The organism is Bacillus sp. FSL K6-2944, from assembly GCF_038005385.1.
GTDB classification, from domain to species: domain Bacteria; phylum Bacillota; class Bacilli; order Bacillales; family Bacillaceae_G; genus Bacillus_A; species Bacillus_A cereus.
Genome location: NZ_JBBOTE010000003.1, coordinates 660,172 through 717,842 on the forward strand (window position 1 = coordinate 660,172; position 57,671 = coordinate 717,842).

Below are 57,671 nucleotides of genomic sequence, written 5' to 3' on the forward strand. Positions count from 1 at the left end.
TGGCAAAGATTAATGAGGCGTATGCACTAATTGATTCACGTTATGTGGAAGACGTGAAAGATGAAAAGTTAGTTGAAGGTGCAATACAAGGTATGTTGTCTACGCTGAAGGACCCTTATTCCACGTATATGGATAAAGAAACAGCCAAACAGTTTAGTGAATCGCTTGATCCCGAATTAGAGGGGATTGGGGCTGAGGTGAACAAGACGGACGGTAAGCTTATTATCGTATCGCCAATTAAAGGTTCACCAGCAGAAAAGATAGGAATTAAACCGAATGACCAAATTTTATCTGTAGATGGAAACAGTGTGAAAGACTTATCACGTGAAGAAGCAGTATTAAAAATTCGTGGTAAAAAGGGAACGACTGTCGCAATTGAAATTAAACGTGCGGGAGTAACTGATCCGATTGTATTTAAAATTAAGCGTGAAAAGATTCCGATCTTTACAGTGTTTAGTTCTGTGAAGCAAGAGAGCGGAAAAGATATCGGTTATATGCAAATCACTTCTTTTGCTGAAAATACAGCGAAAGAATTTAAGGATCAGTTAAAAGAGTTAGAGAAGAAAAATATAAAAGGCTTAGTTATTGACGTGCGTGGTAATCCTGGTGGCTACTTAAATAGTGTAGAAGATATACTAGGGGAAATTATGACGAATAAAAAGCCGATGCTACAAGTAGAGCAGCGAAATGGTGAGAAGAAGAAATTCTCTACGGAACTGAAAGAGAGAAAACCATATCCAATTTCAGTATTAATTGATAATGGAAGTGCTTCTGCTTCAGAGATTTTAGCGGGTGCGCTAAAAGAAGGAGAAGGATACGATTTAATTGGTGAAAAGACATTTGGTAAAGGTACTGTCCAGCAAGCTGTTCCATTTAAAGACGGCAGCAACATTAAATTAACGATGTTTAAATGGTTAACACCGGATGGGAACTGGATTCATAAAAAAGGAATCGCGCCAACAGTAGAAGTGAAGCAACCAAATTATTATCATGCGACACCAATTCAAATTGAAAAAACACTTTCATACAATTCAAATGATGTACAAGTAAAACATGCTCAAGAAATGCTTAAGAGCTTAGGTTATGTACCAGGTCGTGAAGATGGATACTTTAGTAAAGAGACAGAATCGGCTCTGAAAGCATTCCAAAATGCAAATGAAATGGAAGCGACAGGACAGCTTGATAAAAAGACAGCTGAAGCGATTCAAACTAAAATTATCGAAAAAATCCGTTCTGGAGAAAATGATCTACAATTACAGTCAGCATTAAAATTAATGGCAAAATAAGAAGAAATACAGGCAGTTTGCTGCCTGTATTTTTTTGTGTTAAACAAACGTTTGTTTAGTTATGATAATATAAAAAGAAAGAATGATATAAATGGTGGTGAATGAGTTCGTGGAGGCGTGGATTTTTGAAATAATGCGGGCAGTTGGACGTTTTTTCTTACACCCTGCTGTCTATATATTTGTAATAAGTAGTATCTTCGTTGGATACTTACGTATGTTAAGAGAACGAAAAGATTTTTCTTTTAAAGTTTATGATATTTGGTTTGAACTGCGAACCTCTCTATTTGCAGGGATTGGATACGGATTAGTAGTATCTATTATTACGATTGGGCTTGGACTTGTTGTTTCTAAAGCAAGCTTATGGGCCATTTTAATTTGGACGTTACTATTTGGATTAACGGCTATGTATCGATATTTATCGGCGGCTTATACATTTAGCATTGCGATTGTATGTGTTCTATTATCTTCTAAGCTACCAGTTTCCTTTTTACAGCTTCGAGAAGGTGAAGAGAGTACCATTGTATCCCTTGTTATTTTACTAGGCGTTATGCTTATTGTAGAAGGCTTATTGATTTCTAAAAACGCAGTAGGATATTCGACGCCGAGGATTAGGCAGGGGAAGCGTGGATTAAAGATTGGTTTACACGAATCAAAGCGTTTATGGATCGTTCCTATTTTTATTCTTGTACCGGGTGATGCGGTAACGCAGTTTATTTCATGGTGGCCTGTCGTTTCAATAGGTTCAAATACATATTCTCTATTCCTCGTTCCATTTTTAATTGGATTTATGAGAAATATTAAAAGTTATGAGCCGACGGAAGCTTTATTATTTACAGGAAGACGGGTTTATGGGTTAGCAGGACTTGTGCTCGTTTTAGGAATCGCAAGTTACTGGTGGCACGTACTTGCAATTATCGCGATGGGAGTCGCGATGCTTGGGCGTTTCACAATTTCGATGCAAGAGAAAATTGCCGATGAAACAAGACCAGCGTATTTTGCTGCACGCAATGATGGGCTCATTGTACTAGATACAATTCCAAATACAATTGGAACAGAGCTGAAATTACTGCCTGGAGAAATTATTACGAAAGTAAATGGAGTCATTCCAAAAAGCGCCGAGGAATTTTATGATGCGCTTCAAACGAAGACGACAGGAGCATTTTGTAAATTAGAAGTATTAGATACAAATGGTGAGCTTCGTCTTGCACAAACTGCATTATATGCTGGTGGACATCACGAATTAGGTATTGTATTCGTTGAACAGGAGCATGAGTGGGATTCGGAAGCGATGTAACAAATAAAAGAAGAGGTTGTATAACATTGTAGTTATATAGCCTCTTCTTTTTTGATTTACGGTTTTACTTGAGCGTAATGTTGCACAACAAATTCACGAAACGTTTGTGCAGCAAGTGATAAGTAGTGTTTTTCATTCCATACTAAATGAGGTGTCCATTGGCAAACGGGTTCTTCAAGCTGGAGAAGCGTTAGCGGTGGTAATTCCTTTTTTGCTGCGATTGGTAAAAAAGCAACGCCAAGTCCAGTGCGTACTAAGCCGCTTATTGCTGCAGGTTCATCTCCTTCACATACAATGTTAGGCGTAAACCCGGCTTGTCTGCAGAAATTGTCTGTAATCTCACGGAAGCTATACCCTGGTTTTAGGGAGATAAAAGGATCGTTTGCTACTTCACTTAGCTTGATACGGTCGCGATCTTTGAGTCGATGTGTACTTGGTACAGCTAGTACGATCTCTTCAGTCATTAATGGAAGACTATAGACTCCTAGTCGATCAATAGGTGAAGGTGTGAGACAAAAGTCGATTTCGCCTTTTTCAAGAAGCTGAATTTTTAATTCCTCTGTAGATGCTTGTGTTATACGGAAATTAATGTGTGGATATAAGGCTAGAAAAGGCGCTAGCAATTCAGAGACACGATTTAAAGTTGTAGTAGCTACTAAAACACTTCCTCGTTCTAATCCAGCCATATCTGTAACTTGTCGTTTACCAGTTTCCAGAGCCTCAAGGGCCGTATCCACTTGTTTGAGAAAAGTTTTTCCGAAAGCATTTAGGCGAATTTGACGCCCAATTCGGTCAAATAAGGGAACTCCTACTTCCTCTTCTAATCGAGCGATAGTAACGCTTAAAGCTGGTTGAGAGATATGCAGTTCTTGTGCCGCTTTTGTTATATGTTCCGTCCGAGCGACTGTTTTAAAATACTTGAGCTGCAGTAATTCCATAAAATATGTTCACCTTCTCTTATATACTTGAAGTTATTAATATGATAATTATTTTATATTTTTGTTTATCAATAATCAATTTTATAATATGAGTGTGAAAAGAAATACTGTAAAAATTTATATATAGATAAAAAATGAGGTGGATAATTTTGGATATTCAAAAATATTTAGAGCATATTCAATCTGAAAAAAGAGAGGTGAGTTTCTCTTACTTATCTCATCTTCAAAAGCAACATGTACTCAACGTTCACTTTGAGAATCTTGATATTCTTGCAAGAAAACCTCTATCTTTGCGTAAAGAAGATTTATATCAAAAAATTGTTCATGCGAAGCAGGGTGGCGTGTGCTACGAGTTAAACGGAATATTTTATTTTCTGCTAAAAGAATTAGGATTTGATCCCTATCTTATGGCAGGGACTGTATATGTAAGAGAAGGAATGTGGGCTCTTGAAAATGCTCATTTATTCATAATCGTATCAATTGATAATAAAGAGTATTTGGTGGATGTAGGTATGGGCGGTAATTCACCACGAATTCCTGTCCCGCTGAATGGAGAGGAAGTTGTGGATAGTGATGGTCTTTACCGAGTAAATAAAGACGAGACAACATCATTTTATTATTTGCAAAAAAAGACTGATGATAAGTGGGAAATTCTATATCGTTTTGAGCAGCCTTCTCATAAATGGAACCTAGAGAACATTCATCCAATTTGTGTTTTAACTGAAACAGCTCCAGATTCGATGTTCAACAAAATGTATTTCCTTTCAAGAGTGACAGAAAATGGGCGTATTACTTTGCTAGGAGATATGCTGATTATCGTTAACGGAAAAGAGAGAATAAAAGAAAAACTAAAAAAACATGAGATTGAAGAAACGGTTCGTCGTTATTTTCAAATCCAAATATAATGAGAAAATTTTAGGGAGGGTTTATGTATGACTTTAGATTTACAAGTTCAATCGTTTCTTGCGCAAGGTGGAAATTTGAATACACTTACAGGAGAAGAGCACGGAGAAGCAAAAGCTGTATTTAAGGTGGAAGATTTCTATATCCCTGTGAAGGACGGTGAAATTAAACTTCGAGTTTATACACCGAATGAAAAGGAATCATTACCTGTTTTTGTATATTTACATGGTGGTGGATGGGTAGCAGGAGATATTCAGGCTGTAGATACTTTATGCCAAAATATAGCGCATGACGCGGAGTGTATAGTTGTTGCGGTAGAGTATCGCTTAGCTCCTACGCATAAATTCCCGGTTCCGTTAGAAGATTGTTATGAAGCTACTAAATGGGTAGCTGAAAATAGTTCTATGCTTAATGCAGATAAAACAAAAATCGCAATTGGTGGAGATAGTGCTGGTGGAAATATTGCAGCAGCAGTTGTTATTATGGCTCAAAAATTCAACAATCTTTCATTGGTGGCTCAAGTATTAGTTTATCCTGTAGTTGATCTTACTTTAACTTTCAAAGCACAATCATATCGAGACAATGCTGAAGGTTATTTACTTACAACTGAAGGAGTTTTTTGGGCAACACAAATGTATTTACGTGACGAAATTGATAGGTACAATGTCTTTGCATCCCCTTCAGTGAATAATGAGTTAGAGAATTTGCCACCAGCGCTTATTATTACAGCGGAATATGATCCACTACGAGATGATGGCGCTGCATACGCAAAACGTTTAGAGGCAGCTGGGATTCCTGTAGAATATAAGTGCTACGAAGGGATGGTCCATGGTTTCTTCTGGATGGCGGGCATTATGGATAAAGGTCTCCAAGCACGATTACAAGTTTCAAATTATTTAAAGAGTGTATTTGTGGGGAAATAGAAGGGCATCTCTACTAGTAGAGCACCTTTGTTTTAATAAGATACGTAACATATAGAAAAAAGCCTAATTTCTCATTGGTATAAATGGGGAGTTAGGCTTTTTCAGATTTGTTCATTTTTGTAGTTTCATAGACGGATAACTTGAATAATTATTTGATAATGGTTATCATTTAGGGAGTCTTTTTAATTTTGGAAAATGGAGGTAAAATATGCTGCGTAAATTTTTCTCGTACTATAAACCGTATAAAGGTTTATTTATACTCGACTTTTCTTGTGCGGTTGTCGCAGGATTATTAGAACTCGGCTTCCCGCTTATCGTAAATCAATTTATTGATAAGTTATTGCCAGGGCAAAACTGGACGCTTATTTTATGGGCTTGTTTCGGTTTACTCGCAGTTTATATGTTAAACGCAGGCTTACAATATGTCGTTACATATTGGGGACATATGCTTGGTGTTAACATTGAAACAGATATGAGGCAGAAATTATTTGATCATATTCAAAAGCTATCATTCAGATTTTTTGATAATAATAAAACAGGTCATTTAATTTCACGCCTTACAAACGATTTAATGGAAATTGGGGAAATTGCTCACCATGGACCAGAAGATTTATTTATCGCCGTAATGACTTTAGTTGGGGCATTCTCATTTATGATGATGATCAACTGGAAGTTAGCGTTATTAACGTTCTTCGTCATTCCATTCCTATTATGGTTAGCGCTGTACTTCAATAAAAAAATGACAGGTACATTTAGACGTTTATTCTCAGATGTTGCTGATTTTAATGCATGCATTGAGAACAATGTAGGGGGCATTCGTGTTGTACAAGCATTCGGAAATGAAAAGTTTGAGAAAGAGCAATTCGCTGTGAACAACGCTCGTTTCCGTACAACGAAATTAATGGCGTATAAAATTATGGCTTTAAATTCATCGATTAGTTATATGCTCATGCGTCTCGTAACGCTCTTCGTCTTAATATGCGGTACATGGTTTGTTCTGCAAGGAGAATTAACGTACGGTGGATTTATCGGATTCGTTCTATTAACGAATATTTTCTTCCGCCCAATTGAAAAAATTAACGCGGTAATCGAAAGCTATCCGAAAGGAATCGCCGGTTTTAAAAGATATGTAGAGCTTCTTGAAACAGAGCCTGACATTGTAGATTCTAAAGATGCAATGGAAGTGAAGCATGTACACGGTGATATTCAATATAACAACATTACGTTTGGATATGAAAACAAAGAACCGATTTTAAATGACATTAGTTTGAAAATACATGCAGGTGAAACAGTTGCGTTCGTTGGACCATCAGGAGCTGGGAAAACGACGTTATGTAGCCTATTACCACGTTTTTATGAGCAATCATCTGGATCGATTCAAATTGATGGAATTGATACGAAAGATATGACATTATCTTCACTTCGTAAGCAAATTGGAATTGTGCAGCAAGACGTGTTCTTATTCTCAGGAACAATTCGTGAAAATATCGCTTACGGAAATTTAAAAGCATCAGAAGCTGAAATTTGGCAGGCAGTAAAACGTGCGCAATTAGAAGATTTAATTTACTCACAGCCGGACGGTTTAGATACTGTTATCGGTGAGCGCGGCGTGAAACTTTCAGGTGGACAAAAGCAGCGTCTAGCTATTGCTCGTATGTTCTTGAAAAACCCTCCAATTTTAATATTGGATGAAGCAACTTCTGCATTAGATACAGAGACAGAACTTGCGATTCAAAAATCGCTTGCGGAGCTATCTGTTGGCCGTACAACATTAGTTATCGCTCACAGACTTGCAACGATTAAAAATGCAGATCGCATCGTCGTTGTAAATAAAGATGGTATTGCAGAACAAGGTTCACATAATGAATTAATTGAGCAAGGTGGAGGATACAGTAGGTTATACGAAGCTCAGTTTAGTTCGTAAATATAATTTGTACAGAATTAGTGCACCATAAGTAGGTAAAAATCTCATATGGGAGGCTATAAAGTATGATTGTAACAACAACGTCTACAATTCAAGGAAAAGAAATTATTGAGTATATCGATATCGTCAATGGAGAAGCGATTATGGGCGCGAATATCGTTCGTGACCTTTTTGCCTCTGTCCGTGACGTTGTCGGCGGTCGTGCTGGCGCTTATGAAAGTAAATTAAAAGAAGCGCGTGACATCGCAATGGAAGAGATGAAAACTTTCGCAAGACAAAAAAATGCAAATGCAATTGTCGGTATCGACGTGGATTATGAAGTAGTTCGCGAAGGGATGCTAATGGTTGCAGTGAGCGGGACTGCTGTTCGTATTTAAAGTAAAAAGCCGTGCTAATGTGAACTGCACCCCAATTGTTAGACACAGTCTAACAATTGGAGGTGCAGTTTTTTGTATGACAAAATTTACGAAGGATTTAAAGTTAACGCTCGTTCAAGGATTTAATCCGAAAATAATTTCTCAAGCAGAATATGCAAAACAGATGCATATTACAAAGGCACAATTTCAATACTGGTTACGCTTATACGAACTCCATGGAGAAGAAGGTTTACACGAGGTCTATACAAATTACACCGCAGAGTTTAAACTAGACGTACTAAATTTTATGGCTCAATCGGGTATATCGTTAATGGATACAGCGGCTATCTTCATGATTCCTTCTTTTACAACGGTTTATCAATGGAAGAAGCAATTTGAAGTAGGTGGCTTAGATGCCCTTGAACCAAAGAAAAAGGGGCGTCCATCCATGAAAAATAAAAACACAAAACATGATACTAAAAAGATTCCGGCAGAAGGTTCAGTTGAAGCGTTACAAGCTGAATTAGAACGCTTACGTATGGAAAATGCGTATTTAAAAAAGTTGAATGCCTTAGTTCAAAACAAGGAAAAATCACCAAACAAGACAAGGCACAAGTAGTCTATGAATTAAGGCATGAGTTTCAAGTGAAAGAATTAGTAAAGTTAGCGGATATCCCTCGAAGCACCTATTATTTTTATGTAAAACAAATGGATAGAATCGATCCAGATGCCGATTTAAAAGTAGAAATTAAAGCGATTTATGATGAACACGAAGGTCGTTATGGATATCGTCGTATTCGTGATGAGTTAGCCAATCGTAATCAAATAGTGAATCATAAAAAAGTGCAACGAATTATGAAAGAGTTAGGTTTAAAATGTCTTGTACGTATGAAAAAATATAAATCTTATAAAGGAACAGTCGGTAAAATTGCATCTCATATTTTAGAGCGTAAATTTACGGCAGATACGCCAAATGAAAAATGGGTAACCGATATTACAGAATTTAAATTATTCGGTGAGAAACTTTATGTATCACCTGTATTAGACTTGTATAATGGTGAAATCATTACCTATACAATTGGCTCTAGACCGACGTATTCACTTGTTTCAGAAATGTTAGAGACAGCATTAGAAGGTTTACCTGAAAATCACCAACTAATGATGCATTCAGATCAAGGGTGGCATTATCAAATGAAACAGTACCGTCACGCATTACAAAAAAGAGGTATCGTACAAAGTATGTCTCGTAAAGGCAACTGTTATGACAACGCAGTAATGGAGAATTTCTTTGGAATCATGAAGTCTGAGTTTCTCTACATAAAAGAGTTTGAAAGTGTAGAGCACTTCAAAATAGAATTAGAAAAATATATAGATTATTACAATACAAAACGGATAAAAGCAAAATTAAAAATGAGCCCGGTGCAATACCGGACTCATTTTTATCGAGCTGCCTAATGAAATAACCGTGTCTAACTTTTAGGGGTCACTTCAATGCACGGCTTTTTATATTCTATGTCGAAGTTTCAATATTTCTTGGGAAATGCGGAAGGCCTTGTCGATATATAGGGAAGACATTAGAGCGCTTCCTTACATTTCCGGATTTGAGCTAATAATGTTTCGTATTCTTGGTTGAGAGATGTGATGTCATCGTGATGATTTTGTATGGAAACTCGGCCAATGATTTCTGTTAGTTTTGTTTGTAATCGTAATAGTTCTTGTTCAGTAACGTTTACAGAATCCCCCGTTGTTCTTTTTGTGTATTGTTCGTAATTACCGTGGAATACCCTTGGTTCACTCTCGTCTACTTGTAGAATATGGTCTGCAACAGAGCGAATAAAGGCACGATCATGGCTAATGAAAAGTATTGTACCAGGGTATTCTTGTAACATGATTTCTAATTCTTCTTGCGTCGCTAAGTCTAAATAGTTTGTCAAACTTATTTCAGCTTGTGATTTTTGAATTCGTTATTATAAACTTGTGCCTTAGCTAGCGCCTCAGCATCGTTTTTAATTTCATCCAGTCCATTCGCATCTCCAATAACATAACCTTCAAATGAAGAACCAACAAAATCAAAGATATATTGGAATTGAGCAATAAGCGGTAATGCTTTTAGCTTTGGATTATCCCCGCCAACGATGACAACATACATTTTTTTGCCTTTCATTTTTTCTTTGAAATGAAGAGATGTATCGCGCAAGCTTTGTGACCAGCGATCAACAAAGTTTTTCATATGTCCACTCATTCCGTACCAATATAATGGTGTAGCAAAGATAATCGTGTCGTGCTCTAGCATGCGTTTGGTTAACTGCTCATAGTCATCATTTACGGATTGGAATCCTTCTGCATCATGACGTTGGTCTGTAATAGGATAGACGGTATGATCACGCAAATAAATTTGTTCTGTTTCAATGTCCTCTATCATCATATGTGTTAAAGCTTCTGTATTTCCGTTTTGTCTTGAACTGCCATGTATAACAAACATGTAATCATTCCTTTTCTTTTGCTTGTTTTAGGAGTGAAACGTGTTTTTGCAAATTCGCTTGGATGTTGGAAAGTAATGTGATTTGCTTTGTTACTTCATTGAGTTTATCTTCGTAAAGCGTAAGGATACTGCTACACGGATTGTCGTACAGGTGCGGTTCAATTTCAAGGCAGCGCAGCATCCTTGCCGTCTCTTCTAAATTTAAGCCAATTTGTAAGTACATTTGAATAAGCTCCACTTTTTCGATGGCACTTTCATCAAAATCACGGTAACCATTTGCAAGGCGCTTAGAAGGGAGTAAGCCCTTTTCTTCGTAATGTCTTAGTGATCTTTCACTAACGCCAGTTTTTTTTGATAATTCTCCAATTCGCAATGCGTTTCACTCCTTCTACATGTATTGTAAACCTTCACACTAATGTGAGGGTCAACTCTGTTTTTTCGCAAAAGAATCTACATGATTTAAGAACACTTGAATGGCTTTAGATGGAATGAAATATTTACCGCGTACGATGGAAAACGGACGGATTAGTTGTTCATTTGGAACTTCGACGTGGAATAGTTCTTTTGCTAATAGCTCTTTCCGTACAGTCCAATCAGAAAGGATAGCGATGCCAAGCCCGGCACTAACAGCTTCCTTTACGCTTTGGATACTACTGAATGTAAAGAATCGTTTCATTTTTAAATGGTGTTGATGAATAAAGCGGTCACTATAAGCGCGTGTACCAGAACCACTTTCTCTTAATACCCATACTTGATCTTGGAGTGTACTTTCATTTATTTCATTTGTGCGGAGTAATGGATGATTTGGCGGGACGACGAGCTTCATTTCATCTTGCATAAATGTTTCAACATCTACGTCGGCGTATACGACTTGTCCTTCCACTAGGCCGATATCAATTTGATTAGAGCGAAGGCTTTGCAAAACGTCTTCTGTATTTGAGATGAAAGTATGAACTTCGACGTGTGGATTTTCATTCGCATAGTTAGCCAGTATTTTTGGAAGTAAGTATTCGCCAATTGTAAAACTAGCACCAATGCGAAGTGTTCCTGTTACAACGTTATGTAGTTCATTAATTTCTTGTTTAGCATCTTCGTAAAGAGAGAGCATTTGCTTTGCATGTATATATAATATGTTTCCAGCTTCCGTAACTTGGACGTGCTTCGGGGAGCGTTGAATAAGTGTAGTGTCAAATTCGTTTTCTAAGTTGCGTATATGCATACTTACTCCAGGCTGTGAAAGGTTTAATAATTCTGCTGCACGGGAGAAGTGTTTCTGTTCAACGACAGTAACAAAAATTTTTAAAATGTCTACGTTCATATAATGGGCTCCTTTCTTTTTCTATCATCTTATCATAAGTATTTCTGATGATAGAGATTTGGTATTGGTATTAAACTTATTATAGAAACTTTCTTATAATGTAAGTAGAAAGAACATGCATGTTCCAATACGATTATTGGAGTGGTTCAAAATGGAACAAACACTTGTTATACAAAAGAAGAAGCGTTTTGGATTTTCGCAAGGAATTGGGATTACATTATTAATCGCAATTGCCGCGAAATATTTAGCAGAGCTTCCATTTTTAAATATTATGGGACAATTAGTAATTGCTATTCTAATTGGGATGGTTTGGCGCGCTGCAATTGGAGTTCCTCACGATGCGATAGCAGGAACGAACTTTGCGAGTAAGAAGTTGCTGCGCTTTGGGATCATCTTACTTGGAATGCGATTAAATCTTGTTGATATTGCGAAGGCGGGACCGAAAGTATTGGTCATCGCGGCGGTTGTTATTACATTTACTATTTTTGTTGTATACGGACTAACGAAAGTATTTAAAGTAGAAAAGAAACTTGGGATTTTAACAGCATGCGGTACGGCAATTTGCGGCGCAGCCGCGGTCGTGGCAATTGCACCGCAAGTCAAAGCGAAGGACGATGAAACAGCAGTTGGGGCAGCAATCATCGCGATTTTAGGTACCATATTTACGCTTATTTATACGTTATTATATCCGGTGCTTGGTTTATCTCCGTACGGTTATGGTGTATTCTCAGGTGCGACGCTTCATGAAATCGCTCATGTCATCGCAGCTGCGGCGCCAGGAGGAAGTACTGCTGTAGACATCGCAGTTATTGTGAAGTTAACGCGCGTAGCAATGCTTGTGCCAGTAGCGATTTTAATTGGTCTATGGTTTGGTAAGAGTGAAGGTAGCAAAGAAAAGAAATCGTGGCGCGAACTTCCAATACCATGGTTCATTTTCGGGTTCTTAGCGATGAGTGCAGTGCATTCGCTCGGGATTATTCCAGAAGTTGTTGCGGGATACATTGTTGTTCTTGCTTACATGCTTATCGCAATGGCGATGGCAGGGCTCGGTTTAAATGTAGAGTTTAAAACGTTCCGTAAATTAGGAAGTAAAGCATTTGTGGCGGGGCTGATTGGCTCGGTTTGCTTATCGGTTCTTGGATACGTTCTTGTATATGCGTTAGGATTTATGTAGTAGAGGAGAAAGCTGTTCCCGAAGGTGTTTGGGGACAGCTTTTTCTTATGATTATAGTAGCGCTACGGATGTCGATATATTTGGAAAATCGCCGATATAAATGGAGTTGCGCTGATATATTTGGGAAATCGCCGATATATTTCAAGTTGCGCTGATATATTTAGAAAATCGCTGATATAAATTGAATTACTCTTGTACTTTGTTAGAGTAGATGTTCAATGAAACATTTTTCTAAAATTTGTAAAGATATCTTTACTTATAACTGGAAAATATTTATAATTTAAGTAAAGATATCTTTACTTTTGAAGGTGGATCCTATGGGTGTGAAAAATAAAATAAAAGAGTTAAGAAAGCAAAATCATATAACACAAGTTGAAATGGCAAAGGCGATGCAGGTGACGCGGCAGACGATAGTGGCGATTGAAAATCATCATTACAATCCGAGTCTAGAGTTATCTTTAAAAATTGCCAAATATTTTGGAGTGAAGGTGGAGGAAATCTTTACGCTGGAGTAAGGAGAAAGAAAATAAATGATAAGCTTGAGAGATTTCAATTAGAGTAAACGTTTAAATATATAAGGATTGGTTTTGATTTATTAATTAGTATCGCATCAACGAGTGTGTTAGCAACAAGGAATAATAGATAGAAAAAGGGGAACTGGGATGGGATTACCGGTGTTATGTGTCGCTACAGCTATATTTTCGCTTCTTTGGGGAATGCAAAACTTTTCTCGTAATCCAGTGCCGAGTATTTGTATTATGATTGGTACTGTAGGTTTATCGTATTATTTATTATTATTAGCCCATTATCATAAAACGGCAACGAGTGTTGTTGTTGGAGCACTTATTTTATTTTGTGGGCGCGCCATACAAAAGGGGTTATTTCCATAAAAGCTGTTTATACATTTTGTATAAACAGCTTTTTGTATTTTTTTTACAAAAAGCTTGAAAGTTACGTAACGTCATCTTTTATAATGAAAGGGAAGAGGTGATGGTAGTGATTTCAATACAAGAACTGACGAGAGAAACAGGGGTTACAGTACGTACACTACGTTATTATGATCAAATAGATTTATTAAAGCCGAGCGGAAAAACAGAGGGTGGACATCGGTTATATAGTGAAAGTGACGTTATTCGTTTGCAACAAATTTTATTTTTAAAAGAAATGGGATTTTCATTAAAAGAAACTGCGAATATGTTAGTAAAAGGTGAGCTGGATTTAAAAAATTCGCTTGAAAAACAACTTCGGTTTGTACAGGAAGAACAAAAGAAATTTAATCGAATGGAGAGTGTTTTACAAGCAGTTGTTTATTCGGTAGATGTGGAGGGAGAACTCGATTGGAAAGTTATGTTTGAACTGATTCAGCTTTCGAAGCAGTCTCCTCGTATACGTGAAATATTTCAAAATGAAGTATTTTCAAAGGAAGAACAAAAATTGCTTCATAATTTACCAAACATGAGTAAGGAAGATCCGAATGTTTTAGAATGGGTAGATTTATTAAAGCAATTACGCACTTTTATGAAAGACGGTAAAGAAGCTGCTAGTGATGAGGTACAAGGGGCAATGAAGAGATTAATGCAGAAGTGTTTAGAAATGGCCAATGGTGATGAAGCGTTTTTAGATAAGTTATGGGAAGTTAGAAAATCGAAGGAAGATTCACAGAAAATGAGCATGTATCCAATTGAAGAAGAACTTTTAGTGTATATGGATGAGGCTTTTCGTATTTATGATGAAAGGGAGAAGGATAAATGAGCATACTCGCAGAATATCGTTGGTATTTTTTAATTGGGGCAGAAATTGTATTTTGGTTATCAGCTATCGGTTTCTTTTTACTTCGCTACGGATTCCGTTTGAAAAAGGCGAGTTTTATTATGGGAATTGTACTCCTCGTAAATGAAGTGTTTATTTTAACTTTAGGAGTAGTGGACTATTATCAAACAGGAAAGTTCTCTAACTTTCAAATTATTACTGTAATTATTTTATTGTATGCAGTTTTCTACGGGAAAAAGGATTTGAAGAAGCTTGATATATTTGCACAAAAATCAGTTGCGAAATGGCGTAATGAACCGGCGCCTATTATTGAAGAACAGGTAGAATTAACAGGCATGGCCTATGCAAAGCAGGAAATAAAAAATTGGGTATTACATCTTGTTTTATTCGTTGGTGTGCACATATTCTTTTTCTTCGCGTATGGATTTATTCCATTTGAACAATGGGGTAATTGGTTAGAATCGGGAATCGTTTTAAATAAAGCTGCAAGTCGCGTGAGCCAAGTGTGGGCGATTGTATTTTTAGTTGATACAGCAATTTCATTTTCATATGTGATTTTTCCGAAGAAGGAGAAAGGAAAAGAAAAGCTACTTTCATAGTTGAAAGTAGCTTTTCTGGTATACAAATAATTTTTATAGGAGAGGATGACAATAGAAAAAAGAATCAGCTGTATATGTCTATTTCTCTTTAGTTTAGTAGCATGTTCACCATCTAGCACTACAATTGATAAGAAGAATGATGTCATTGTAAAGGGAGTAGGAACTTCCAATCTAGATAAATTCGAACAGTTCGTTATGAACGTTGATCAAGGGGAAGTTGATAAAATAAGAATTGTACAGTATACCGATGAAGGTGACCCGGTTTTTCAAACGTTAGAGCATAGTGGGAAAGATATCCTTTATGTGTTAGATAGTAGACAAGACAAGTTTGCTGGTGACCATAAAGGATTACATAAAGATAGTTGTAAAAGTATTGTTAAAGAGCAGCGCGAATCAGAAAGTACTTATCGGTTAACAGATTGTACGAATGAAGATGGACGCAATGGATATGACTTATTATATGTATCAAAAAAATAGAGTTAGTAGAGGAAGGAAGTATTTACTCCTTCCTTTTTCTATGTGTATATTGTCGAAAACTTTACCGAATATCTGTTCGTTTTTTTAGGTTTTTTATAGGTATTCGTGGTAAAATAATAATACAGATTTTTATGAGGAGGTCGGATTTTCTTGGAACGTCAATTTGAAATTGTCTCAGCGTATTCCCCGCAAGGTGATCAGCCGGTAGCTATAGAGAAGCTTGTAGAGGGAATTAATAGTGGAAAGAAAAAGCAAGTGTTGCTTGGAGCAACAGGAACGGGTAAGACATTTACGATTTCAAATGTCATTAAAGAAGTGCAAAAGCCAACACTTGTTATGGCTCATAATAAAACGTTAGCAGGGCAGTTATATAGTGAGTTGAAAGACTTTTTCCCGAATAATGCAGTTGAATATTTTGTTAGTTACTACGATTATTATCAGCCAGAAGCGTATGTACCACAAACAGATACGTTTATTGAAAAAGATGCGCAGATTAATGATGAAATTGATAAATTGCGTCACTCGGCAACGTCTGCATTATTTGAACGGGACGATGTAATTATTGTTGCGAGTGTTTCTTGTATATATGGCTTAGGTTCTCCAGAAGAATACCGCGAGCTAGTTGTTTCGCTTCGAGTTGGTATGGAAAAAGACCGTAATCAATTGCTTCGTGAACTTGTTGATGTACAGTATGGACGTAATGATATTGATTTCAAGCGTGGTACATTCCGTGTGCGAGGAGATGTAGTTGAAATCTTCCCGGCATCACTTGATGAGCATTGTATTCGAATCGAATTTTTCGGTGATGAAATCGATCGTATTCGTGAAGTAAATGCGTTAACAGGTGAAGTATTAGCAGAACGTGATCATGTAGCAATCTTCCCAGCATCTCACTTCGTTACACGTGAAGAAAAGATGAAGGTCGCTATTGAAAATATCGAAAAAGAATTAGAAGAGCGTTTAAAGGAATTAAATGATAACGGCAAGTTGTTAGAAGCGCAGCGTATAGAACAGCGTACACGTTATGATTTAGAAATGATGCGCGAGATGGGATTTTGTTCAGGTATTGAAAACTACTCCCGTCATTTAACACTTCGTCCAGCGGGGGCAACGCCGTATACGCTATTAGACTATTTCCCGAAAGATTTCTTAATCGTTATGGATGAATCGCACGTATCAGTACCACAAGTAAGAGCGATGTATAACGGGGACCAAGCGCGTAAGCAAGTGCTTGTGGATCATGGATTCCGTCTGCCGTCAGCTTTAGATAATAGACCGCTCACATTCGATGAGTTTGAAGAGAAAACGAATCAAGTTATTTATGTTTCAGCAACGCCAGGACCGTATGAGTTAGAGCAGTCGCCAGAAGTAATAGAACAAATTATTCGTCCAACAGGGCTTTTAGATCCACCAATTGATATACGACCAATTGAAGGGCAAATTGACGATTTATTAGGAGAGATTCAAGATCGTATTGCAAAAAATGAACGTGTATTAATTACGACTTTAACGAAGAAAATGTCAGAGGATTTAACGGATTACTTAAAAGATGTAGGAATTAAAGTTAACTATCTTCACTCTGAAATTAAAACGTTAGAACGTATTGAAATTATCCGCGATCTTCGCCTCGGTAAATTTGATGTACTTGTCGGCATTAACTTATTGCGAGAAGGATTAGATATTCCGGAAGTATCACTTGTAGCTATTTTAGATGCTGATAAGGAAGGGTTCTTGCGTTCAGAACGTTCATTAATTCAAACAATCGGTCGTGCCGCGCGTAATGAAAACGGCCGCGTTATTATGTATGCAGATCGTATAACGAAATCTATGGGAATTGCGATTGAAGAAACGAAGCGTCGTCGTAGTATACAAGAAGCTTACAATGAAGAGCATGGTATTACGCCGAAAACGATTCAAAAAGGCGTTCGTGATGTTATCCGTGCAACGACAGCTGCTGAAGAGACAGAAACATACGAAGCAACTCCTGCTAAGAAAATGACGAAAAAAGAGCGCGAAAAGACAATTGCGAAGATGGAAGCAGAGATGAAAGAAGCAGCAAAAGCGTTAGACTTCGAGCGTGCAGCTGAACTAAGAGATTTACTATTAGAATTAAAAGCGGAAGGGTGAAAAAAGTGAGTAAGAGCAAGGATTTTATCGTTGTAAAAGGTGCTAGAGCACATAACTTAAAAAATATTGATGTAACCATTCCGAGAAATCAGCTTGTCGTTGTAACGGGATTGTCTGGTTCGGGGAAATCATCATTAGCATTTGATACGATTTATGCAGAAGGGCAGCGCAGATACGTAGAATCGTTATCTGCGTATGCGCGCCAGTTTTTAGGACAAATGGATAAGCCGGATGTGGACACGATTGAAGGATTGTCACCAGCAATTTCAATCGATCAAAAAACGACGAGTCGTAACCCACGTTCAACTGTCGGAACGGTAACGGAGATTTATGATTACTTACGTTTATTATTTGCACGAATTGGTACGCCAATTTGTCCGAATCATGGCATTGAAATTACGTCACAAACAGTAGAGCAGATGGTAGACCGTGTTCTTGAATATCCTGAACGTACGAAATTACAAGTGTTAGCGCCTATCGTTTCTGGGCGTAAAGGTGCGCATGTGAAAGTACTTGAAGATATTAAGAAGCAAGGATATGTTCGTGTACGTGTTGATGGTGAAATGCTTGATGTATCTGAAGATATTACGTTAGATAAAAATAAGAAGCATTCCATTGAAGTTGTAATTGACCGTATTGTTGTAAAAGAAGGAATCGCAAGCCGCCTTGCTGATTCACTTGAAAGTGCATTAAAGCTTGGCGGAGGCCGAGTGTTAATTGATGTAATGGGAGAAGAGGAACTTCTGTTTAGTGAACATCATGCTTGTCCGCATTGTGGTTTTTCAATCGGAGAATTAGAGCCGCGTATGTTCTCATTCAACAGTCCGTTCGGAGCATGTCCTTCTTGTGATGGACTTGGTTCAAAGTTAGAGGTAGATTTAGAGCTTGTTATCCCGAACTGGGATTTATCATTAAATCAACATGCGATTGCACCTTGGGAACCGACAAGTTCACAATACTATCCACAACTTTTACAATCTGTATGTAATCACTACGGCGTTGATATGGATATGCCTGTGAAAGATATACCGAAAGATTTATTTGATAAAGTGTTGTACGGAAGCGGGGAAGAGAAAGTTTATTTCCGCTATGTAAATGAATTTGGTCAAGTAAAGGAAAATGAGATTTTATTTGAAGGTGTTATTCCAAACATTGAACGTCGTTATCGCGAAACGAGTTCCGATTACATTCGTGAGCAAATGGAAAAGTATATGGCAGAACAAGCTTGTCCAAAGTGTAAAGGTGGACGCTTAAAGCCTGAGAGTTTAGCTGTATTTGTTGGCAATAAAACGATTGCTGACGTAACGAAGTATTCAGTTCAAGAAGTACAAGAATTCTTCTCAAATGTAGAGCTAACGGAGAAGCAACAAAAAATAGCTCATTTAATTTTAAGAGAAATTCAGGAGCGCGTTGGGTTCTTAGTGAACGTTGGTTTAGATTATTTAACGTTAAGTCGTGCCGCAGGAACTTTATCAGGTGGTGAGGCGCAGCGTATTCGTTTAGCGACGCAAATTGGTTCTCGTCTAACTGGCGTACTTTATATTCTTGATGAGCCTTCAATTGGTTTACACCAGCGTGATAACGATCGTCTTATTCGTACATTGCAAGAAATGCGCGATTTAGGCAATACGTTAATCGTTGTTGAACATGATGAAGATACGATGATGGCTGCTGACTATTTACTTGATATAGGGCCTGGTGCAGGTATTCACGGTGGACAGGTCGTTTCAGCGGGGACACCGGCTGAAGTTATGCAAGATGAGAATTCATTAACAGGGAAGTATTTAAGTGGTAAAGAGTTTATTCCAGTTCCACTTGAAAGACGTAAAGGTGATGGACGTAAAGTAGAGATTGTCGGCGCAAAAGAGAATAATTTAAAGAACGCGAAAATGTCATTCCCGCTTGGTACGTTTGTAGCGGTAACGGGTGTATCTGGTTCTGGTAAAAGTACGATGATTAATGAAGTATTATATAAATCGTTAGCACAAAAGTTATATAAAGCGAAAGCAAAGCCAGGTACTCATAAAGAGATTAAAGGTCTTGAGCATTTAGATAAGGTAATTGATATTGATCAATCGCCAATTGGTCGTACACCACGTTCTAATCCAGCGACGTATACAGGTGTATTCGATGATATTCGTGATGTGTTTGCCCAAACGAATGAAGCGAAAGTGCGCGGATATCAAAAAGGACGTTTCAGCTTTAACGTAAAAGGTGGCCGTTGTGAAGCGTGCCGTGGTGATGGAATTATTAAAATTGAAATGCATTTCCTACCAGATGTGTATGTTCCGTGTGAAGTTTGTCACGGTAAACGATATAATCGTGAAACGTTAGAAGTGAAATATAAAGATAAGAATATTTCTGAAGTGTTAGGGATGACAATTGAAGATGGAGTAGAATTCTTCGCCAATATTCCTAAAATTAAGCGTAAACTTCAAACGCTTGTAGATGTTGGGCTTGGTTATATGAAATTAGGTCAACCAGCAACAACGTTATCTGGTGGGGAAGCACAGCGTGTGAAATTAGCTTCTGAATTACACCGTCGTTCTACAGGTCGTACGTTATACATTTTAGATGAGCCAACGACTGGTTTGCATGCGCATGATATTGCACGTCTTCTAGAAGTGCTGCAACGTCTTGTTGAGAGCGGTGAGACGGTACTTGTAATTGAACATAATTTAGATGTAATTAAAACAGCTGATTATATCGTTGACCTTGGACCAGAGGGCGGAGATAAAGGTGGACAAATCGTTGCTTCCGGAACGCCAGAGCAAGTAGTGAAAGAAGAACGCTCATACACAGGTAAGTATTTAAAAGAGATTTTAAATCGTGATAAAGCAAGAATGAAAGAGAAAATAAAAGAAGTAGAGTTATCGCAATAAGTTTATTGATGAAAACCGAGTGGAAATGACGCTCGGTTTTTATTTTACGAGGAAAAACTGGTAAGCATGTTAGTAGGTATACAAGCATGAAAGATAGAATAAGTTGATATAAGTGTTTGTATCATACTTGCGTTTATTATCTATTAGCGTATGATGAAATATATATGTTTAAAAGGATGTGTGACGAAATGAGATGGATTGTATCACTTCTTGTAAATAGCGTTGTGTTAATCGCTGTATCGGGACTTTTAAAAGGGATTGCACCAGATGCATTTTACGTAGCAAATATACAAACTGCAATTATTGCTAGTATTATATTGGCGGTTTTAAATGTGTTCGTAAAGCCGTTTTTAATTTTAATTACGCTACCAATTACTGTTGTAACTTTCGGCTTCTTCTTAATTGTTATTAATGCGATTACGTTAAAAATAGCAGATTCATTATTAGGAGATGCTTTTAATATATCAGGATTTGGTGTAGCGATTGTTGCGGCAATTTGTATTTCAATTTTTAATATGATAATTGAAAAGGCAATTGTTGAACCTCTATATGAAAAAAAGAGAAAGTGACAAAAAGAAAAACATTTCATTATTCGTATGAAATGTTTTTTTCTATTTATTAGAAACCGTATTTCTTGTTTCCAGAAAAAAATGGTACAATATCCGATAGAATGGAATTTTACATCAAACGAGACTGAACCCGCAGCGGAGTGGAGGTTTATACATATGCCGAAAGTAAGGACAAAAGATTTAATTGAACAATTTCAATTGGAGTTAATCAGTGGTGAAGAAGGCATTCATCGTCCGATTGATACAAGTGATTTATCACGACCGGGAATTGAAATGGCAGGATTTTTTACATATTATCCAGCAGATCGTGTGCAGCTTCTTGGAAAGACGGAGCTTACGTTCTTTGACACGTTAACGTCAGAGCAAAAACAAGAGAGAATGAAAGCGCTTTGTACTGAGGAGACGCCATGTATTATTGTAACTCGTAATCAAGATGTACCAGATGAGTTATTACAAGCATCACGTGAATCAGGTATGCCTTTATTACGTTCTTCTCAAACGACAACGAGATTATCAAGTCGTTTAACAAACTATTTAGAAGGTAAGTTAGCACCAACAACTGCTGTTCATGGTGTGTTAGTAGATATTTACGGCGTTGGTGTTTTAATTACAGGTCAAAGTGGCGTTGGTAAAAGTGAGACAGCTCTTGAGCTTGTAAAGCGTGGTCACCGTCTTGTTGCGGATGATAGTGTAGAAATTCGTCAAGAAGATGAAGACATGTTAGTCGGAAGCTCACCAGATTTAATCGAGCATTTATTAGAAATTCGTGGTCTAGGTATCATTAACGTTATGACGTTATTCGGTGCAGGGGCAGTACGAAATTATAAGCGTATTACACTTGTTATTAATCTTGAAATTTGGGATCAAAAGAAAAATTACGATCGCCTAGGTCTTGATGAAGAGAAGATGAAAATTATTGATACAGAGCTTACGAAGATTACACTTCCAGTTCGTCCTGGTCGAAACTTGGCTGTTATTATTGAAGTAGCAGCGATGAACTTCCGTTTAAAACGTATGGGAGTCAATGCAGCACAGCAGTTCTCTGAACGATTAATGAGTGCAATTGAGTTAGGAAATCAGGAGTAAACTTTGGAGAGGGAGGTCATATACATATGCTGTTAGCTTCTGTACCACAGCTTGACCGTGTAGCTATCCAACTTGGGCCATTTCCTGTGTATTGGTACGGGATTATTATCGGTACAGGTGTGCTATTAGGTCTTTGGCTGGCAACTCGCGAGGGAGAAAGGCTAGGTATTCCAAAAGATACATTTGTTGACCTTGTATTAATTGCAGTACCGATCGCTATTCTTTTTGCGAGAATGTACTATGTTATTTTTGAATGGGAATATTACGCACAAAATCCGAGTCAAATTATTAATATTCGTCAAGGTGGTTTGGCGATTCATGGTGGTTTAATCGGGGCTGTTATTACAGGTGTTCTTTTTGCGAAACGACGCGGACTTTCTTTCTGGAAGTTGGCTGATATTGCTGCACCAAGTATTTTACTAGGACAAGCAATTGGCCGATGGGGAAACTTTATGAACCAAGAGGCGCATGGTGATGAAGTAACGAGACAGTTTTTAGAAGGTCTTCATTTACCGGATTTTATTATTAATCAAATGTATATTGAGGGTGTGTACTATCATCCGACGTTTTTATATGAATCATTATGGAATTTTGCAGGCGTAATTTTACTACTTGCATTAAGAAAAGTGAATTTACGTCGCGGGGAATTATTCTTCACATATTTAATTTGGTATTCAGTAGGACGCTTCTTCGTAGAAGGCTTACGTACAGATAGTTTAATGCTAGGACCACTTCGTATTGCACAAGTAATGTCAATTGGACTTGTTGTTATTTCTATTATTTTCATTATTGTGAGACGAAAAATGGGGCAAGCTGATAAAAGATATTTAGAAAATTAGAGACAAGTAGCATCTTATTATAAGATGCTGCTTCTTTCATATTCAGGAAGGCGAAAGGACTAAGGCGATGAGAATAAATACAGTTTTATTTGATTTAGATGGAACTTTAATTAATACAAACGAACTTATTATTTCTTCTTTTTTACATACTTTAAATACATATTATCCAAATCAATATAAGCGTGAAGATGTATTGCCATTTATCGGTCCATCTTTGCATGATACTTTCAGTAAGATTGATGAAAGTAAGGTTGAAGAGATGATTACAAGTTATCGCGAATTTAACCATGATCATCATGATGAATTAGTAGAAGAATATGAAACTGTATATGAAACAGTTCGAGAGTTGAAGAAGCAAGGTTATAAAGTTGGTATTGTTACAACGAAAGCGAGACAAACCGTTGAGATGGGATTACAGTTGTCAAAGCTTGATGAATTTTTTGATGTTGTCGTGACAATTGATGATGTAGAGCATGTGAAACCACATCCAGAGCCACTTCAAAAAGCGCTTGAATTATTAGATGCAAAACCAGAAGAAGCATTGATGGTTGGGGATAATCATCATGATATTGTCGGTGGTCAAAATGCGGGGACGAAAACAGCTGCGGTTTCATGGACGTTGAAAGGTAGAGCGTATTTAGAGGCTTACAAGCCGGACTTTATGCTAGATAAAATGAGTGATTTGCTACCGATTTTGTCTAATATGAACCGTTCATAAAGGTCCAAGTAAGTTAGTAGAGGAGCGAGCTAAGTGCGACGGACAACGCGCTATCCTGTTTCAGGAGAAAATTCATTATGGAATGTGTATAAAACAGTGTCTTTTTGGAAGGTAATGAAAAACTTTATTATTATCCAAATTGCACGTTACACGCCATTTTTATCTGTGAAGAATTGGTTGTACCGCACTTTTTTACGGATGAAAGTAGGAAAGAAAACATCATTTGCGCTTATGGTAATGCCGGATATTATGTTCCCAGAAAAGATAACTGTGGGAGAGAATTCGATTATTGGCTATAACACAACGCTTTTAGCACATGAATATTTAATTCGTGAATATCGACTTGGGGAAATCGTCATTGGAAATGAAGTGATGATTGGAGCGAATGTAACAATATTACCAGGTGTGAAAATTGGAGACGGTGCGACTGTCTCAGCTGGCACACTTGTTCATAGAGATGTACCGAGCGGTGCTTTCGTAGGTGGAAATCCAATGCGTATTATTTATACGAAAGAGCAAATGACCGCCAGAGAAGGTTCATGGTGAAAATGTAACATTTCTCCTCTTTTTTTATGAATAAAAAGGAAATAATTGAGTATAATATACTGTTTTGTTTTTTACGGAATCGTTTATACTTATAGATAGAAGAATGTGTGAACGAAGAAAACAAAAAACTGGAGGATATATGGGGAAAAATCAAAGGATATATAAGGAGAACGGACAAGTTATCTCTTTTAATCAATTAGCGGACTTCTTTTATAAAAAAGGGATGAGAGCTTACAAAGGACAAAAATTGCAAGATGCAATTAAATATTTTCGAAGAGCGGCACAAAGTGAGAAGGAGCCGTTTATTTTATGTCAATTAGCAACAGTATTATCTGAGGCTGGTGAATATCAAGAGTCGAATCAAACCTTCTTAAAGTTAGTTAGATCTAATCCTGAACTTGAACAGTGCTATTATTTTATTGCAAATAATTATGCATATATGGGGTTATTTCAACAGGCGAAGAAATATGCGGATCGCTATTTAGAAGTTGCAAAAGAGAAGGAATTCGTAGAAGATACATTAGAACTTCTAGAGATTATGGAAGAAGAAGCAATGGGTGCGGAAGAGATTGAAGATGAAGATGATTTAATTGTTATGCAGGAAGAAGCGAATCGTTATATTCGTAATGGACAATTAGAAGAAGCAATTGCTACATTAGAAATTGTTACGAAAGATTATCCGGAATTTTGGTCAGGTCATAATAATTTAGCCATTGCACATTTTCAATCGGGTAATGTAGACAAAGCGCTGAAGTTAACAGAAATGATTTTAGAGAAAAATCCTGGTAATATACATGCGCTTTGTAATACACTTATTTTTCTATATTCAATTGGAGAGCATAAACAAGTAGAAGCATTAGCGGGACAGCTAGTTTCAGTATATCCAATTTCATTTGAACATCGTTTGAAACTGGGAACTACACTTGCAACAATTGGTTATTTCGAGCATGCATATAAATGGTTCAAACTATTAAAGCGTCAAGGATATGAGGGAGACGTTAGTTTTTATTATTGGTTTGCATATTCTGCTTATATGGTGAAAGATCAGCAACTAGCTGAAAAAATGTGGCAATATGTCGTGGAATTGCATCCTGATAAAAAGGGAAAAGAACCGTGGAATGCGCTGAATTTAGCAGATGAAGGACAAAACATGTTATTTGAAGAATTACGAAAATCATTTCAGCAAAGTGCGACGCTAGAAGAACAAATGCTAGCTTTATATTTAATGAATGAATTGTCAACGCCGGAGAAGGTGGGATTCTTCTTTGATATAACGCAAGCGAAGAACGGTGTTCCCATCGTATCACAACTTGCAAAGTACTTCTTTTTACTTAATAGTCATAAGAGTATTCCAGCTGATTTACAGCAATTTGAGCAGTGCGCGAGAATCGCGGATGCATTATACAATTATACGAAAAAAGATGATGAATTAATTGAAGAGTGTTTACACTTTTGGTTTTGTACGTTCATACGTTTATATACATCTGGAGACATATTTACAAATGTGTACGGCTGGTCAGCTGCGATTGAATACATTGTACGCGGCGAACAAGGAAATAAAATGACACAGTCGGAGCTTGGAGATGTATATAATGTATCTGTAGCGACTGTCCGAAAGTATGTGCAAGCTGTTAAGCGTACGCACACATAAGATAAGCAAATCATTGGGAAAAAAATGATGCTAACAGTATAATGAGGGTAACTTAATTGTGTAGGAATGGATAGGAGTGAATAGTGTGTCAGAAGAAAAAATTTATGATGTCGTTATTATTGGTGCAGGACCAGCTGGTATGACAGCTGCAGTATATACATCTCGTGCAAATTTAAGCACATTAATGCTTGAGCGTGGTATTCCAGGTGGCCAAATGGCAAACACGGAAGATGTAGAAAACTACCCAGGTTATGAGTCTATTTTAGGACCAGATTTATCAAATAAAATGTTCGAGCATGCGAAGAAATTTGGTGCTGAATATGCATACGGTGATGTGAAAGAAGTCATCGATGGTAAGGAATACAAAACAATTATTGCTGGTAAAAAAGAATATAAAGCACGTGCAATTATCGTTGCAAGCGGTGCAGAGTATAAAAAAATTGGTGTACCGGGTGAAACAGAACTTGGCGGCCGCGGTGTATCATATTGTGCAGTATGTGACGGAGCATTCTTTAAAGGAAAAGAACTTATCGTAATTGGCGGCGGAGATTCTGCTGTTGAAGAGGGTGTGTTCTTAACGCGCTTCGCATCAAAAGTAACGATCGTTCACCGTCGTGACACGCTTCGTGCACAGAAAATTTTACAAGACCGTGCTTTCCAAAACGAAAAAGTAGATTTCATTTGGAACCACACGATAAAAGAAATCAACGAAGCAAGTGGTAAAGTAGGAAGTGTAACACTTGTGGACGTAAATAGTGGAGAAGAGAAAGAAGTCAAAACTGACGGCGTATTCGTATACATCGGTATGTTACCTTTATCAAAACCATTTGTTGAACTAGGTATTACAAATGAAAATGGTTACCTTGAAACGAACGAGCGTATGGAAACGAAAATTCCTGGTATTTTCGCAGCTGGTGATGTTCGTGAAAAAATGCTTCGTCAAATTGTAACTGCAACAGGTGACGGTAGTATTGCAGCGCAAAGTGCACAACATTACGTAGAAGAATTATTAGAGGAATTAAAAACTGTATCAGAAAAATAAGGGATAATATACCTTGTGAGAAGAAAGCTACCGACAGGAGCTTTCTTCTTTTTTTGTAACTACTCAGCCACCTTTCGGTGTCTTTTTTAAATTTTACTAGTTTCATATGCCTCCCATTTGTAAATACTGAGTATATCAAACAGGGGAGGTGAATCTTATGGTCGATCGAAAAATTATTTTAGATACATATAAAAAAGGACCTGAAGCTGTTATTTCTTTATTTGAAGAAACATTTTCTAAGTTAGAAAAACGTATACAAGAACTAGAAAATGCTTCAAAAAAAAACTCCAAAAATAGTCATAAGCCACCTTCTACAGATGGTTTGGGTAAGCCCGTTACAAAAAGTTTGCGCAAACCGTCTCATCGTCAAACGGGTGGCCAGTTGGGCCACAAGGGACATACTCTTGGTTTGACAGCGACTCCAGATCATACGATTACACATTCTCCTACATATTGTACTTGTTGTCATACTTCCTTGAACCACGAGCCTGTAAAAGGGTATCGCATTCGCCAAGTGTATGACTTACCACCTATTCAGATCGAAGTGACAGAACATAAAGTAGAACAGAAAGAATGCCCACATTGCCATTCTATCCAAGAAGCCCAATTTCCTTCGACAGTATCTCGTCCTGTTCAATATGGTCCAAATATAAAAAGACTGATTCCCTATTTAACGCATTATCAATGCATTTCTTTGAAGCGAACAAAAGAATTCTTTCAGGATTGTTTTGGACATTCTATAAGCGAAGGAACCCTGGTAAATCATACACAGGCTTTCGCTTCTCAATTGCAGCCATTCATAAAAGAAGTAAAGGAAAAGATTCTGCAGTCTCCTGTTGTCCATTTTGATGAAACTGGTATGCGTGTAGAAAACAAAACACAATGGTTACATACTGCCAGTACACCGGAGGTGACATTGCAACATATTCATCAAAAACGTGGAAAAGAAGCAATGGATGCTGGAGAAATCTTGCCATCTTTTTCTGGAATTGCGATGCATGATGGTTGGAAATCGTATGATGCGTATACAGATTGTCGTCACGTTTTATGTAATGCCCATCTCTTACGAGATTTACAAGGAATTATAGATAGTACTGGAGAACAATGGGCACAACAGATGCAGAAATTTCTAACGCAAGCGTTGACGATGAAAAAGCAATCCGAAGGTACCATGCCAAAAGCGACGCAAAAGAATCTGTTTATTATGTATCAATCCATATTGAAAGAACAACAGATTCTTTCCACGAAACAAAAGAAGAAAGGAAAGCAGACGCCTTCTCAAAATTTATGGAATCGCTTCGTCAAGTATTCTGACAGAATTCTAGCGTTTTTAGAACATCCAGCCATTCCATTTGATAACAATCAAGCAGAACGGGATATTCGGATGACGAAAGTAAAACAGAAAGTGTCTGGGACTTTCCGAAGTAAGAAAGGCGCAGAATCTTTTTGTCAGATACGAAGCTTTATGAGTACCATGAAAAAACAAAAACAATCGGTCTTACAAGCGATAAACCAAGTCATAGAAACTAGAACGGTTCCTTGGAATAACACGACTTCATAAGAGAATTTCTCTATTTGGCATAGATTCTTTCTCTGATTGGAGTATTTTCTTTTCATGTTTTCGAATCGGAAACATGTATTTGGCCTGTTTTTTTATTTGAAGAAGCTGAGTAGTTACCTTTTTTTTTGTGTGAAAATGTCAAAGTTTTGTCAAAAAATATAAGGATTATAAGCTTTCTTATTGATATACTGGACTTTACGGAAAAAATCACTATAAGAAATGAGGAATTTATTCAGTATGGAATGGCGTAATATATATCGTGGATTTTGTATGGGCGTTAGTGATTTAATTCCTGGTGTGAGCGGCGGTACAATCGCTGTTGTGTTAGGGATTTATGAACAATTGCTTGCGGCAATTAGTGGATTCTTTAGTCGTGAATGGAAAAACATTTAGGATTTTTAATTCCACTTGCAGCTGGTGTGGCAGCGGCATTTTTAACGTTAAGTCACGTTATTAAATATTTACTTGCAAATCATTATGAACCGACTCAATTTTTCTTCCTCGGTTTAATTATTAGTATATTACCGATGTTAATGAGGGAAGCTGATGCAAAGTCGTCGTTTAAAGGTAAGCACATCGTTTTATTAATAGTTGCAGCAATTCTTGTTGCGATTACAGCTTTCTTTAAACCAGATAAGGCAGCAGATCCAATTACGACGTTAACAATTTTAAATGCAATTGGTTTATTTTTCGCAGGATGGATGGCTAGCATGGCCATGCTGCTTCCTGGAATTAGTGGATCGTTTATTTTATTAATTATTGGTGTGTATCCAACAGCAATTAACGCTTTAACTACACTTAACTTACCTTTAATCGTGGTTATCGGTGCTGGTGTTATGGTTGGATTTGTTGTAAGTAGTAAAGGCATTAGTTTTTTATTAGATCGTTATAAAAGTATGACATTTGCGGCAATTATTGGACTTGTAATCGGTTCGATTGTAATTGTATTCCCTGGGATTCCGACTGGTGGATTTTCAATTATAAGTTCAATCATTACCTTTATTTTAGGATTTGCGATTGTTACTTATTTCGGTAAGAAATAAGGGCTTTAATCCCCTTGGCGATAAAAATCGTTAAGGGGATTTTTCATGCTATTCATTCAAAGTATAAGCATTTACATTGCTTGTTATAGAAAGCTTTTTTAAAATTGCTGAGTAGCATATGCTTAGCGAAAGAGGACTGGCTCCTTCGTTGTAGCAAACTGTTTTTGATAGTATAATGAAAGAAGTATGCAGTGAGAAATTTTACTGCAAGTAGCTGAGGTGAAGAAACATGCAAAGAGTGACAAACTGTGTGTTAATTAGAGATAATGAAGTACTCTTACTCCAAAAACCTCGCCGAAATTGGTGGGTTGCACCAGGCGGGAAAATGGAGCGTGGTGAGACTGTAAGAGATTCCGTTGTTCGCGAGTATCGTGAAGAAACAGGTATTTATTTGAAAAACCCAGCGTTAAAGGGGGTCTTCACCTTTGTCATCCAAGAAGGTGATAAAGTTGTTTCTGAATGGATGATGTTCTCCTTTTTAGCGACAGATTTTGCAGGAGAAAACAAACTAGAGAGCGAAGAAGGCATCATTGGTTGGCATACATTTGATAAAATTGATGATTTAGCAATGGCGCCAGGAGATTATCACATTATTGATTATTTAATTAAAGGAAATGGCATAATCTACGGTACATTTGTATATACCCCAGATTTTGAGTTGCTTTCATATCGATTAGATCCGAGTTAAACCGTCAAGGAGAGGATACAATGACAGAGAATAATGATATAAAAATGGTAATTATTACAGGGATGTCTGGAGCCGGAAAAACAGTAGCTTTACAAAGTTTTGAAGATTTAGGATATTTTTGTGTGGATAATTTACCACCGATGTTATTGCCAAAGTTTATTGAGCTTATGGCGGATTCAAAAGGGAAAATGAATAAAGTGGCACTTGGTATTGATTTACGTGGCCGCGAGTTTTTCGAACATTTATGGGGAGCACTTGATGATTTATCAGAACGTACATGGATTATTCCTCATATTTTATTTTTAGATGCGAAAGATAGTACGCTTGTAACTCGTTATAAAGAAACGAGACGTTCGCATCCACTTGCACCAACTGGTTTGCCGTTAAAGGGAATCGAAGCAGAGCGTAATTTATTAACAGATATGAAGGCACGAGCGAATATTGTGCTTGATACATCGGATTTAAAACCGAAAGAATTACGTGAAAAAATTGTTCACTTGTTCTCAACAGAAACTGAGCAAGCATTTCGTGTAAATGTTATGTCATTTGGATTTAAGTACGGTATTCCAATTGATGCAGATTTAGTATTTGATGTTCGTTTTTTACCAAATCCATATTACATTCCACATATGAAGCCATTAACAGGACTAGATGAAGAAGTTTCTTCGTATGTACTGAAATTTAATGAGACACATAAGTTTTTAGAGAAGTTGACGGATCTGATTACTTTCATGCTGCCTCATTATAAAAGAGAAGGCAAAAGTCAACTTGTAATTGCAATTGGATGTACAGGTGGACAGCATCGTTCTGTTACGCTTACAGAATACCTTGGGAAACATTTGAAACCAGAGTATAGTGTTCATGTATCTCATCGTGATGTGGAGAAGAGAAAGGGCCATTAAGGGATGAAAAAAGAGAGAAAGCCTAAAATTGTCATCATGGGAGGCGGAACTGGACTCTCTGTTTTATTAAGGGGATTAAAGCAATATCCTGTTGATATTACAGCAGTTGTTACAATTGCTGATGATGGTGGCAGTTCGGGTAGATTACGTGATGAGCTAGAAATTCCACCTCCAGGTGACATCCGTAACGTACTTGTTGCGTTATCGGATGTAGAGCCACTGGTGGAAGCTTTATTTCAGCACCGTTTCACAACAGGAGACGGACTGAAAGGTCATGCGTTAGGAAATCTATTGTTGGCAGGTATGACCTCGATTACAGGAGACTTTTTCCATGCAATTACAGAAACAAGTAAAGTATTAAATGTCAGAGGACGTGTATTACCAGCAGCGAATCAAAGTGCGGTACTTCATGCGGAACTTGAAGATGGGGAAATTGTAACAGGTGAATCAAAGATTCCTTATTACGGAAAGAAGATTAATCGTGTCTTTTTAACTCCAGAAGATGTAGAGCCATTGCATGAAACGTTGGCTGAGATTAAACGAGCTGATTTACTTGTTTTCGGTCCTGGAAGTTTGTATACGAGTATATTGCCCAATTTAGTTGTTAACAAAATTGGAGACGCTGTTCTTGCTGCAAAGGCGAAGAAGGTATATGTATGTAACGTTATGACACAAGCGGGTGAAACGATGGGATATACTGCTTTTGATCATGTGCAGGCGTTACACGATCATTTAGGGCAACCATTTATCAATACTGCAATTGTAAATAACCGTGAGATTCCTTGTGAATTACGCAAGTCATATGAGGAAGAAATGTCTACACCAGTTGTAGTGGATGAAGAACGTTTAGTTGAAAATAATATTGATGTTATTCAAGAGGGATTAGCGAAGTATGATGATCATGTTGTAAGGCATGATACGTTAAAGTTAGCGTCCATTTTATATTCATTGTTATAAATATGCGTTGCCTCGTTTGAGGTAGCGCTCCTCATTCATATAGGACAAGAATTTTGTTCCATAATAATCGTATAAGACCTGCGGTAGTATGTCAACTGAGAAATAACAAAGTTTAAAGTTGCCAAAGGTCAATTTGTTTAAAAAAGGCATCACGAAACTAAACCAGTAACGAATGTAATTTACTGGAAAATAATGAAAGGTAGCGATGACAAAAATTTATGTCATTCTTTCACACACCTTCCAGGCGTAAAAAGTTGGTGGCTACGTAGTAGCGCATCCACCAATCGCACAAATTTTCTTGCGGTTAGAACGAGTGCACGTTTGTGTTGATGTTTTGGTACTTCATTATATTTTTTCACGTAATACTCTTGATAATCTGATACATGCTTTCTTACTGAATTGGCGGCTTCAACTAAGTAATAACGCAAGTAATGATTACCTGTACGGGATAATGAAGTATCTTCAGCTGTAAAACGACCAGATTGGTGCTTTCGCCAGTATAATCCAGCGTATTTGGCTATTTTTGTTTCATCGTCAAATCTTTCGATTTGGCCAATTTCAGCAATGATACCGGCAGCGAAAACAGGACCTACTCCAGGAATAGATTCAAGTGTTTGGGTCAAACCAGCCATGATTTTTTTAATAGACTTTTCTAATTCCTTGATTTGCTGTTGAAACGTACGAATGACTGCGATGGATGTACCTAAGATGACATCTATTGAATCTTCTACAACCTTATCCAAGCGATAAGAAGCTTTCACAGCTTTTTGAATGGATGCTGCTACGCATTTTGGATCACCAAAACGGTTTCGACTTTTTTCCTGTAGGAACTCAGCGAGTTCTTCTAAAGGCATATTAGCTAGTTCCTCTAAGCTGAATTTTTCAAGAAATAGTTCTGTCATGGCGCTACCAAATACGGAAGTATCCACCTCTTGTGAAAATGTATTACATTTAAAACTTAGGTGTTGAAGAAAGTGTTGTTTTTCTTTCGTTAACATTTTGACAAGTTGGTATCGTGATCGAGTTAATTGCTGCAGTGCCACGTACTGGCTTTCTTTTACGATAGACATTTGATTGCGGCCAAATCGTAAGTAATCAGCAATGACATAGGCATCAATCTCATCGGTTTTATTCATGTCAGAATAGCTTTTCTTAAAATTTGCGACTTGCTTTGGGTTTAGGAGAAATACTTTTGCTCCAAAACGCTGTAAATCTATATCATGGTGAAGAAACATAGAAGGATGAAAGCTGTAAACAGAGGTGGATTCTAGGCCAATCTTAAGGATGTCGACCTCTTTCCCTGCAACACACTGTAATAATTTTTCTTTGAGTGTAGTAGCTCCTGGTAGGTCATTACTGACCGAAAAAGAATCCAGTTTTTCTCCATCACCATTTAAAAAGCAAACTTTCATATCAAACGAACTTACATCTAAACCAACAAATAATCTCATGTAAGAGACCTCCCTTCTATATTAGAATCATTTCTTGGACGTCTCGAGATATCTCTAGTGTGTACGCCGACCAACAACCTCGTGTATGAGAGCTAGTCCTGAATCGAAAGCCGCCCTAGAGCTACTATCATCTAGGTTCGAGGGGCAGGCTGCTCAGCCTGCGAGTAGGGAGTCCCGCACGTTCACTGAGAAACACTCTTCAAATGTGGTAAATCCACAGGAGGTGAAAGAATTGTCCCAAATGATCCTACAATCATTATCTAGAAATATCTTGAGACGTCCAAGTATTTTTATTTATAGGGCTCTTATTAAGAAGAAAATCTAAGCCTGTAATAGGGCTTAAATATTAATATACGAGGAGGTGTTGACTGTGTCATTTGCATCAGAAACAAAGAAAGAGTTGACGAATCTTGAGATGAAGGAATGCTGTGAGAAAGCAGAATTATCAGCGTTACTTCGAATGAACGGGTCGCTTTCTTTTTCAAACCGTCGTCTATCTATCGATATTCAAACGGAAAATGCGGCAATTGCAAGAAGGATTTATACGCTTTTGAAAAAAGGATATGACGTGACGGTAGAATTGCTTGTCCGTAAAAAAATGCGCTTGAAGAAAAATAATGTATATATTGTGCGGCTTGTTGAGAAGTCTCGCGAAATATTAGCTGATCTTCATATCGTTCGAGATGACTTTTCATTTATTCGAAATATATCACAAGAATTGATTGAGAAGAAATGTTGTAAACGATCGTACTTACGTGGCGCATTTTTAGCAGGTGGTTCAGTAAATAACCCAGAAACATCATCTTATCATTTAGAAATCTTTTCGTTATATAAGGAACATAATGATGCTATATGTGAACTGATGAACGGATTTGATTTAAATAGTAAGACGTTGGAAAGAAGAAAAGGGTACATTACGTATTTGAAAGAAGCAGAAAAAATTACAGAGTTTTTAAATATTATAGGTGCTCATAATGCACTTTTAAGATTTGAAGATATTCGAATCGTACGTGATATGCGTAATTCTGTAAATCGTTTAGTGAACTGCGAAACAGCTAATTTAAATAAAACAATTGGTGCAGCACTAAGACAGATTGAAAATATTCGTTATATTGATGAGACAGTTGGTCTTGATATTTTGCCGGATAAATTACAAGAGATTGCACAATTACGAAGAGATTATCAAGATGTAACATTGAAAGAGTTAGGTGAGATGGTATCCGGGGGGAAGATTAGTAAGTCGGGTATTAATCATCGTTTGCGTAAAATCGATGAAATCGCAGAGAAATTACGCGCGGGGGAAACGTTAGTAAAAAAATAAGAGGTTAAAGGGGAAATGGAGCTGTGGTTCAAAAACGAGTTCAGGTTTCATTAAAAAACGGTTTACAAGCACGTCCGGCTGCGTTGTTTGTACAAGAGGCAAATCGCTTTCATGCAGATATCTTCATCGAGAAAGATGGAAAGACAGTAAATGCAAAGAGCATAATGGGGATTATGAGCTTAGCAATTGGAACTGGAAGCATGATAACAATTACAACAGAAGGTTCAGATGCAGAAGAGGCTTTAGAAGCATTAGCTGCATATGTACAATAAGAAGCTATCGCGTATATGCGATAGCTTTTTGTTTTTGCGGTTTACTTAAAGGGAGTTTTCGGGATAGGGGGTATGTAGGTGGTTTGTCCTTGTCGTAGATTGTCGGTCAATCGATATGTTGTGTCGAACCGTTGATATATTAAAAAAATCGTTGATATAATTTAAGTTTTGTTCGATATAATTGAAAAATCGTTGATATATTTAGGTGAATACCAGGGTGGGTATCCAGAAGGAGGTGCATGATAATAAAAAAGCACCCTGTAATAGGGCGCTTTTTTATGTATCCAGCTCCAGCGGCTAGAATCTCCGGTCGCTTCGCCCCTTCATTCGAGGCAAAAAGCGCCTCGGAATCAGGTGCTCCATCGCCCTGCGATTCTGAACGAGCCGCTTCCGCTTTTAGTTATTAACGATTTGTAAAGATCTTATCGATTAAACCGTATTCTAAAGCTTTTTCTGCTGTCATGAAGTTGTCGCGGTCTGTGTCGCGTTGTAGTACTTCAAGTGGTTGACCAGTGCGGTCAGCAAGAATTTGGTTTAGTTTTTCACGTAAGAATAGGATACGTTTTGCAGCGATTTCGATTTCAGTCGCTTGACCTTGTGCTCCACCAAGTGGTTGGTGAATCATTACTTCACTGTTTGGAAGTGCGTAACGTTTTCCTTTTTCACCTGCTGCAAGTAAGAATGCACCCATAGATGCAGCCATACCGATACAGATTGTTGATACTTGTGGCTTAATAAACTGCATTGTATCATAGATTGCCATACCCGCTGTGATAGAACCACCAGGGCTGTTGATGTAGATGTGAATATCTTTTTCTGGATCTTGAGATTCCAAGAATAAAAGCTGGGAAACGATTGAGTTAGCTACGTTGTCATCAATTGCACTACCAAGCATAATGATGCGGTCTTTTAATAGTCGAGAGTAAATATCGTAAGCGCGTTCTCCACGATTTGTTTGTTCAATTACTGTAGGAATTAAATTCATCTGTTATTTCCTCCTTATAAAGCTTTCTTAGTCTTATAATACAATTATGGTCAATAAAGGTCAAACGAAACCGCTTTAAATCAAAAAAATATGTAGTTGTACCATGAAATATTCGCTATGTTTTCGAAATTCCCTGCTTATGTATCTTCAACATCATAACCGAATTATATAAATTTAAACGTTATGAAAACTGGAGAAAAAAGAAAAGAACGCCTTTTAACTGAAGCGTTCTTTCGATAATTAGTCTTTTAAAAGATAGGTTACTTTATTTAAAATCTTTTCGATTTGTTTGGCGTTTTTACTATACATTTCGCTTGCTGATTTCGACTTTGTTTCTAGGGAAAATAGTTCAAGATCAGCATGACATTTTTTTAAAGATGCTAATAATAAAGGTTTATTTTGAGGAGAAGGCATTTGGAGTTTGTCATTGTAAATGTCGATAGTAAGTTGTCCGTATGAATCCACTTGACCGAGGAAGACATTTTCAATAACAACACCGAGTTTTTCTAATTCTGAATGTAGCCAAGTGCGGTTATGTCCGCTTGCTGAAAGAGGTTCATCTAGTACATTTCCATCCATAATAACAGTTTGTGGTTCTTTCTCGTTTGGTACTTTTAAACCGATGTCTTTTGCTGTAAGTGGCTGAGAATCTTTCTTTAATAATACATTTAATTCTCCGCTCGGTTCTAAGACAGCAAATTCGACTTCAGCTACGCTGAACGCACTTTTTCCACGGAGAAGTTCCAGTAATTCGTCACTCGTATATTTTTCTTTCTTTAAATTATCTTCGAGTATCTTTCCGTCTTTTATTAATACGGTAGATTTTCCTTCAAAGAAGTCCCGAGCTGTTTTGTTCTTTAAAGAGAGGATTCCTGTTAAAAAAGGTACCACAGCGAAAATGAGTATCGCAAAGACGCCGTGAAAAAATTTTGAATCGAGCCCTGTAGATACTTGGGCAGCGATGTCACCAATCGTCATTCCGGCTATGTATTCAAAAAAGGAAAGCTGAGAGATTTGTCTTTTCCCTAACCATTTCGTAATAGCGAATAAAATAATTAATATGAATACAGAGCGAAGAATGACAAGTGTCCATTCCGGCAGGTGAGACATAGTCGTTTCCTCCAGTCTACTTAAAACCCTTTATATTGAGGTTCTTCACGTTCTAATACTGAAATTCTATCCTTTAAATCAGCGATGACGCTGTCCATTTCTAACATACATTCATGAAATACGCGTTTTGATTCTTCGTCTTGTGAATTTAATGAAAGAGAGCTTAAGCTTGCTTGAGCTCCCCTTACACTAGCAAGGCAAGTTTTTACGCTAGCGATAACAGTCATATAAACACCTCTTATCCTTTCGGTTTGAATAATAATGCTCCAATGAAGCCGAAAATAATAGCTGCTGATACACCGGCGCTCGTTACTTTAAACATGCCGGTAATAACGCCAACGATGCCATGTTTTGCAGCTTCTTCCATTGCGCCATGAACGAGGGCATTACCAAAGCTTGTAATAGGTACAGTTGCCCCGGCTCCAGCGAAATCAATTAATGGCTCATACAAATTAAATCCATCTAATATAGCTCCAGCAACAACGAGTGTTGCCATTGTATGAGCGGGTGTTAGTTTGCCGACATCAAACATAAGTTGGCCGATTACACATATGAGTCCGCCAATGACGAAAGCCCAGAAAAAAATCATTGCGTTGCACCTCCAAATTCAATCGAAACGGCATGAGCGATACACGGAATCGTTTCTTCTTGTTGGAATGTAAGTGGAGATAGTAAAGCGCCTGTCGCAACGACAAGTATTTTTTTGAACTCTCCTCTTTTCATTCGGTTTAATAAATGACCGTAAACGACTGTTGCGGAACATCCAGGCCCGCTAGCACCAGCTATGACAGGTTGTCCTTCTCTGTAAATGATAATTCCGCAATCTTGAAATTGTTCGCTCGTTACTTTCGTTCCGTGTTTATGTAGTAAGTCATAAGCAATTTCGCGTCCTACATGTCCGAGATCGCCTGTTACGATTAAATCGTAGTAAGAGGCATCAATTTGGCGTTCACGTAAATGGGCTTCAATTGTATCAACTGCAGCTGGAGCCATTGCGCCTCCCATATTAAACGGATCCGTTAATCCCATATCAATCACTCGTCCGATTGTTGCAGAGGTTACTCTTGGACCGTGTCCAGTATCGCTTAAAATAGCGGCTCCTGCTCCGGTTACTGTCCACTGTGCAGTAGGCGGCTTTTGTCCGCCGTATTCGGTAGGGTAGCGGAATTGTTTTTCTACAGCAGTATTATGGCTTGAAGCTCCAGTTAATAAATATTTTGCACCTTTTGCATTTACGATACTTGCCCCAAGTGCTAAACCTTCCATAGAAGTAGAGCAAGCCCCGAATAGTCCGAGATAAGGAGTGCCAAGTGTGCGGCAAGCAAAGCTTGTTGGAGTGATTTGATTAATTAAATCTCCTGCGAGTACGAATTGAATATCGTCTTTACGAAGTTCTGCTTTTTCAGTAGCGCGGCTACAAGCTTCTTCGAATAAAATTTTATGTGCTTTTTCATAGGAATCTTGTCCAAGCCATAAATCTTCATGAAGGATATCGAAGTCTTCTGGGATGTTCCCCTTTGCTTCAAATGGTCCACCGACAACCCCTGTTGAGATAATGACTGGTTTGTTTTCAAATACCCACGTTCGGTGTCCTTGTAACATTTATAGCCCTCCCCATTGAACGAGAATAGTTTTAATAAGTGCGATGACGAAAGCGGAAAATACACCAAATAAAATAACAGAACCAGCTAGTTTAAACATATTGCCGCCAACGCCAAGGACAAATCCTTCCGTTCGATGCTCAATACATGCGGCAATAACAGAGTTACCAAATCCAGTAACAGGTACAGCTGTACCTGCTCCGGCAAACTGTCCAAAACGATCGTATATACCAAATCCAGTTAGTAACATGGAGATGAAAATGAGAGTTGCGACTGTTGGATTGCCTGCTGAGCGTTCAGTGAAATCAAAATATGTGATATAAAAAGTAGAAATGAGTTGTCCGATGAAGCAAATAAAACCACCGACGAAAAAGGCTTTTATACAATTTTTTAAGACAGGTCGTTTCGGTTCGCGTTCTTGTTCGAATTTTTTATACTCCTGTTGTACAGGGGTTAAGTTTTTATCTTTACTAGCCATTGCAATCCTTCCTTTTCTTTTAAAAAGCGTTAAGTGTTAGACTCCATTTTTTTACCAATGAATTTTAATTGTTTATTAATTTCATCTTTAGATACTTCTTTTTCCTTAATTTTTCTTTCGAGTTTTTCGAGTAACATAAAGATTTTTTTATCTGTACTGACACGAACATCGAAAGTAGGATGCTCATCACTTAGCTGCTTTTGAAGCTTTTTACGAAGAGGTTTTAATCCAAACCTTTCGTGATGCTCAGGTGTAACTGCTATGTAGAGATCCAAATTTGAATTCACTGCTGTGCTTTTTATAATTTCATCCATAGCGAGAGCTCTTTTTTTCGCTCCTTGTGATATAGATTGATTAAAGGATTCCGTACTCGTCTTTGTTAACTTTGGACCTTTTTCTTTCTCCGTTCGTTTTGCTTCTTCTTTCACTTTTTTATCTAAAGGACTATTATCACATCCGGTAAAAGAGCTAAATAGAAGTGCAAATAATGCGGTTATGAGGCCGAGTTTTCGCATAATTATCATTCCATTTCTATTACAATATGTAATGTGATAGAAAAAGGATGACTGCATATCATCCTTTTTCTATTTCACAGCAAGACTGATTTGTTATTGCTGTGAGTATTGTGGTTCTTCTTGTTGGACTTCTTCAACGCGTGGGTTTAAAGAATCGATAATCGTTTGTGTTTGCTGCGCAGCTGTTTGGAAAAGTTGCTTCGCTTGTTGGTTATCCGTATCAAGAGCGAATCCCTCTAAGCTAGCTTGTGCACTTTTTAATCCAGAAACAGTTTGCTTTAGTTTCGTAATTACAGTCATTGAATGAAGCCCCCTTTGGAATATCAATTCAAAGATTATAATTTGTGAGTTGGGGTGAATTTATGATTGGAAAATTTAGGGGTGAAATAGATTTTATATGCTTTTAGCTAAGATGCATAAGGTATTACGGGGATATTTTTATTGATTTAGATGGATTTTATTGCTATTATTATGAGAAGAAAATGAAGTGTTTTCTATAATCATGCGCCCATAGCTCAGTCGGATAGAGCGGTGGTTTCCGGTACCACGTCTGCCGGGGGTTCGAATCCCTCTGGGCGCGTCAAAAAGTCCTAACTTACGTTTTGTAGGTTAGGACTTTTTTTTATTTTTCTCTTGTTATATCTGGTGATAAGATTTACTATTAGTACTTGATTATAATTTTTAAACTTATTATTTTCTTTCAATATTATTCAAATTTCGGTTGTAAGTTGTAAATCTCATTAATACATATAAATTAATAATATTTTGGAATGGGTATCTGCGTGAGGATTCTCCTTTTACCAAACTTATTGTACAATAGAAACAAGGGGGAGATTAGTTTGAAGGCAAGTCTTTTACAAGAACAAAGCTTACGTTTGGCAATGACACAAGAGTTAAGGCAAGCGATTACAATGCTCCAGTATAATGTACAAGAATTATCGGAGTTTTTGTATGAGCAATCGTTAGAGAATCCCCTTATTGAGTTAGGTGGTTTTGAGAGGGAGAAGAAAAAGAGCTCTAACAACAGTAAAAGTACCAGCAAACAAGTCGAGAATCAGATGGAGATCTACAGTGTGGATTCTACAACGATTCAGCAACATTTATTAAATCAAATACAGTATTATAAAATAGATGAAGAAGAGCGAAAAGTAGCTTCTTTCATTATTATGAACATGGATGGAAATGGATATTTACAAGAAACGAATGAAGAGTTAGCAGAGCTCCTTTCTGCGCATATTCATGTAGTCGACCGCTCTGTAGAGCTTGTCCAATCACTGGAACCAGCAGGGGTAGGGGCGCGTAATATTCAGGAATGTTTAACCTTGCAATTGAAGCGCTTACAAAGACGGAATGGATTAGCAGAAGAGGTTGTAGAAGATCATTTCGCTTATTTTGTGAAGAAAGATTGGCGAAAGCTCGTTCAAGTGTTGAAATGTAGTAATGAGGAATTACAGAGTGCGGTAAATTGTATAACGTCATTACAACCAAAACCAGGTCTTGCGTTTTCTTCAGATAAACCACTTTATATTGTGCCTGATATGGCGGTGAAAAAAGATGGCGATCGCCTCGTTTTACAAATGAATGAGAGAAATATGCCGAGAATTGAAATTCACTCTGAATATAGTGCGCTTCTTAATAATAGTGAAAGTGAAGTAGCATCTTACGTATCAGAGAAGTATCAGCATGTGCAGTGGATTATGCGCAGTTTGAAGCAGAGAAAACAGACATTGCTGCAAGTAATGAACATTATTATGGAAAAACAACGTGATTTCTTCTGGAAAGGTCCAGAGTATTTAAGACCTCTCGCTTTAAAAGAGGTAGCTGAAGAGTTAAGTGTGCATGAATCGACAATTAGTCGTGCGACGCGAAATAAATATGTGCAAACACCACACGGTTTATTTGAGATGAAATCGTTCTTTAGCAATGCCGTTTCGACGACTGAAGATGAAGCAGTTTCTACAAAACGTGTAAAACAATTTATTCAAACGTTAATTGGGGCAGAGGATAAGAAAAAGCCACTTTCAGATCAAAAGATTTCAAAATTATTAGAAGAAGAGCATGAAATTGTTATTTCTCGAAGAACAGTGGCGAAGTATAGAGAACAAATGCATATCCCAGCTTCGTCATTACGAAAAACGATCGGATAGGTGAAGAAGATGAAAGTTGTACTGTATACTAAAAAAGATTGTGGCCTTTGCGTGAAGGCAAAACAAGTTTTACAGGAAGTACAATGTGAATATTTTTTTCAAATCGAGGAAATAGATATATATGAAGATAATGACCTTTTAGAAAAATATCACTTAATGATTCCGGTTGTAAAAATGGACGGAAAACAAGTAGAATATGGTAACATTCACAAAGGTGTCATAATAAACTATATAAAGAATGCAGTTAAGAGTTGAATAAGTTTCTATCTCCTGTTACAATAATACACGTAGCAGGGATTATTTTTTTAACCTATGTGGGACACAAAATGTCACTACGGGACGTAAAGTGACCATGAAGGAAAAATGAACCGATGTAGTGAGGAGAAAAGATATGCGCTCATGGATTCAGAACACAAAAAAATTATTACCTGATCTGCTACCTGTTATGCAAACGAGAATGCAAATTCTTCAATACATTAGGCTCATGCAGCCGATTGGAAGAAGAAACTTATCAGCAAGTCTCGGTATGACAGAACGAGTATTGCGAAGTGAAGTTCAAGTTTTGAAAGAACAAAACTTAGTTCACGTCGCTTCTTCTGGAATGACTTTGACAGAAGAAGGAACAGCTTTAGTTCTTGCTTTGGAAGACTTTATGAAAGAAATTTCCGGGTTAAAGGTTTTAGAAAAGCAACTTAAGGAAACATTAGACTTGGATGAAGTTTTCGTTGTCCCTGGTGATAGTGATGAATCACCTTGGGTCAAACTGGAGATGGGCCGTGCTTGTGTGACTTGTATAAAAGACCGTCTGACAGCGAATAATATCGTTGCTGTGGCTGGAGGAACTACGCTAGCTGCTGCTGCGGACATGATGCAACTTGATTGCAAAGATTTACATATGCTATTTGTCCCAGCACGTGGTGGAATTGGAGAAGGCGTCGAATTAGAAGCCAATACCATTTGTGCCAAGATGGCGCAAAATACGATGAGTAATTATCGCTTATTGTATGTTCCAGACCATGTTAGTAGCGAAGCATATGCGTCTATTGTGACAGAGCCTTCCGTGAAAGAAGTTCTTGAGTTGATTCGATCTTCCAATATCGTCATTCATGGAATAGGTGATGCGTTAACAATGGCACGTCGCAGAAGTACTTCAGAAGCAGATTGGTTAAAGATTCAGGCAAGCGAAGCAGTTGGCGAAGCTTTCGGTTACTACTTTAATGAAGAAGGAAATGTTGTTCATAAAGTAAGAACAGTTGGTATGCAACTAGAGGATTTACAAAATGTATCTCACGTTGTTGCAGTCGCTGGAGGTTCTTCAAAGGCAAAAGCAATACAGGCTGTAATTAAACAAGGGCACACTTCAATTCTAATTACAGATGAAGGTGCAGCAAAACAGTTAACAAAGGGTTTTACCCTTTAATATAATCCCCCAAGGAGGAAATTCAAATGACTAAAATTGGTATTAATGGATTTGGACGTATCGGACGTAACGTATTCCGCGCAGCTCTTAACAACTCTGAGGTAGAAGTAGTAGCAATCAACGACTTAACAGATGCTAAAACATTAGCTCACCTTTTAAAATATGACACAGTTCACGGAACTTTAAATGCAGAAGTATCTGCTAACGAAAACAGCATCGTTGTTAACGGTAAAGAAATTAAAGTTATCGCTGAGCGTGACCCAGCTCAATTACCATGGAGCGACTACGGAGTAGAAGTAGTAGTAGAATCTACTGGCCGTTTCACTAAAAAATCAGACGCTGAGAAACACTTAGGTGGATCAGTTAAGAAAGTTATCATCTCAGCTCCAGCTTCTGACGAAGATATCACTGTAGTTATGGGTGTTAACCACGAACAATACGATGCAGCTAACCACAACGTAGTATCTAACGCTTCTTGTACTACAAACTGTCTAGCTCCATTCGCTAAAGTATTAAACGAAAAATTCGGCGTAAAACGCGGAATGATGACAACAATTCACTCTTACACTAACGACCAACAAATCTTAGACTTACCACACAAAGATTTACGTCGTGCTCGTGCAGCAGCTGAAAACATGATCCCAACATCTACTGGTGCAGCTAAAGCTGTAGCATTAGTATTACCAGAACTTAAAGGTAAATTAAACGGTGGCGCTGTACGTGTTCCAACTGCTAACGTTTCTCTAGTTGACCTAGTTGTTGAACTTGACAAAGAAGTAACAGTTGAAGAAGTAAATGCAGCATTCAAAGCAGCAGCTGAAGGCGAATTAAAAGGTATCCTTGGATACAGCGAAGAGCCATTAGTATCTATCGACTATAACGGATGTACAGCTTCTTCTACAATCGATGCATTATCTACAATGGTAATGGAAGGTAACATGGTTAAAGTACTTTCTTGGTACGATAACGAAACTGGTTACTCTAACCGCGTAGTAGACCTAGCAGCTTACATGACTTCAAAAGGTCTTTAATTCTTAATTATATAAGTTATCAATGACAAAACGAGGGAGAGGGTTTGTTCCCTCTCTCTCTTCTTTCGTTTTAAAAGCAAATGTGTTAAGCTTTTGAGTGGGTTTTGTCAATCCTAACTAGTAGTCGGAGGGAAATCCAATGAACAAAAAATCAATTCGTGACGTAGATTTAAAAGGTAAGCGTGTATTTTGCCGCGTTGATTTCAACGTACCTATGAAAGAAGGCAAAATTACAGATGAAACTCGTATCCGTGCAGCTCTTCCTACAATTCAATATTTAGTAGAGCAAGGTGCGAAAGTTATTTTAGCAAGTCACTTAGGCCGTCCAAAAGGTCAAGTAGTAGAAGAAATGCGTTTAACTCCAGTAGCAGCACGTTTAGGCGAGCTTCTTGGTAAAGACGTTAAAAAAGCGGACGAAGCATTCGGACCAGTTGCACAAGAAATGGTTGCAGCAATGAACGAAGGCGACGTATTAGTTCTTGAAAACGTACGTTTCTATGCGGGCGAAGAAAAGAACGATGCAGAACTTGCGAAAGAATTTGCAGCACTTGCTGACATCTTCGTAAACGATGCATTCGGTGCAGCTCACCGTGCTCACGCTTCTACAGCAGGTATCGCAGACTACCTACCAGCAGTATCTGGTCTATTAATGGAAAAAGAGTTAGATGTACTTGGTAAAGCACTTTCTAACCCAGAACGTCCATTTACAGCTATTATCGGTGGTGCGAAAGTAAAAGATAAAATCGGTGTAATTCGTCATCTATTAGACAAAGTAGATAACTTAATCATCGGTGGTGGACTTGCTTACACATTCGTTAAAGCTTTAGGTCATGAAATTGGTCTATCTCTATGTGAAGACGACAAGATCGAACTAGCTAAAGAATTTATGCAACTTGCAAAAGAAAAAGGCGTAAACTTCTACATGCCAGTTGATGTTGTAATCACTGAGGAATTCTCTGAAACTGCAACAACTAAAATCGTTGGTATCGACTCTATCCCTTCTAACTGGGAAGGCGTGGACATCGGTCCTAAAACACGTGAAATTTATGCAGATGTAATTAAAAATTCTAAGCTTGTTGTATGGAATGGACCAATGGGTGTATTCGAAATGACTCCATTCGCAGAAGGTACAAAAGCAGTAGGACAAGCATTAGCAGATGCAGAAGATACATACTCTGTTATCGGCGGTGGTGACTCTGCAGCAGCTGTTGAAAAATTCGGTATGGCTGATAAAATGAGCCACATTTCTACTGGCGGCGGTGCGTCATTAGAATTCATGGAAGGTAAAGAGCTTCCAGGTGTAGTTTGTCTTAACGACAAATAAGTAGCAGCCAAAGAAAAAGGACGGTGCAAAGCATGCGTAAACCAATTATCGCAGGTAACTGGAAAATGAATAAAACTCTATCTGAAGCAGTTAGCTTCGTAGAGGAAGTTAAAGGTCAAATCCCAGCAGCTTCAGCTGTTGATGCAGTAGTTTGCTCTCCAGCTCTATTCTTAGAGCGCCTTGTAGCGGCAACTGAAGGAACTGACTTACAAGTAGGTGCACAAAACATGCACTTCGAAAAAAATGGTGCATTCACTGGCGAAATTAGCCCAGTAGCACTTAGCGACTTAAAAGTTGGCTATGTAGTACTTGGCCACTCTGAGCGTCGTGAAATGTTTGCTGAAACAGATGAGTCAGTAAACAAAAAGACTATCGCAGCATTTGAACATGGTTTAACACCAATCGTATGTTGTGGTGAGACTTTAGAAGAGCGCGAAAGCGGAAAAACATTTGATCTAGTAGCAGGTCAAGTGACAAAAGCACTTGCAGGTTTAACAGAAGAGCAAGTTAAAGCAACTGTTATCGCTTATGAGCCAATCTGGGCTATCGGTACAGGTAAATCTTCTTCTTCTGCAGATGCAAACGAAGTATGTGCGCACATCCGTAAAGTTGTTGCAGAAGCTGTTTCTCCAGAAGCTGCAGAAGCTGTTCGTATCCAATACGGCGGTAGCGTAAAACCAGAAAACATTAAAGAGTATATGGCACAATCTGACATCGACGGCGCTTTAGTTGGCGGTGCTAGCTTAGAGCCAGCTTCGTTCTTAGGTCTTCTGGGGGCGGTAAAATGAGAAAGCCAACAGCTTTAATCATTCTTGACGGTTTCGGACTTCGTGAAGAAACTTACGGGAATGCTGTAGCACAAGCTAAGAAACCTAATTTTGATGGTTACTGGAACAAATTCCCTCACACAACGCTTACAGCTTGTGGCGAGGCAGTAGGTCTTCCAGAAGGTCAAATGGGTAACTCTGAGGTTGGTCACTTAAATATCGGTGCTGGCCGCATTGTATATCAAAGCTTAACACGCGTGAACGTTGCAATTCGTGAAGGTGAGTTCGATAAGAACGAAACGTTCCAAAGTGCAATTAAAAGCGTAAAAGAAAAAGGTACTGCACTTCATTTATTCGGTTTACTTTCTGACGGTGGTGTGCACAGTCACATGAACCATATGTTTGCTCTTCTTCGCTTAGCAGCAAAAGAAGGCGTGGAGAAAGTTTATATCCATGCATTCTTAGACGGCCGCGATGTTGGACCACAAACAGCAAAAGGTTATATCGATGCAACGAATGAAGTAATTAAAGAAACAGGAGTAGGACAATTCGCGACTATCTCTGGTCGTTATTACTCTATGGACCGTGACAAGCGTTGGGATCGCGTAGAAAAATGTTACAGTGCTATGGTGAATGGTGAAGGCCCTACTTATAAATCAGCAGAAGAGTGTGTAGAAGACTCTTATGCGAACGGTATCTATGATGAATTCGTATTGCCGTCTGTAATTGTTAACGAAGATAACACGCCAGTTGCAACAATCAATGATGATGATGCAGTTATCTTCTATAACTTCCGTCCAGACCGTGCAATTCAAATTGCTCGTGTATTTACAAACGAAGACTTCCGTGAGTTCGATCGTGGTGAAAAAGTACCTCACATTCCAGAATTCGTATGTATGACACACTTCAGTGAAACTGTAGATGGATACGTGGCATTCAAGCCAATGAACCTTGATAACACTTTAGGTGAAGTTGTTGCGCAAGCGGGATTAAAGCAACTTCGCATCGCGGAAACTGAAAAGTATCCGCACGTTACATTCTTCTTTAGCGGTGGTCGTGAGGCTGAATTCCCAGGAGAAGAACGTATCTTAATTAACTCACCAAAGGTTGCAACGTATGACTTGAAACCTGAAATGAGCATTTACGAAGTAACGGACGCTTTAGTAAATGAAATCGAAAATGATAAACATGATGTTATCATTCTTAACTTTGCGAACTGTGATATGGTTGGCCATTCTGGGATGATGGAACCAACAATTAAAGCAGTAGAAGCAACTGACGAATGTTTAGGAAAAGTTGTAGAAGCGATTCTTGCAAAAGATGGTGTAGCACTTATTACTGCTGACCATGGTAATGCTGATCAGGAGTTAACTGCTGATGGCGGTCCTATGACAGCTCATACAACTAACCCGGTTCCTTTCATCGTTACAAAAAATGATGTAGAGCTTCGTGAAGGTGGTATTTTAGGAGATATCGCTCCAACAATGCTTACACTTTTAAATGTGGAACAACCGAAAGAAATGACAGGTAAAACAATTATTAAATAATTTGCTTATATAAAAAGGAGAGAATTTATTATGCCAACAATTATTGATGTTTATGCTCGCGAAGTCCTTGACTCTCGTGGTAACCCAACTGTAGAAGTAGAAGTTTATACAGAAAGCGGCGCTTTCGGACGCGCTATCGTACCAAGTGGTGCATCTACTGGTGAACACGAAGCAGTAGAATTACGTGACGGTGACAAATCTCGTTACCTTGGTAAAGGTGTTATTAACGCAGTAAACAACGTTAACGAAATTATCGCTCCAGAAATCGAAGGTTTCGATGTAACTGACCAAGCTGGTATCGACCGTGCTATGATCGAATTAGATGGCACTCCAAACAAAGGTAAACTAGGCGCTAACGCTATCCTTGGTGTATCTATGGCAGTAGCTCACGCAGCAGCTGACTTCGTAGGTCTTCCATTATACCGTTACCTTGGTGGATTCAATGCAAAACAATTACCAACTCCAATGATGAACATCATCAACGGTGGTTCTCACGCTGATAACAACGTTGACTTCCAAGAGTTCATGATCTTACCAGTTGGTGCTCCAACATTCAAAGAATCAATCCGTATGGGTGCTGAAGTATTCCATGCACTTAAAGCTGTATTACATGACAAAGGTCTTAACACTGCAGTAGGTGACGAAGGTGGATTCGCTCCAAACCTTGGTTCTAACCGTGAAGCTCTAGAAGTAATCATCGAAGCTATTGAAAAAGCTGGTTACAAAGCTGGCGAGAACGTATTCTTAGGAATGGACGTTGCTTCTTCTGAGTTCTACAACAAAGAAACTGGTAAATATGACCTTGCAGGCGAAGGCCGTACTGGCTTAACTTCTGCAGAAATGGTTGATTTCTATGAAGAGCTTTGCAAAGACTTCCCAATCATCTCTATCGAAGATGGTTTAGACGAAAACGACTGGGATGGTCACAAATTATTAACTGAGCGTATCGGTGATAAAGTACAATTAGTTGGTGACGATTTATTCGTAACTAACACTCAAAAACTTGCTGAAGGTATCGAAAAAGGTATCTCTAACTCAATCTTAATTAAAGTTAACCAAATCGGTACTTTAACTGAGACTTTCGAAGCTATCGAAATGGCTAAACGTGCTGGTTACACAGCAGTTGTATCTCACCGTTCTGGTGAAACTGAAGATGCTACAATCGCTGACATCGCAGTTGCAACTAACGCTGGCCAAATCAAAACTGGTTCTATGAGCCGTACTGACCGTATTGCTAAGTACAACCAATTATTACGCATCGAAGACGAGCTAGGCGAAGTAGCTGTTTACGATGGTATCAAATCTTTCTATAACATCAAACGATAATTGTAGAAAATAAACGACAGACCGTGAGAAATCACGGTCTGTTTTTTTATGCTAAAATTGTTCACCCGTCATAAGTGACATGAAATGTTTGAAGAAGCGGTTATAATCAAAATCAATTGCTATTTGATGACTCGGCCAATCAATAAATGGTTTAGATTCTCCTAAAGAGCGAAATTCTCCAATGCTTGCCCCCTGTGCATAAGATTCTGTCATGACAACGATAGGTGATTTGTGATAGGTAAACATAGAGTTATCAAGTAAAGCGAGTATTGGTATTGTGTCATGGAAGGGGCTCCCCTTTAAATGTGGTAGGGCGTCTTTATAATATCCGTAGTAATAATGATCAAATAACGGTTTGACAAGTGGAGCTTTTCCTTTTGCCTCAATGTATTCTGCCATTTCTGGTGTAATGATGGAGTATTGAGTGACGTTTAATGGGTATATGTACATGTTAGCTGTGGATTGAAGGACTATATTAGCGGCAGTAGGATCGCCATAAAAGTTTGCTTCGGAAATAGGGGTAACATTACCAGGATGTAAAAAGGCACCGCCCATTACGTAGTAAGATTTAATTTGTTTCATCAACTGTTTGCACATGATAAACAAAATTGCTAGGGAGGTAAGTCTTCCTAAACTCACAATAATTAATTCATCCTTATACTGTTCAATAAGAGGAATAACTTCAAAAAAATTCTCCATTTCTCCGTTAGTCACATTCACCTTTGGAATAATTGGACCGAGCCCCTGTTTTCCATGTACATCCGTAAAAAACGCAGGTGGGGCACCAGTAAGGGGACGTTCTGAACCACCGAATATCTTGATATTTCTATTCTTTGTTTCGTTATTAAAAAAATGAGCATTTTCTACGGCCATTTTTTTTGGAACATTGCCGTAATCAGCAACGATACCGACGATTTCTATTTCATCGATAAAGAATGCTAAGAGGAGAGCCATCGTATCATCAATCCCAGGATCACAAAAAATGAGAACTTTTTTGGGCATATGTTCACCACCTATCTTGTTTATCCCGTACAAACCAGCTTGGTGAGGGCTAATAATCAATAAGGATGAGGGGAATCTCATGGATTAAAGTTTCACTTTATATATATGTAAGTTTAAGAATAAAAAGATTATTTTATTGAAATAATAGTCTTTTAAATTCAGAAAATAAAAACTTTTTATATTAGGTCAAGGTTTTTGACGTAATTTTCGTTTAGAAATGCAGTCGTATCAAGGTTGTAAGCGTATAACATAGGCTGTTTTTGCTGTCAAGTTGATAAATTGCAGCTTTTTACAATTTATACTATGATAAAGATATTAACAGAAGATCGTATAAACATGAGGGATGATGAACATGAAATTTACAAAGATTCTTGTCCAAATTGCTGCTCTTTACGTGTTTTATATGGTTGGAACTTGGGTGCAAGAAATGTTAAATATTCCAATTCCAGGAAGTTTGATTGGGATGTTCCTCTTACTTGTTTTACTTAGCCTAAAAGTTCTTCCAGTGAAATGGTTCGATTTAGGAGCAGAAACACTCGTTGCTATTATGCCGTTTTTATTAATTCCGCCAACGCTTGGCCTAATGAATTACGGTGCTTTTTTTATGAGTAAAGGAATTTCTCTTTTCATTACAGTTGTAGCGAGTACATTTTTAATTATTATTGTCGCAGGACATACAGGACAATATCTTGCGAATAGGAAGGAAAGAGAGTCGCGATGAGCCAAATATTAATCGGAGTCGGTTGGGTTCTTTTTACGGTGCTATTATATCAATTATCTAAAAAAATCTATAAATTATTTCCAACACCATTCACCATTCCAATGCTTGTAGCAACTGGATTAATGGCTTTCCTATTTATCGTGCTTGATATACCATATCAACATTATATGGAAAGTGGTGGTGGCTGGATTGCAAAGCTACTTGGACCCGGTGTTGTAGCATTTGCAATTCCTCTTTATAAACAACGTCATGTTCTGCAAAAATATGTTGTACCGATTGCTGGCGGGGTATTAGTAGGTACAACAGTTGCAATCGCTAGTGATTTTGCGATTGCTTCACTTATGGGAACGGATAAAAGCTTAATCTTATCGTCATTACCAAAATCGGTGACAATGCCAGTTGCGATGAGTGTTTCAGAGCAAGTCGGTGGTGTACCTTCCTTAACAGCAGCTTTCGTTGTTATCGCAGGTATTACTGGAACGATTACAGGACCCCTTTTATTAAAATGGAGCCGTGTTACAAACTCAGTTGGTAAAGGTATCGGATTTGGATGTGCTTCTCATATTATGGGCGTGATGAGAGCGATGAAAAATAACGAACATGAAGGTGTTATTGGATCGGTAACAATGACATTAACAGCAATTTTGACATGTTTACTTGGACCGTTATTTGCGATGATGTTTATGTAATAGAAGAAAAGCGAGAGCGCCTCTATAGCTCTCGCTTTTCTATAGAATTTATGCTACAGTTACAATAACTGAATCTTTGTAGGAGGTACGCCAAGTGCATACGTTATTATCAGTTTTACTTATTATTGTATCGATTTTAATGATTGTTATGGTACTTATGCAATCTAGTAATAGCTCAGGCCTTTCAGGTGCAATTTCAGGCGGTGCGGAGCAATTATTTGGTAAGCAAAAGGCACGTGGAATTGAAGCGGTATTAAACCGTATTACAATTGTTTTAGCTGTATTGTTCTTTGTATTAACAATTGGTGTTACGTACTTCAATTTATAGAATTGAAAGAAGAAGCGTTAGTGAATGGTACTAATGGTTCTTCTTTTTTTGTTTTGCTATTTGAAAGATGTTTCTAATTAGATTATAGAAATACAAATATGGTACACTAGATATAGAAAGAATACGACTAGATTACAGAAGAGAAAGAGGAGAAATACATGATGAAATTAGCATCTCCGAAACCATTTACATTTGAGGGTGGAGACCGCGCTGTTTTATTACTACATGGATTCACAGGGAACTCAGCTGATGTACGTATGTTAGGGCGTTTCTTAGAAAAGAAGGGCTATACTTGTCATGCGCCAATTTATAAAGGGCACGGTGTACCACCAGAAGAGCTTGTTCATACAGGGCCTACAGATTGGTGGCAAGATGTAACGGAGGCATATCAGCTTTTAAAAGATAAAGGTTTTGAGAAAATTGCTGTTGTTGGATTGTCACTTGGCGGCGTATTTTCTTTAAAATTAGGTTATACAGTACCGGTTTTAGGTGTAGTACCAATGTGTGCACCGATGTATATTAAGAGCGAAGAAACGATGTACCAAGGTATATTGGCATATGCCCGCGAATATAAAAAACGTGAGCAAAAATCACCTGAACAAATTGAACAAGAAATGTTGGAATTCCAAAAGACACCGATGAATACATTAAAAGCATTACAACAATTAATTGCTGACGTACGTAACAATGTGGATATGATTTATGCACCAACATTTGTTGTACAAGCACGTCATGACGAAATGATTAATACAGATAGTGCTAACATTATTTATAACGGTGTAGAATCTACGTTAAAAGACATTAAATGGTATGAAGACTCTACGCATGTCATTACACTTGATAAACAACGTGACGAGCTACATGAGGATGTATATAACTTCTTGGAGCAACTAGATTGGTAAGATCTAGTTGCCTCTTTTTTTCATAAGGAATTTTTTGTGAAAACTGTAAAAATCATAAGGGGAGTATTGAAGTTTCACTTTATACATCCCCTATCTTTCGGATACACTAAATAATATAAGGTTTTAAAGGAGGTATTTTTGCTTGGAAGAAATCATACAAGAACATATTGATAAGTTGTTATTATTTATGAGAGAAGAAGCGTATAAACCGCTAACGATACAAGAGTTAGAAGAGGCATTTGGGATTGAAGGTTCTGAGGGCTTTAAAGATTTCGTAAAGGCACTTGTAACGATGGAAGAAAAGGGACTTGTTATTCGTACTCGTAGCAACCGTTACGGTCTTCCTGAAAAGATGAATCTAATACGCGGTAAGTTAATTGGACATGCACGTGGTTTTGCATTCGTTGTACCAGATGAGAAGAAAACAGGAGACGATGATCTTTTCATCCCGCCTACAGAATTAAACGGTGCACTTCATGGCGATACAGTATTAGCACGCCTTAGTTCTCAATCGAGTGGTTCGCGTCAAGAAGGTTCAATTGTACGCATTTTAGAACGTGGAACGAAAGAGCTAGTTGGTACATATACAGAATCGAAAAACTTTGGATTTGTTATACCTGATAATAAGCGCTGGACGAGTGATATCTTTATCTTGAAAAGCGCATCAATGGGTGCTGTAGAAGGTCATAAAGTAGTTGTGAAAATTACGAGCTATCCAGAGAATCGTTTAAGCGCAGAAGGTGAAGTTATTCAAATTCTAGGTCATAAAAATGATCCAGGAGTAGATATTTTATCTGTCATTCATAAACATCATTTACCTTTAGCGTTCCCTGAGGAAGTGATGGAGCATGCAAACAGTGTACCAGAAACGATTTCAGAAGAAGATTTAAAAGATCGCCGCGACCTGCGTGATCAAATGATCGTAACGATTGATGGTGCAGATGCGAAAGACTTAGATGATGCTGTTACAGTAACGAAGCTTGAAAATGGTAACTACAAGCTAGGCGTTCACATTGCGGACGTAAGTCATTACGTTCAAGAAGGCTCTCCAATTGATGTTGAAGCAGCGGAAAGAGCGACAAGTGTGTATCTTGTTGACCGTGTAATCCCGATGATTCCGCATCGTCTATCTAACGGTATTTGCTCATTAAATCCGAAAGTAGACCGTCTGACATTATCTTGTGAAATGGAAATCAACAACTTAGGTGATGTTGTTAAACACGAGATTTTCCAAAGTGTGATTAAAACGACAGAGCGTATGACGTATGCTGACGTAAGAAGCATTTTAGAAGATGAGGACGAAGAGTTAATTAAGCGTTATGAGCCGCTCGTACCGATGTTTAAAGAGATGGGTCAATTGGCACAAATTTTACGTGAAAAACGTATGCGCCGTGGTGCAATTGACTTTGACTTTAAAGAAGCGAAAGTATTAGTGGATGAAGAAGGAAAACCGACTGATGTTGTCATGCGCGATCGTTCTGTATCAGAGAAGTTAATTGAAGAATTTATGCTTGTTGCGAATGAAACAGTAGCAGAGCACTTCCACTGGATGAACGTACCATTCATGTACCGTGTCCATGAAGATCCGAAAGAAGATAAGCTAGAGCGTTTCTTCGAGTTTGTAACGAACTTCGGATATGCCGTAAAAGGACGTGCGAATGAAGTGCATCCTCGCGCGCTACAACAAATTCTTGAAATGGTTCAAGGACAGCCAGAAGAAGTAGTTATTTCAACAGTTATGCTTCGTTCTATGAAGCAAGCTCGTTACGATGCGGATAGTTTAGGACATTTCGGTTTATCAACTGAGTTCTACACACACTTCACATCACCAATTCGTCGTTACCCAGATACAATCGTTCATAGATTAATTCGTGAATACATTATTAACGGTAAAGTCGACAACGAAACGCAAGCAAAATGGCGTGAAAAATTACCTGAGATTGCAGAGCATTCTTCTAATATGGAACGTCGTGCTGTTGAAGCAGAGCGTGAAACAGATGAGATGAAAAAAGCAGAGTATATGGTTGATAAGATCGGTGAAGAGTATGACGGTATGATTAGCTCTGTAACAAACTTCGGTTTATTCGTAGAGCTTCCAAATACAATTGAAGGTCTTGTACACGTTAGTTATTTAACGGATGATTACTACCGTTATGACGAGCAACATTTCGCTATGATCGGAGAACGTACAGGAAACGTATTCCGCATCGGTGACGAAATTACAATTCGCGTTATTAACGTAAACAAAGACGAGCGTGCAATCGACTTTGAAATCGTTGGCATGAAAGGCACACCTCGCTGTAAGTTCAAAGATCGTCCAGTCGTTATCGAGCAGCCAAGAACAGGCAGAAAGAAACGCGGTGGACGTAGCGAGCGCAGTAATGAGCGCGGCGGTGAACGTGGCACAGGTAGAAAATTTGACCGTGGTGGTAAAGGAAAAGGAAGAGGATCTGCATCTGCATCCGCTTCTGCTAGCCAGCCGGGAAAAAAAGATGGTAACGGTAAGAAGAAAAAAGCATTCTTCGAAAACGTACCAGGATTCAAGAAGAAAAAGAAAAAGCGTAAGTAAGAAAAGAGTGGCTTCGCTTTGATGAAAAGCGGGGCCGTTTTCTTTTTTCTTCGTGGCTTGAGAGCGAGCCACTTTCGCTTTTTATCGGAATCCAGCTACAGTGGCTAGAATGTTCGGCGGCTTCACTTCTTCCCGAGAGGCAAAGAGCGCCTCAAGGTCAGAAGCTCCATCCATCTCACATTCTGAGCGAGCCACTTTCGCTTTTTGATGGAATCTAGCTACAGTGGCTAGAATCTGTTGGCCATTTCACTCCCTCGGATGAAGCAAAAAGCGCTCCTCTGTCGGGAGTTCCAATGTCCAAAGATTCTGAGCGAGCCACTTTCGCTTTTTATTAACATTTGTTACAATAGTAAAAATAGAGGAGGGACGTTATATGCCAAAGGGTACAGGTAAGGTTATTGCACAGAATAAAAAAGCATTTCATGATTATTTCATCGAAGAAACATACGAAGCAGGGCTTGTCCTTCAAGGAACGGAAATTAAGTCGATTCGCGCTGGACGCGTAAACTTGAAAGATGCGTTTGCACGTGTACATAATGGTGAAGTATGGGTTCATAATATGCACATTAATACGTACGAACAAGGGAATCGTTTCAACCATGATCCACTTCGTACGAGAAAATTACTTCTGCATAAAAAAGAAATTGATAAACTAGCGGGCGCTGCGAAAGAAACAGGTTACGCATTAGTTCCACTTAGAATTTATTTGAAAAATGGATTTGCAAAAATGGCACTTGGTTTAGCAAAAGGTAAGAAGCAATACGATAAACGTCACGATTTAAAAGAGAAAGAAGCTAAACGTGAAATTGCACGCGCGTTCCGTGATCGCCAAAAGATGTAATACAGATATTTACATTTGTAAAATGGAGCGCGTATGTTATAATAATTTATGTAAGGTTGTTGCACATTGAAAAACAGCTCTTAGTAGCTATCACGATATTTTCTTCGTATGCTCCATTTTTATCATGGGGACGTTACGGATTCGACAGGGATAGTTCGAGCTTAGGTTGCGAGTCGAGGGGATCGGCCTCGTTAAAACGTCAAAGCCTATAATTGGCAAACAAAACAATCTTTCTTTAGCTGCTTAATTGCACTAAAGGTTCCTCCCTCCATCGTCCATGTGGTAGGGTAAGGGACTCAAACTAAGTGGACTACGCCGGAGTTCGCCGTCTGAGGACAAAGGAAGAGAACAACCAGACTAGCAACTTGGAAGCCTGTCGATAGGCCGAAGAGTTCGCGAAATGCTAATATATCGACTACACTCGTAGAAGCTTAAGTGCCGATATTTTTGGACGTGGGTTCGACTCCCACCGTCTCCATTTATGTAGTAATATCAACAGTTTAAGCGGTTGTGGTATTGATTTGGTAACTATTATATCAGATCTTCTTCCATATAAGCAACTACTTCGGTTTGTTTTGATGGATATAAGTGGCTATAAGTATTTAAAGTTGTTGCTACATCTGAATGACCTAGGCGTTGGGCTACTACAAGTGGACTAACGCCTTTATTTATTAAGTAAGATGCATGGGAATGTCTGAATTCATGAAGTAGAATTTTTTTGACTTTTGCTTTATCTACGTACTGCGAATACTTTCTATCTAAAGTTGTGGTTGAAATACTGTCGTAAAATGTACCGAAAACAACGTAATCATTTTTAACAGGTGCTGCTAATGCAGCTTCTTTTTTTATCATTTTTAGTAAGTTTATTACAGTTTTCGGTAACATAATACTTCGATTTGAAGCTTTTGTTTTGGGTTTTGTGACTTGTCGATTATATTCAGTTTTATTGATGCTGATTGTTTGTTCTGTAAAATTAATATCTTCCCATGTTAAAGCTAGAAGTTCTCCTTTTCGTGCCCCGCTGTAATAGAGTGTGGAAAAGAATGTTTTAAAAATGGAATCTTCCACAATGCTTATAAACTGCTTAAATTCGTTAAATTCCCAAAAATTCATGCGTTTATTTGATTCTTTTTCGAAATTCCCAGCGATTTTAGCGGGATTGATGTTTAAACCGTGAAATTTTATACCAAAATTAAATATTGCTGAAAGTATTGTATGTATTTTCTTTAAAAATTCAGCAGAATAGTTATTAATGATTTTATTTTGGTA

58 protein-coding genes, 1 tRNA gene, 1 other RNA gene and 1 pseudogene (2 of these 61 only partly in view) are annotated in these 57,671 nt (G+C 38.0%); 45 read left to right on the forward strand and 16 right to left on the reverse strand.

Annotated features, from left to right (window positions below; genetic code table 11):
- Positions 1–1,286: the 3' portion of a S41 family peptidase gene (locus MHH55_RS30020; RefSeq protein ID WP_000830313.1), read on the forward strand. The gene continues 151 nt to the left of window position 1, outside the view; 1,286 of the gene's 1,437 nt are visible here — the last part of the coding sequence; the start codon falls outside the window, past its left edge; it ends in the stop codon at positions 1,284–1,286.
- 91 nt (positions 1,287–1,377) lie between these two features.
- Positions 1,378–2,580: a PDZ domain-containing protein gene (locus MHH55_RS30025; RefSeq protein WP_078186849.1), complete on the forward strand. Its 1,203-nt coding sequence runs from the start codon at positions 1,378–1,380 to the stop codon at positions 2,578–2,580.
- A gap of 56 nt (positions 2,581–2,636) precedes the next feature.
- Here the strand turns inward: MHH55_RS30025 and MHH55_RS30030 are convergent, their stop codons facing one another.
- Entirely contained in the window at positions 2,637–3,518 is an 882-nt protein-coding gene (locus MHH55_RS30030; protein WP_048538373.1) for a LysR family transcriptional regulator, read from the reverse strand.
- A gap of 149 nt (positions 3,519–3,667) precedes the next feature.
- On the opposite strand from MHH55_RS30030, the gene MHH55_RS30035 reads away from it, so the two are divergent.
- From MHH55_RS30035 to MHH55_RS30055, 5 genes are all read left to right on the forward strand, one after another.
- Positions 3,668–4,423: an arylamine N-acetyltransferase family protein gene (locus MHH55_RS30035; protein ID WP_048538374.1), complete on the forward strand. Its 756-nt coding sequence runs from the start codon at positions 3,668–3,670 to the stop codon at positions 4,421–4,423.
- A 27-nt stretch (positions 4,424–4,450) separates the two neighbouring features.
- Positions 4,451–5,344, forward strand: coding sequence for an alpha/beta hydrolase (locus tag MHH55_RS30040; protein ID WP_017656399.1), 894 nt, complete (start codon positions 4,451–4,453; stop codon positions 5,342–5,344).
- A gap of 208 nt (positions 5,345–5,552) precedes the next feature.
- Positions 5,553–7,268, forward strand: coding sequence for an ABC transporter ATP-binding protein (locus MHH55_RS30045; RefSeq protein WP_000944620.1), 1,716 nt, complete (start codon positions 5,553–5,555; stop codon positions 7,266–7,268).
- 65 nt (positions 7,269–7,333) lie between these two features.
- Entirely contained in the window at positions 7,334–7,645 is a 312-nt protein-coding gene (locus MHH55_RS30050) for a heavy metal-binding domain-containing protein (RefSeq protein WP_000637523.1), read from the forward strand.
- A gap of 76 nt (positions 7,646–7,721) precedes the next feature.
- Positions 7,722–9,079, forward strand: a protein-coding gene (locus MHH55_RS30055; protein ID WP_139362596.1) for an IS3-like element ISBce18 family transposase whose coding sequence is annotated in 2 segments (ribosomal slippage) — positions 7,722–8,178 and positions 8,178–9,079 — 1,359 coding nt in all. Because the reading frame shifts where the segments join, the coding sequence is not laid out codon by codon here.
- Positions 9,080–9,198: 119 nt separating this feature from the next.
- Here the strand turns inward: MHH55_RS30055 and MHH55_RS30060 are convergent.
- Genes MHH55_RS30060 through MHH55_RS30075 form a run of 4 tightly spaced genes read right to left on the reverse strand, consistent with a single transcriptional unit; the run spans position 9,199 to position 11,424 of the window.
- Complete coding sequence (locus tag MHH55_RS30060) at positions 9,199–9,558, reverse strand: macrolide transporter (RefSeq protein WP_017656400.1); 360 nt, start codon at positions 9,556–9,558, stop codon at positions 9,199–9,201.
- Positions 9,559–9,560: 2 nt separating this feature from the next.
- Entirely contained in the window at positions 9,561–10,106 is a 546-nt protein-coding gene (locus tag MHH55_RS30065; protein ID WP_048538375.1) for a flavodoxin family protein, read from the reverse strand.
- Between the two features lie 4 nt (positions 10,107–10,110).
- Positions 10,111–10,479 carry a MerR family transcriptional regulator gene (locus MHH55_RS30070; protein ID WP_048538376.1) on the reverse strand — a complete coding sequence of 123 codons (369 nt, stop codon included), beginning with the start codon at positions 10,477–10,479 and terminating at the stop codon, positions 10,111–10,113.
- 51 nt (positions 10,480–10,530) lie between these two features.
- Positions 10,531–11,424, reverse strand: coding sequence for a LysR family transcriptional regulator (locus tag MHH55_RS30075; protein WP_017656402.1), 894 nt, complete (start codon positions 11,422–11,424; stop codon positions 10,531–10,533).
- Positions 11,425–11,575: 151 nt separating this feature from the next.
- On the opposite strand from MHH55_RS30075, the gene MHH55_RS30080 reads away from it, so the two are divergent.
- From MHH55_RS30080 to MHH55_RS30175, 20 genes and pseudogenes are all read left to right on the forward strand, one after another.
- The gene (locus MHH55_RS30080) at positions 11,576–12,598 is read left to right on the forward strand and encodes a YeiH family protein (protein WP_000438432.1); all 1,023 of its coding nucleotides are present in this window, start codon (positions 11,576–11,578) and stop codon (positions 12,596–12,598) included.
- 317 nt (positions 12,599–12,915) lie between these two features.
- Positions 12,916–13,113 (forward strand): helix-turn-helix transcriptional regulator, encoded by a 198-nt coding sequence (locus MHH55_RS30085; protein WP_000538364.1) that lies wholly within the window; start codon positions 12,916–12,918, stop codon positions 13,111–13,113.
- Positions 13,114–13,260: 147 nt separating this feature from the next.
- A complete protein-coding gene (locus tag MHH55_RS30090) occupies positions 13,261–13,488 on the forward strand; it encodes a hypothetical protein (RefSeq protein ID WP_000524139.1) in 228 nt (75 codons plus the stop codon).
- A 100-nt stretch (positions 13,489–13,588) separates the two neighbouring features.
- A complete protein-coding gene (locus tag MHH55_RS30095; protein ID WP_031312723.1) occupies positions 13,589–14,350 on the forward strand; it encodes a MerR family transcriptional regulator in 762 nt (253 codons plus the stop codon).
- Positions 14,347–14,967 carry a hypothetical protein gene (locus tag MHH55_RS30100; protein ID WP_000025211.1) on the forward strand — a complete coding sequence of 207 codons (621 nt, stop codon included), beginning with the start codon at positions 14,347–14,349 and terminating at the stop codon, positions 14,965–14,967. Before MHH55_RS30095 ends, MHH55_RS30100 begins: the two co-directional genes overlap by 4 nt.
- 45 nt (positions 14,968–15,012) lie before the next feature.
- A complete protein-coding gene (locus tag MHH55_RS30105; protein ID WP_000151273.1) occupies positions 15,013–15,444 on the forward strand; it encodes a DUF4362 domain-containing protein in 432 nt (143 codons plus the stop codon).
- Positions 15,445–15,594: 150 nt separating this feature from the next.
- On the forward strand, positions 15,595–17,571 hold the full coding sequence (uvrB, locus tag MHH55_RS30110) for an excinuclease ABC subunit B (protein ID WP_000441059.1): 1,977 nt from the start codon (positions 15,595–15,597) through the stop codon (positions 17,569–17,571).
- Between the two features lie 5 nt (positions 17,572–17,576).
- Positions 17,577–20,453: an excinuclease ABC subunit UvrA gene (gene uvrA, locus MHH55_RS30115; protein ID WP_048538377.1), complete on the forward strand. Its 2,877-nt coding sequence runs from the start codon at positions 17,577–17,579 to the stop codon at positions 20,451–20,453.
- A 188-nt stretch (positions 20,454–20,641) separates the two neighbouring features.
- Entirely contained in the window at positions 20,642–21,022 is a 381-nt protein-coding gene (locus MHH55_RS30120) for a phage holin family protein (protein WP_001267308.1), read from the forward strand.
- 156 nt (positions 21,023–21,178) lie between these two features.
- Positions 21,179–22,108, forward strand: coding sequence for an HPr(Ser) kinase/phosphatase (gene hprK, locus MHH55_RS30125; protein WP_001127250.1), 930 nt, complete (start codon positions 21,179–21,181; stop codon positions 22,106–22,108).
- A 26-nt stretch (positions 22,109–22,134) separates the two neighbouring features.
- Positions 22,135–22,947, forward strand: a complete 813-nt coding sequence (lgt, locus tag MHH55_RS30130) for a prolipoprotein diacylglyceryl transferase (RefSeq protein ID WP_000922849.1) — start codon at positions 22,135–22,137, stop codon at positions 22,945–22,947.
- A 67-nt stretch (positions 22,948–23,014) separates the two neighbouring features.
- Complete coding sequence (gene ppaX, locus MHH55_RS30135) at positions 23,015–23,665, forward strand: pyrophosphatase PpaX (protein WP_001222403.1); 651 nt, start codon at positions 23,015–23,017, stop codon at positions 23,663–23,665.
- A 33-nt stretch (positions 23,666–23,698) separates the two neighbouring features.
- Complete coding sequence (locus MHH55_RS30140; protein ID WP_001255070.1) at positions 23,699–24,211, forward strand: acyltransferase; 513 nt, start codon at positions 23,699–23,701, stop codon at positions 24,209–24,211.
- A 139-nt stretch (positions 24,212–24,350) separates the two neighbouring features.
- The gene (locus MHH55_RS30145) at positions 24,351–25,862 is read left to right on the forward strand and encodes a tetratricopeptide repeat protein (RefSeq protein ID WP_000517739.1); all 1,512 of its coding nucleotides are present in this window, start codon (positions 24,351–24,353) and stop codon (positions 25,860–25,862) included.
- 85 nt (positions 25,863–25,947) lie between these two features.
- Positions 25,948–26,904, forward strand: a complete 957-nt coding sequence (gene trxB, locus MHH55_RS30150) for a thioredoxin-disulfide reductase (protein WP_001288078.1) — start codon at positions 25,948–25,950, stop codon at positions 26,902–26,904.
- Positions 26,905–27,061: 157 nt separating this feature from the next.
- Positions 27,062–28,465, forward strand: a complete 1,404-nt coding sequence (gene tnpC / locus MHH55_RS30155) for an IS66 family transposase (protein WP_100910632.1) — start codon at positions 27,062–27,064, stop codon at positions 28,463–28,465.
- Positions 28,466–28,702: 237 nt separating this feature from the next.
- Positions 28,703–29,508, forward strand: a pseudogene (locus tag MHH55_RS30160) (DUF368 domain-containing protein).
- 229 nt (positions 29,509–29,737) lie between these two features.
- The gene (locus MHH55_RS30165) at positions 29,738–30,196 is read left to right on the forward strand and encodes an NUDIX hydrolase (RefSeq protein WP_001190080.1); all 459 of its coding nucleotides are present in this window, start codon (positions 29,738–29,740) and stop codon (positions 30,194–30,196) included.
- Positions 30,197–30,216: 20 nt separating this feature from the next.
- A complete protein-coding gene (gene rapZ, locus MHH55_RS30170; protein ID WP_000138459.1) occupies positions 30,217–31,098 on the forward strand; it encodes an RNase adapter RapZ in 882 nt (293 codons plus the stop codon).
- 3 nt (positions 31,099–31,101) lie between these two features.
- Entirely contained in the window at positions 31,102–32,055 is a 954-nt protein-coding gene (locus tag MHH55_RS30175; RefSeq protein ID WP_000712189.1) for a gluconeogenesis factor YvcK family protein, read from the forward strand.
- 221 nt (positions 32,056–32,276) lie between these two features.
- On the opposite strand, the gene MHH55_RS30180 is transcribed toward MHH55_RS30175, so the two are convergent.
- Positions 32,277–33,506 (reverse strand): IS110 family transposase, encoded by a 1,230-nt coding sequence (locus MHH55_RS30180; RefSeq protein WP_340880302.1) that lies wholly within the window; start codon positions 33,504–33,506, stop codon positions 32,277–32,279.
- A gap of 370 nt (positions 33,507–33,876) precedes the next feature.
- Here MHH55_RS30180 and whiA point away from each other — a divergent pair, with 370 nt between their 5' ends.
- The gene (gene whiA, locus MHH55_RS30185; protein ID WP_000006558.1) at positions 33,877–34,827 is read left to right on the forward strand and encodes a DNA-binding protein WhiA; all 951 of its coding nucleotides are present in this window, start codon (positions 33,877–33,879) and stop codon (positions 34,825–34,827) included.
- A gap of 23 nt (positions 34,828–34,850) precedes the next feature.
- Complete coding sequence (locus MHH55_RS30190; RefSeq protein WP_000250307.1) at positions 34,851–35,099, forward strand: HPr family phosphocarrier protein; 249 nt, start codon at positions 34,851–34,853, stop codon at positions 35,097–35,099.
- A 403-nt stretch (positions 35,100–35,502) separates the two neighbouring features.
- Here MHH55_RS30190 and clpP read toward each other — a convergent pair whose 3' ends face one another.
- From clpP to MHH55_RS30230, 8 genes are all read right to left on the reverse strand, one after another.
- Positions 35,503–36,084, reverse strand: a complete 582-nt coding sequence (gene clpP, locus MHH55_RS30195; protein WP_001049162.1) for an ATP-dependent Clp endopeptidase proteolytic subunit ClpP — start codon at positions 36,082–36,084, stop codon at positions 35,503–35,505.
- A 240-nt stretch (positions 36,085–36,324) separates the two neighbouring features.
- On the reverse strand, positions 36,325–37,194 hold the full coding sequence (locus MHH55_RS30200) for a DUF421 domain-containing protein (RefSeq protein WP_074553732.1): 870 nt from the start codon (positions 37,192–37,194) through the stop codon (positions 36,325–36,327).
- Between the two features lie 20 nt (positions 37,195–37,214).
- Positions 37,215–37,421: a DUF1657 domain-containing protein gene (locus tag MHH55_RS30205; protein WP_000215909.1), complete on the reverse strand. Its 207-nt coding sequence runs from the start codon at positions 37,419–37,421 to the stop codon at positions 37,215–37,217.
- Positions 37,422–37,432: 11 nt separating this feature from the next.
- A complete protein-coding gene (spoVAE, locus tag MHH55_RS30210; protein ID WP_000575919.1) occupies positions 37,433–37,783 on the reverse strand; it encodes a stage V sporulation protein AE in 351 nt (116 codons plus the stop codon).
- Positions 37,780–38,796 (reverse strand): stage V sporulation protein AD, encoded by a 1,017-nt coding sequence (gene spoVAD, locus MHH55_RS30215; protein WP_000938970.1) that lies wholly within the window; start codon positions 38,794–38,796, stop codon positions 37,780–37,782. The genes spoVAE and spoVAD overlap by 4 nt, the downstream gene beginning before the upstream one ends.
- Positions 38,797–39,273, reverse strand: coding sequence for a stage V sporulation protein AC (gene spoVAC / locus MHH55_RS30220; protein ID WP_000146953.1), 477 nt, complete (start codon positions 39,271–39,273; stop codon positions 38,797–38,799).
- A 29-nt stretch (positions 39,274–39,302) separates the two neighbouring features.
- Positions 39,303–39,788 carry a YhcN/YlaJ family sporulation lipoprotein gene (locus MHH55_RS30225; RefSeq protein ID WP_001228545.1) on the reverse strand — a complete coding sequence of 162 codons (486 nt, stop codon included), beginning with the start codon at positions 39,786–39,788 and terminating at the stop codon, positions 39,303–39,305.
- 93 nt (positions 39,789–39,881) lie between these two features.
- Entirely contained in the window at positions 39,882–40,088 is a 207-nt protein-coding gene (locus MHH55_RS30230; protein ID WP_000216166.1) for a DUF1657 domain-containing protein, read from the reverse strand.
- 204 nt (positions 40,089–40,292) lie between these two features.
- Here MHH55_RS30230 and MHH55_RS30235 point away from each other — a divergent pair.
- The 9 genes from MHH55_RS30235 (at position 40,293) to eno (ending at position 49,350) form a co-directional block, all read left to right on the forward strand.
- Positions 40,293–40,368, forward strand: a tRNA-Arg gene (locus MHH55_RS30235).
- A gap of 259 nt (positions 40,369–40,627) precedes the next feature.
- The gene (gene rpoN / locus MHH55_RS30240) at positions 40,628–41,935 is read left to right on the forward strand and encodes an RNA polymerase factor sigma-54 (protein WP_000647953.1); all 1,308 of its coding nucleotides are present in this window, start codon (positions 40,628–40,630) and stop codon (positions 41,933–41,935) included.
- Positions 41,936–41,944: 9 nt separating this feature from the next.
- Positions 41,945–42,190 carry a glutaredoxin family protein gene (locus MHH55_RS30245; protein ID WP_078186939.1) on the forward strand — a complete coding sequence of 82 codons (246 nt, stop codon included), beginning with the start codon at positions 41,945–41,947 and terminating at the stop codon, positions 42,188–42,190.
- A 136-nt stretch (positions 42,191–42,326) separates the two neighbouring features.
- A complete protein-coding gene (gene cggR / locus MHH55_RS30250; protein WP_001258185.1) occupies positions 42,327–43,355 on the forward strand; it encodes a gapA transcriptional regulator CggR in 1,029 nt (342 codons plus the stop codon).
- Between the two features lie 26 nt (positions 43,356–43,381).
- Positions 43,382–44,386 carry a type I glyceraldehyde-3-phosphate dehydrogenase gene (gene gap / locus MHH55_RS30255; RefSeq protein ID WP_000161236.1) on the forward strand — a complete coding sequence of 335 codons (1,005 nt, stop codon included), beginning with the start codon at positions 43,382–43,384 and terminating at the stop codon, positions 44,384–44,386.
- A 139-nt stretch (positions 44,387–44,525) separates the two neighbouring features.
- Positions 44,526–45,710 (forward strand): phosphoglycerate kinase, encoded by a 1,185-nt coding sequence (locus tag MHH55_RS30260; protein WP_001036350.1) that lies wholly within the window; start codon positions 44,526–44,528, stop codon positions 45,708–45,710.
- Positions 45,711–45,742: 32 nt separating this feature from the next.
- The gene (gene tpiA / locus MHH55_RS30265) at positions 45,743–46,498 is read left to right on the forward strand and encodes a triose-phosphate isomerase (RefSeq protein ID WP_001231038.1); all 756 of its coding nucleotides are present in this window, start codon (positions 45,743–45,745) and stop codon (positions 46,496–46,498) included.
- Complete coding sequence (gpmI, locus tag MHH55_RS30270; RefSeq protein WP_016123757.1) at positions 46,495–48,024, forward strand: 2,3-bisphosphoglycerate-independent phosphoglycerate mutase; 1,530 nt, start codon at positions 46,495–46,497, stop codon at positions 48,022–48,024. The genes tpiA and gpmI overlap by 4 nt, the downstream gene beginning before the upstream one ends.
- A gap of 30 nt (positions 48,025–48,054) precedes the next feature.
- Positions 48,055–49,350 (forward strand): phosphopyruvate hydratase, encoded by a 1,296-nt coding sequence (gene eno / locus MHH55_RS30275; RefSeq protein ID WP_017657033.1) that lies wholly within the window; start codon positions 48,055–48,057, stop codon positions 49,348–49,350.
- A 51-nt stretch (positions 49,351–49,401) separates the two neighbouring features.
- Here eno and MHH55_RS30280 read toward each other — a convergent pair whose 3' ends face one another.
- Entirely contained in the window at positions 49,402–50,352 is a 951-nt protein-coding gene (locus MHH55_RS30280) for a nucleoside hydrolase (RefSeq protein ID WP_048538382.1), read from the reverse strand.
- Positions 50,353–50,704: 352 nt separating this feature from the next.
- Between MHH55_RS30280 and MHH55_RS30285 the strand changes: the two genes are divergently transcribed.
- The 7 genes from MHH55_RS30285 (at position 50,705) to ssrA (ending at position 56,883) form a co-directional block, all read left to right on the forward strand.
- On the forward strand, positions 50,705–51,073 hold the full coding sequence (locus MHH55_RS30285) for a CidA/LrgA family holin-like protein (RefSeq protein ID WP_000673222.1): 369 nt from the start codon (positions 50,705–50,707) through the stop codon (positions 51,071–51,073).
- On the forward strand, positions 51,070–51,762 hold the full coding sequence (locus tag MHH55_RS30290) for an LrgB family protein (protein ID WP_000078309.1): 693 nt from the start codon (positions 51,070–51,072) through the stop codon (positions 51,760–51,762). Before MHH55_RS30285 ends, MHH55_RS30290 begins: the two co-directional genes overlap by 4 nt.
- A 94-nt stretch (positions 51,763–51,856) precedes the next feature.
- Positions 51,857–52,090: a preprotein translocase subunit SecG gene (gene secG / locus MHH55_RS30295; protein WP_000557264.1), complete on the forward strand. Its 234-nt coding sequence runs from the start codon at positions 51,857–51,859 to the stop codon at positions 52,088–52,090.
- A 161-nt stretch (positions 52,091–52,251) separates the two neighbouring features.
- A complete protein-coding gene (gene estA / locus MHH55_RS30300; RefSeq protein WP_000761986.1) occupies positions 52,252–52,992 on the forward strand; it encodes a carboxylesterase in 741 nt (246 codons plus the stop codon).
- 142 nt (positions 52,993–53,134) lie between these two features.
- A complete protein-coding gene (rnr, locus tag MHH55_RS30305) occupies positions 53,135–55,561 on the forward strand; it encodes a ribonuclease R (RefSeq protein WP_078186940.1) in 2,427 nt (808 codons plus the stop codon).
- Positions 55,562–55,934: 373 nt separating this feature from the next.
- Positions 55,935–56,402 (forward strand): SsrA-binding protein, encoded by a 468-nt coding sequence (smpB, locus tag MHH55_RS30310; protein WP_001123919.1) that lies wholly within the window; start codon positions 55,935–55,937, stop codon positions 56,400–56,402.
- 126 nt (positions 56,403–56,528) lie between these two features.
- Positions 56,529–56,883, forward strand: a transfer-messenger RNA (tmRNA) gene (gene ssrA / locus MHH55_RS30315).
- Positions 56,884–56,933: 50 nt separating this feature from the next.
- Here ssrA and MHH55_RS30320 read toward each other — a convergent pair.
- Positions 56,934–57,671: the 3' portion of a tyrosine-type recombinase/integrase gene (locus MHH55_RS30320; protein ID WP_078186941.1), read on the reverse strand. 324 nt of this gene lie beyond the right edge of the window; the window shows 738 of its 1,062 coding nt (coding positions 325–1,062); its start codon lies off the right edge, out of view; the stop codon is at positions 56,934–56,936.

What these genes read in the sequence shown, in the direction of transcription:
- MHH55_RS30025 (WP_078186849.1), top strand. Translation starts at nt 1,378, where the DNA reads ATGGTGGTGAATGAGTTCGTGGAGGCGTGGATTTTTGAAATAATGCGG.
- MHH55_RS30030 (WP_048538373.1), bottom strand. Translation starts at nt 3,518, where the DNA reads ATGGAATTACTGCAGCTCAAGTATTTTAAAACAGTCGCTCGGACGGAA.
- MHH55_RS30040 (WP_017656399.1), top strand. Translation starts at nt 4,451, where the DNA reads ATGACTTTAGATTTACAAGTTCAATCGTTTCTTGCGCAAGGTGGAAAT.
- MHH55_RS30045 (WP_000944620.1), top strand. Translation starts at nt 5,553, where the DNA reads ATGCTGCGTAAATTTTTCTCGTACTATAAACCGTATAAAGGTTTATTT.
- MHH55_RS30050 (WP_000637523.1), top strand. Translation starts at nt 7,334, where the DNA reads ATGATTGTAACAACAACGTCTACAATTCAAGGAAAAGAAATTATTGAG.
- MHH55_RS30065 (WP_048538375.1), bottom strand. Translation starts at nt 10,106, where the DNA reads ATGTTTGTTATACATGGCAGTTCAAGACAAAACGGAAATACAGAAGCT.
- MHH55_RS30075 (WP_017656402.1), bottom strand. Translation starts at nt 11,424, where the DNA reads ATGAACGTAGACATTTTAAAAATTTTTGTTACTGTCGTTGAACAGAAA.
- MHH55_RS30080 (WP_000438432.1), top strand. Translation starts at nt 11,576, where the DNA reads ATGGAACAAACACTTGTTATACAAAAGAAGAAGCGTTTTGGATTTTCG.
- MHH55_RS30085 (WP_000538364.1), top strand. Translation starts at nt 12,916, where the DNA reads ATGGGTGTGAAAAATAAAATAAAAGAGTTAAGAAAGCAAAATCATATA.
- MHH55_RS30090 (WP_000524139.1), top strand. Translation starts at nt 13,261, where the DNA reads ATGGGATTACCGGTGTTATGTGTCGCTACAGCTATATTTTCGCTTCTT.
- MHH55_RS30095 (WP_031312723.1), top strand. Translation starts at nt 13,589, where the DNA reads ATGGTAGTGATTTCAATACAAGAACTGACGAGAGAAACAGGGGTTACA.
- MHH55_RS30100 (WP_000025211.1), top strand. Translation starts at nt 14,347, where the DNA reads ATGAGCATACTCGCAGAATATCGTTGGTATTTTTTAATTGGGGCAGAA.
- MHH55_RS30105 (WP_000151273.1), top strand. Translation starts at nt 15,013, where the DNA reads ATGACAATAGAAAAAAGAATCAGCTGTATATGTCTATTTCTCTTTAGT.
- MHH55_RS30120 (WP_001267308.1), top strand. Translation starts at nt 20,642, where the DNA reads ATGAGATGGATTGTATCACTTCTTGTAAATAGCGTTGTGTTAATCGCT.
- hprK (WP_001127250.1), top strand. Translation starts at nt 21,179, where the DNA reads ATGCCGAAAGTAAGGACAAAAGATTTAATTGAACAATTTCAATTGGAG.
- lgt (WP_000922849.1), top strand. Translation starts at nt 22,135, where the DNA reads ATGCTGTTAGCTTCTGTACCACAGCTTGACCGTGTAGCTATCCAACTT.
- ppaX (WP_001222403.1), top strand. Translation starts at nt 23,015, where the DNA reads ATGAGAATAAATACAGTTTTATTTGATTTAGATGGAACTTTAATTAAT.
- MHH55_RS30145 (WP_000517739.1), top strand. Translation starts at nt 24,351, where the DNA reads ATGGGGAAAAATCAAAGGATATATAAGGAGAACGGACAAGTTATCTCT.
- tnpC (WP_100910632.1), top strand. Translation starts at nt 27,062, where the DNA reads ATGGTCGATCGAAAAATTATTTTAGATACATATAAAAAAGGACCTGAA.
- MHH55_RS30165 (WP_001190080.1), top strand. Translation starts at nt 29,738, where the DNA reads ATGCAAAGAGTGACAAACTGTGTGTTAATTAGAGATAATGAAGTACTC.
- rapZ (WP_000138459.1), top strand. Translation starts at nt 30,217, where the DNA reads ATGACAGAGAATAATGATATAAAAATGGTAATTATTACAGGGATGTCT.
- MHH55_RS30175 (WP_000712189.1), top strand. Translation starts at nt 31,102, where the DNA reads ATGAAAAAAGAGAGAAAGCCTAAAATTGTCATCATGGGAGGCGGAACT.
- MHH55_RS30180 (WP_340880302.1), bottom strand. Translation starts at nt 33,506, where the DNA reads ATGAGATTATTTGTTGGTTTAGATGTAAGTTCGTTTGATATGAAAGTT.
- clpP (WP_001049162.1), bottom strand. Translation starts at nt 36,084, where the DNA reads ATGAATTTAATTCCTACAGTAATTGAACAAACAAATCGTGGAGAACGC.
- MHH55_RS30200 (WP_074553732.1), bottom strand. Translation starts at nt 37,194, where the DNA reads ATGTCTCACCTGCCGGAATGGACACTTGTCATTCTTCGCTCTGTATTC.
- MHH55_RS30205 (WP_000215909.1), bottom strand. Translation starts at nt 37,421, where the DNA reads ATGACTGTTATCGCTAGCGTAAAAACTTGCCTTGCTAGTGTAAGGGGA.
- spoVAE (WP_000575919.1), bottom strand. Translation starts at nt 37,783, where the DNA reads ATGATTTTTTTCTGGGCTTTCGTCATTGGCGGACTCATATGTGTAATC.
- spoVAD (WP_000938970.1), bottom strand. Translation starts at nt 38,796, where the DNA reads ATGTTACAAGGACACCGAACGTGGGTATTTGAAAACAAACCAGTCATT.
- spoVAC (WP_000146953.1), bottom strand. Translation starts at nt 39,273, where the DNA reads ATGGCTAGTAAAGATAAAAACTTAACCCCTGTACAACAGGAGTATAAA.
- MHH55_RS30225 (WP_001228545.1), bottom strand. Translation starts at nt 39,788, where the DNA reads ATGCGAAAACTCGGCCTCATAACCGCATTATTTGCACTTCTATTTAGC.
- MHH55_RS30230 (WP_000216166.1), bottom strand. Translation starts at nt 40,088, where the DNA reads ATGACTGTAATTACGAAACTAAAGCAAACTGTTTCTGGATTAAAAAGT.
- MHH55_RS30245 (WP_078186939.1), top strand. Translation starts at nt 41,945, where the DNA reads ATGAAAGTTGTACTGTATACTAAAAAAGATTGTGGCCTTTGCGTGAAG.
- cggR (WP_001258185.1), top strand. Translation starts at nt 42,327, where the DNA reads ATGCGCTCATGGATTCAGAACACAAAAAAATTATTACCTGATCTGCTA.
- gap (WP_000161236.1), top strand. Translation starts at nt 43,382, where the DNA reads ATGACTAAAATTGGTATTAATGGATTTGGACGTATCGGACGTAACGTA.
- MHH55_RS30260 (WP_001036350.1), top strand. Translation starts at nt 44,526, where the DNA reads ATGAACAAAAAATCAATTCGTGACGTAGATTTAAAAGGTAAGCGTGTA.
- tpiA (WP_001231038.1), top strand. Translation starts at nt 45,743, where the DNA reads ATGCGTAAACCAATTATCGCAGGTAACTGGAAAATGAATAAAACTCTA.
- gpmI (WP_016123757.1), top strand. Translation starts at nt 46,495, where the DNA reads ATGAGAAAGCCAACAGCTTTAATCATTCTTGACGGTTTCGGACTTCGT.
- eno (WP_017657033.1), top strand. Translation starts at nt 48,055, where the DNA reads ATGCCAACAATTATTGATGTTTATGCTCGCGAAGTCCTTGACTCTCGT.
- MHH55_RS30280 (WP_048538382.1), bottom strand. Translation starts at nt 50,352, where the DNA reads ATGCCCAAAAAAGTTCTCATTTTTTGTGATCCTGGGATTGATGATACG.
- MHH55_RS30285 (WP_000673222.1), top strand. Translation starts at nt 50,705, where the DNA reads ATGAAATTTACAAAGATTCTTGTCCAAATTGCTGCTCTTTACGTGTTT.
- MHH55_RS30290 (WP_000078309.1), top strand. Translation starts at nt 51,070, where the DNA reads ATGAGCCAAATATTAATCGGAGTCGGTTGGGTTCTTTTTACGGTGCTA.
- estA (WP_000761986.1), top strand. Translation starts at nt 52,252, where the DNA reads ATGAAATTAGCATCTCCGAAACCATTTACATTTGAGGGTGGAGACCGC.
- smpB (WP_001123919.1), top strand. Translation starts at nt 55,935, where the DNA reads ATGCCAAAGGGTACAGGTAAGGTTATTGCACAGAATAAAAAAGCATTT.